46 protein-coding genes (1 of these 46 cut by a window edge) are annotated in these 46,913 nt (G+C 38.4%); 31 read left to right on the top strand and 15 right to left on the bottom strand.

What is annotated here, in order from left to right; genetic code table 11:
• Positions 1-252 precede the first annotated feature (252 nt).
• From V7112_RS00680 to V7112_RS00655, 6 genes are all read left to right on the top strand, one after another.
• Entirely contained in the window at positions 253-1,113 is an 861-nt protein-coding gene (locus V7112_RS00680; RefSeq protein ID WP_335413890.1) for a MurR/RpiR family transcriptional regulator, read from the top strand.
• A gap of 80 nt (positions 1,114-1,193) precedes the next feature.
• Positions 1,194-2,162 (top strand): N-acetylglucosamine kinase, encoded by a 969-nt coding sequence (locus tag V7112_RS00675; RefSeq protein WP_335413887.1) that lies wholly within the window; start codon positions 1,194-1,196, stop codon positions 2,160-2,162.
• A 38-nt stretch (positions 2,163-2,200) separates the two neighbouring features.
• On the top strand, positions 2,201-3,151 hold the full coding sequence (locus V7112_RS00670; RefSeq protein ID WP_335413884.1) for a GNAT family N-acetyltransferase: 951 nt from the start codon (positions 2,201-2,203) through the stop codon (positions 3,149-3,151).
• A 14-nt stretch (positions 3,152-3,165) separates the two neighbouring features.
• Entirely contained in the window at positions 3,166-4,212 is a 1,047-nt protein-coding gene (locus tag V7112_RS00665; protein WP_335413882.1) for a serine hydrolase domain-containing protein, read from the top strand.
• A 669-nt stretch (positions 4,213-4,881) separates the two neighbouring features.
• On the top strand, positions 4,882-6,069 hold the full coding sequence (locus tag V7112_RS00660; RefSeq protein ID WP_335413879.1) for a glycine C-acetyltransferase: 1,188 nt from the start codon (positions 4,882-4,884) through the stop codon (positions 6,067-6,069).
• A gap of 34 nt (positions 6,070-6,103) precedes the next feature.
• Positions 6,104-7,063, top strand: coding sequence for an L-threonine 3-dehydrogenase (locus V7112_RS00655; protein ID WP_335413877.1), 960 nt, complete (start codon positions 6,104-6,106; stop codon positions 7,061-7,063).
• An 82-nt stretch (positions 7,064-7,145) separates the two neighbouring features.
• Here the strand turns inward: V7112_RS00655 and V7112_RS00650 are convergent, their stop codons facing one another.
• The gene (locus V7112_RS00650) at positions 7,146-7,340 is read right to left on the bottom strand and encodes a hypothetical protein (RefSeq protein WP_335413875.1); all 195 of its coding nucleotides are present in this window, start codon (positions 7,338-7,340) and stop codon (positions 7,146-7,148) included.
• Between the two features lie 181 nt (positions 7,341-7,521).
• On the opposite strand from V7112_RS00650, the gene V7112_RS00645 reads away from it, so the two are divergent.
• On the top strand, positions 7,522-7,881 hold the full coding sequence (locus V7112_RS00645) for a cupin domain-containing protein (RefSeq protein ID WP_335413871.1): 360 nt from the start codon (positions 7,522-7,524) through the stop codon (positions 7,879-7,881).
• Between the two features lie 45 nt (positions 7,882-7,926).
• Here the strand turns inward: V7112_RS00645 and V7112_RS00640 are convergent, their stop codons facing one another.
• Positions 7,927-8,073: a hypothetical protein gene (locus V7112_RS00640; protein WP_335414004.1), complete on the bottom strand. Its 147-nt coding sequence runs from the start codon at positions 8,071-8,073 to the stop codon at positions 7,927-7,929.
• A 245-nt stretch (positions 8,074-8,318) separates the two neighbouring features.
• Here V7112_RS00640 and V7112_RS00635 point away from each other — a divergent pair, with 245 nt between their 5' ends.
• The 21 genes from V7112_RS00635 (at position 8,319) to V7112_RS00535 (ending at position 33,825) form a co-directional block, all read left to right on the top strand.
• On the top strand, positions 8,319-9,113 hold the full coding sequence (locus V7112_RS00635; RefSeq protein WP_335413868.1) for a DUF817 domain-containing protein: 795 nt from the start codon (positions 8,319-8,321) through the stop codon (positions 9,111-9,113).
• A gap of 110 nt (positions 9,114-9,223) precedes the next feature.
• Positions 9,224-9,460, top strand: coding sequence for a DUF896 domain-containing protein (locus tag V7112_RS00630; protein ID WP_335413866.1), 237 nt, complete (start codon positions 9,224-9,226; stop codon positions 9,458-9,460).
• Positions 9,461-9,921: 461 nt separating this feature from the next.
• Positions 9,922-11,226 (top strand): ABC transporter substrate-binding protein, encoded by a 1,305-nt coding sequence (locus V7112_RS00625; RefSeq protein ID WP_335413863.1) that lies wholly within the window; start codon positions 9,922-9,924, stop codon positions 11,224-11,226.
• A 117-nt stretch (positions 11,227-11,343) separates the two neighbouring features.
• The gene (locus tag V7112_RS00620) at positions 11,344-12,204 is read left to right on the top strand and encodes a carbohydrate ABC transporter permease (protein WP_335413859.1); all 861 of its coding nucleotides are present in this window, start codon (positions 11,344-11,346) and stop codon (positions 12,202-12,204) included.
• Complete coding sequence (locus V7112_RS00615) at positions 12,204-13,025, top strand: carbohydrate ABC transporter permease (protein ID WP_335413857.1); 822 nt, start codon at positions 12,204-12,206, stop codon at positions 13,023-13,025. The genes V7112_RS00620 and V7112_RS00615 overlap by 1 nt, the downstream gene beginning before the upstream one ends.
• A gap of 60 nt (positions 13,026-13,085) precedes the next feature.
• On the top strand, positions 13,086-14,105 hold the full coding sequence (locus V7112_RS00610; RefSeq protein ID WP_335413854.1) for a LacI family DNA-binding transcriptional regulator: 1,020 nt from the start codon (positions 13,086-13,088) through the stop codon (positions 14,103-14,105).
• Between the two features lie 46 nt (positions 14,106-14,151).
• Positions 14,152-14,337, top strand: coding sequence for a hypothetical protein (locus V7112_RS00605; RefSeq protein WP_335413851.1), 186 nt, complete (start codon positions 14,152-14,154; stop codon positions 14,335-14,337).
• 29 nt (positions 14,338-14,366) lie between these two features.
• Positions 14,367-16,022 (top strand): glycoside hydrolase family 13 protein, encoded by a 1,656-nt coding sequence (locus V7112_RS00600; protein ID WP_335413848.1) that lies wholly within the window; start codon positions 14,367-14,369, stop codon positions 16,020-16,022.
• A gap of 298 nt (positions 16,023-16,320) precedes the next feature.
• On the top strand, positions 16,321-17,604 hold the full coding sequence (locus V7112_RS00595; RefSeq protein WP_335413845.1) for an extracellular solute-binding protein: 1,284 nt from the start codon (positions 16,321-16,323) through the stop codon (positions 17,602-17,604).
• 184 nt (positions 17,605-17,788) lie between these two features.
• A complete protein-coding gene (locus V7112_RS00590) occupies positions 17,789-18,733 on the top strand; it encodes a carbohydrate ABC transporter permease (protein WP_335413842.1) in 945 nt (314 codons plus the stop codon).
• 18 nt (positions 18,734-18,751) lie between these two features.
• Positions 18,752-19,585, top strand: a complete 834-nt coding sequence (locus tag V7112_RS00585; RefSeq protein WP_335413840.1) for a carbohydrate ABC transporter permease — start codon at positions 18,752-18,754, stop codon at positions 19,583-19,585.
• Positions 19,586-19,634: 49 nt separating this feature from the next.
• Entirely contained in the window at positions 19,635-21,422 is a 1,788-nt protein-coding gene (locus tag V7112_RS00580) for a glycoside hydrolase family 66 protein (protein ID WP_335413836.1), read from the top strand.
• A gap of 24 nt (positions 21,423-21,446) precedes the next feature.
• Positions 21,447-23,237 (top strand): cache domain-containing sensor histidine kinase, encoded by a 1,791-nt coding sequence (locus V7112_RS00575; protein WP_335413834.1) that lies wholly within the window; start codon positions 21,447-21,449, stop codon positions 23,235-23,237.
• A complete protein-coding gene (locus V7112_RS00570; RefSeq protein ID WP_335413831.1) occupies positions 23,230-24,765 on the top strand; it encodes a response regulator transcription factor in 1,536 nt (511 codons plus the stop codon). The genes V7112_RS00575 and V7112_RS00570 overlap by 8 nt, the downstream gene beginning before the upstream one ends.
• Before the next feature lie 23 nt (positions 24,766-24,788).
• Positions 24,789-26,066, top strand: a complete 1,278-nt coding sequence (locus V7112_RS00565; RefSeq protein WP_335413829.1) for an extracellular solute-binding protein — start codon at positions 24,789-24,791, stop codon at positions 26,064-26,066.
• Positions 26,066-27,712, top strand: coding sequence for a glycoside hydrolase family 13 protein (locus tag V7112_RS00560; RefSeq protein WP_335413825.1), 1,647 nt, complete (start codon positions 26,066-26,068; stop codon positions 27,710-27,712). Before V7112_RS00565 ends, V7112_RS00560 begins: the two co-directional genes overlap by 1 nt.
• 171 nt (positions 27,713-27,883) lie before the next feature.
• Positions 27,884-28,945: a Gfo/Idh/MocA family protein gene (locus tag V7112_RS00555; protein WP_335413823.1), complete on the top strand. Its 1,062-nt coding sequence runs from the start codon at positions 27,884-27,886 to the stop codon at positions 28,943-28,945.
• 13 nt (positions 28,946-28,958) lie between these two features.
• Complete coding sequence (locus tag V7112_RS00550; RefSeq protein WP_335413820.1) at positions 28,959-30,065, top strand: Gfo/Idh/MocA family protein; 1,107 nt, start codon at positions 28,959-28,961, stop codon at positions 30,063-30,065.
• 5 nt (positions 30,066-30,070) lie between these two features.
• A complete protein-coding gene (locus V7112_RS00545) occupies positions 30,071-30,796 on the top strand; it encodes a ThuA domain-containing protein (protein WP_335413817.1) in 726 nt (241 codons plus the stop codon).
• 71 nt (positions 30,797-30,867) lie between these two features.
• Positions 30,868-31,557, top strand: a complete 690-nt coding sequence (gene pgmB, locus V7112_RS00540) for a beta-phosphoglucomutase (RefSeq protein ID WP_335413814.1) — start codon at positions 30,868-30,870, stop codon at positions 31,555-31,557.
• Between the two features lie 3 nt (positions 31,558-31,560).
• Positions 31,561-33,825 (top strand): glycoside hydrolase family 65 protein, encoded by a 2,265-nt coding sequence (locus tag V7112_RS00535; RefSeq protein WP_335413811.1) that lies wholly within the window; start codon positions 31,561-31,563, stop codon positions 33,823-33,825.
• A gap of 280 nt (positions 33,826-34,105) precedes the next feature.
• Here V7112_RS00535 and V7112_RS00530 read toward each other — a convergent pair whose 3' ends face one another.
• From V7112_RS00530 to V7112_RS00485, 10 genes are all read right to left on the bottom strand, one after another.
• Positions 34,106-35,128, bottom strand: coding sequence for a DUF3231 family protein (locus tag V7112_RS00530; protein ID WP_335413809.1), 1,023 nt, complete (start codon positions 35,126-35,128; stop codon positions 34,106-34,108).
• Between the two features lie 121 nt (positions 35,129-35,249).
• Positions 35,250-36,071: a carbohydrate ABC transporter permease gene (locus tag V7112_RS00525; RefSeq protein WP_335413806.1), complete on the bottom strand. Its 822-nt coding sequence runs from the start codon at positions 36,069-36,071 to the stop codon at positions 35,250-35,252.
• Entirely contained in the window at positions 36,068-37,048 is a 981-nt protein-coding gene (locus V7112_RS00520) for a carbohydrate ABC transporter permease (RefSeq protein WP_335413802.1), read from the bottom strand. Before V7112_RS00520 ends, V7112_RS00525 begins: the two co-directional genes overlap by 4 nt.
• A 71-nt stretch (positions 37,049-37,119) precedes the next feature.
• Complete coding sequence (locus V7112_RS00515; RefSeq protein WP_335414001.1) at positions 37,120-38,343, bottom strand: ABC transporter substrate-binding protein; 1,224 nt, start codon at positions 38,341-38,343, stop codon at positions 37,120-37,122.
• Positions 38,344-38,549: 206 nt separating this feature from the next.
• Positions 38,550-38,711, bottom strand: coding sequence for a hypothetical protein (locus tag V7112_RS00510; protein WP_335413799.1), 162 nt, complete (start codon positions 38,709-38,711; stop codon positions 38,550-38,552).
• An 80-nt stretch (positions 38,712-38,791) separates the two neighbouring features.
• On the bottom strand, positions 38,792-39,625 hold the full coding sequence (locus tag V7112_RS00505; RefSeq protein WP_438823840.1) for a response regulator transcription factor: 834 nt from the start codon (positions 39,623-39,625) through the stop codon (positions 38,792-38,794).
• A gap of 2 nt (positions 39,626-39,627) precedes the next feature.
• Positions 39,628-41,088, bottom strand: a complete 1,461-nt coding sequence (locus V7112_RS00500) for a sensor histidine kinase (protein ID WP_335413797.1) — start codon at positions 41,086-41,088, stop codon at positions 39,628-39,630.
• Positions 41,085-42,089, bottom strand: coding sequence for a sugar-binding protein (locus V7112_RS00495; RefSeq protein ID WP_335413794.1), 1,005 nt, complete (start codon positions 42,087-42,089; stop codon positions 41,085-41,087). The genes V7112_RS00500 and V7112_RS00495 overlap by 4 nt, the downstream gene beginning before the upstream one ends.
• Positions 42,090-42,211: 122 nt before the next feature.
• Entirely contained in the window at positions 42,212-42,349 is a 138-nt protein-coding gene (locus V7112_RS00490) for a hypothetical protein (protein WP_335413790.1), read from the bottom strand.
• A gap of 12 nt (positions 42,350-42,361) precedes the next feature.
• Positions 42,362-42,640: an alpha/beta-type small acid-soluble spore protein gene (locus tag V7112_RS00485; RefSeq protein WP_335413786.1), complete on the bottom strand. Its 279-nt coding sequence runs from the start codon at positions 42,638-42,640 to the stop codon at positions 42,362-42,364.
• Between the two features lie 259 nt (positions 42,641-42,899).
• Between V7112_RS00485 and V7112_RS00480 the strand changes: the two genes are divergently transcribed.
• Both V7112_RS00480 and V7112_RS00475 read left to right on the top strand, forming a co-directional pair.
• Positions 42,900-43,178, top strand: a complete 279-nt coding sequence (locus tag V7112_RS00480; RefSeq protein WP_077619983.1) for an HU family DNA-binding protein — start codon at positions 42,900-42,902, stop codon at positions 43,176-43,178.
• Between the two features lie 386 nt (positions 43,179-43,564).
• On the top strand, positions 43,565-43,843 hold the full coding sequence (locus V7112_RS00475) for a YwdI family protein (protein ID WP_335413778.1): 279 nt from the start codon (positions 43,565-43,567) through the stop codon (positions 43,841-43,843).
• A gap of 207 nt (positions 43,844-44,050) precedes the next feature.
• Here V7112_RS00475 and V7112_RS00470 read toward each other — a convergent pair whose 3' ends face one another.
• From V7112_RS00470 to pxpB, 3 genes are read right to left on the bottom strand one after another with little or no spacing between them, the layout of a single operon-like run.
• Positions 44,051-44,977 (bottom strand): biotin-dependent carboxyltransferase family protein, encoded by a 927-nt coding sequence (locus V7112_RS00470; RefSeq protein WP_335413776.1) that lies wholly within the window; start codon positions 44,975-44,977, stop codon positions 44,051-44,053.
• A 5-nt stretch (positions 44,978-44,982) separates the two neighbouring features.
• A complete protein-coding gene (locus V7112_RS00465) occupies positions 44,983-45,741 on the bottom strand; it encodes a LamB/YcsF family protein (RefSeq protein ID WP_335413773.1) in 759 nt (252 codons plus the stop codon).
• Complete coding sequence (gene pxpB / locus V7112_RS00460; protein ID WP_335413769.1) at positions 45,738-46,448, bottom strand: 5-oxoprolinase subunit PxpB; 711 nt, start codon at positions 46,446-46,448, stop codon at positions 45,738-45,740. The genes V7112_RS00465 and pxpB overlap by 4 nt, the downstream gene beginning before the upstream one ends.
• Before the next feature lie 95 nt (positions 46,449-46,543).
• On the opposite strand from pxpB, the gene V7112_RS00455 reads away from it, so the two are divergent.
• Positions 46,544-46,913, top strand: partial view of a DUF423 domain-containing protein gene (locus V7112_RS00455; RefSeq protein WP_335413765.1) — the 5' portion only. Its footprint extends 2 nt past the window's final position; only the first 370 of its 372 coding nucleotides appear in the window; it begins with the start codon at positions 46,544-46,546; the stop codon is cut by the window's right edge — 1 of its three bases falls inside, at position 46,913.

Raw genomic sequence — 46,913 nt, 5'->3', positions numbered from 1 at the left:
GATGCCACGATTTTTCAAAGGAAATTTTTCGAGCTTAAGATCAAAAACTAAGGACGCCACATCCTGTGGCATTTGCGACCCACCTCGTGTTGACCTAAAAAAATCGGGCACAAAAACGCCAAAGCGCATTTGATTATTGGAAGATTAGCCCTCTTTCAGTTAAAATTAAGGATTAGAATAGTCTATTCTTTTAAATGGAATTTTTTATTTGAAATTCAATATATAGATAAATAGAAACGAGCTGATACATGTATGTCTACAAATGGAGGACTTGTCATCCTTACCGAGATGCTGCCAAGCTTACCCCCTTCTGAGAAGAAGATAGCTTCCTATATCATTGAAAACCCGCAGGAGGCTATTTCATTAACCGCGAATGAACTGGGAAAAAGAAGTTCAACAAGTGGAGCAGCCGTTATTAGGCTTTGTAAATCTCTTAACCTAAAAGGATTTCAGGATTTAAAACTGCGTATCGCAGGTGATCTTCAGAAAACAAATGATTTAGGATTTAGCGATATCGAGCCAAATGAATCGATTGTATCTGTGATTGAAAAAATGACAAATAATAGTATTCAAACGATTCGAGAAACAGCTGAATTATTAAATGTTGATGAGCTTGAAAAGGCGATCGAGGTAATCAGGAGTGCCAGGAAAATCCATTTTATTGGAGTAGGAGCTTCTAGCATTATCGCTCAGGATGCGCAGCAAAAATTTCTTAGAATTAATAAAACAGCCTATGCTTTCGCAGACATGCATATGGCGGCTACCCAAGTTGCAATTGCAGAAGCAGGAGACGTAGTTGTCGGAATTTCCTTTTCAGGGGAAACCAAAGAGGTTGCGAGGGTTTTACAGTTAGCAAGGGAGAAAAAGGCTACAACTATTAGCTTAACAAAGTATGGTAGTTCAGTTGTTACCGATTTCGCTGATGTAAAACTGTACACTTCCGTAACGAAGGAAACAACTTTTAGAAGTGGTGCTACTTCTTCGCGAATCGCCCAGCTGCAAGTAATCGATATTTTATTTATGTGTGTAGCGTCCATACAATACGATGATACGGTGATGCATTTAAATGCCACGCGTGAAGCTGTAGAGTTTTTAATGGGTAAGAAAAATTAAACAATCAAATCAAGGGCTAACTCGAAAATTGGGTTAGTCTTTTTTAGAATAAAAAATGAATGTTATCGGGGGAATTACTTATGTATATCCTAGGAATTGATGGTGGTGGAACAAAAACAAAAGGGGTTATTGCCACTGTAACAGGAAAAATTATCGCTGAAGCAACAGTAGGAGCATCTAACCCAAATAATGTTAAAAAAGAAGTCTTGGAAAAGGAGCTAAGTAATCTAATAGATTCATTGCGGAACGGAAGTAATGGCGCCTTTTTGGAAGTGAAGAGAGTATATGCGGGTATGTCTGGTGTTGACCATCCGTCAGCACGTAAAGAGATGAAGCAGCTGCTAGAATCATTGGTACCCCAGCCGATACCGGTAACAGTTAATAATGATGCGATTACTGCTTTGTATTCAGGAACTTTAGGAAAACCAGGGGTTGTTCAAATTGCGGGTACAGGATCGATTACCTTTGGTTTAAGTAGTGAAGGAGTCCTCGACAGAGTTGGTGGCTGGGGTTATTTACTAGGCGAAGGTGGAAGTGGTTTTGGTGTTGGTAGTGAAGGGTTACAGGAGGCTTTTCGGGCTCACGACGGGTTAGGAAGGGAAACTGAATTAACTGCATTAATTTGTAATCACTTTCAAGTACAATCCCTTCCAGATATCATTCATACCATTTATAATGCAGTAAACCCAAAAGAACTGCTTGCTTCTTTAAGTAGACATGTTTTTACAGCAGCAGATCATGGTGACCAGGTTGCAAGGTCGATTATACGAAAAAATGCGATTCATATTGGAGAAGCAGTTAGCTGTTTGATCAATAAGCAATTTACCGAAAAGGAAAGAGCGGATGATATACCGGTTGTACTAGCTGGAGGACTCTTTAATCGACTTGATTTATTTAAAGGGCCAATGGAAGAGATTTTTGAGAAATATTCTATTAAATCAAAACTAATTAGACCAGGCATTGAGCCTGTTGGTGGAGCGGTAATTGCGGGCTTGCTTGAGGAAAAGATAGAGGTTAATGAGGATTTTGTTGAACAATTTAGTAGATAATCTTTTTAACGAAAACTAGTAATAAAGGAGATGAATGTATGGAATACAGGAGTTGGAATATTGATAGGCTAGATGAATTGGCAGGTCTTTGGAATCGTGAAATAGGTTCTGAATTTCCAATGAGGAAAGAATTGTTCAAGCAGAATAGTTTTGATGATTGTAATGTGTTTTCAGAGGGGTCCCTAATTGCAGTAAATGAAGATAATCAAGCAGTCGGATTTGTAGTAGCAAAAAGATGGCAGGATGAAGTTGATGTTGGAATCAGTAGGGAAGTTGGATGGATCCAGGTGTTGCTTGTGGACCGAAATTACCGCAATCAAGGGATAGGAGAAAAATTACTTCAACATGCTGAGGGTAAGTTAAAAGAGAGTGGAATTAATCACATATGGCTTGGTAAGGATACGTGGCACTATTTTCCGGGCATACCGATTCAATATATGGAAGTAGCAAAATGGTTTGAGAAACGTGGATATGTACAGGGTACAAAGGAACATGACTTGGATTGTCATTTTGAGGATAGCGAGATGGAGGTCCCATCACTAGATGGAGTCGAGCATTTCCTACTAAAACTGGAGGAAAAAGATGAATTTTTAACCTTTATGCATCGTTGTTTCCCTGGACGCTGGGAGTATGAAGCTATTCAATATTTTCAAAAAGGCGGTCAAGGGAGAGAGTTTGTCGTCCTTAAAAAGAACAATCGGATCATTGGTTTTTGCAGGATAAATGATTCAAATTCTCCTATGATCGCTCAAAACGTCTATTGGTCACCATTATATCAACAGGAACTAGGTGGCATCGGTCCTTTGGGGATTGATTCGAATGAACGAAAACATGGGTATGGACTGTTCATTGTAGAAGCTGCCGTTTCACATCTGCGTAATCGTCATATTCGTTCAATGGTCATAGATTGGACGGGATTAGTGAAATTTTATAATAAGCTAGGCTTTGAGGTTTGTAAAAGCTATGATTCTTATTTTAAAAAAATATAAAGGGGACGATCGTGGTGAAAGGAAAAATTCTGGAATTTCTTCAAAAGGAAATTGATTTACAACATATTCCTGGCGCCGTCATAAGTATTTCTCATGATGGACAAATTCTCTTTGAGGAGGCTATTGGAAATCGTGCAGTTTATCCGAAAGAATTGCCAATGAAACGAAATACCGTTTTTGACCTCGCATCTTTAACAAAGGTAGTTGCGACTTTACCTGTTATATTAAAGCTTATTGATAATGGGGAAATTCGACTTGATGATACAGCTGCCTTTTTTCTGCCAGAGTTTGCGCAAAATGGTAAGGAGCATATAACATTAAAACACTTGTTAACGCATACATCCGGGTTACCTGCACATAGGCAATATTATGTGGAGGATTTATTGACAGATCAAATCCTCGAAAGAATATGTGGAGAGTCGCTTGAAGTGCCAACTGGCAGTAAAGTGATATATAGTGACTTAGGATTAATTACACTTTATAGAATTATCGAAGTAGTCACAGGGCAAAAATTTGAAAGGTTTGCAGAAAAAGAGATTTTTACTCCACTTGAAATGGTAGAAACGGGATTTAACCCATCCTTCGATAAAGAAAGATATGCCGCTACGGAATATAGTGAGAAGCTGAAAGGACATAAATACGGAATAGTCCATGACGATAACACAGAATCAATGGGTGGAATAAGCGGTCATGCTGGCTTATTTTCCACCATTCAAAATCTTCAAAAATATGCAGGTATGATTGAAAATAATGGGGTATACAAAGGAAAGCGGATACTTTCAGAAGCATCACTTCGATTATCTCGGCAAAACTACACCTCATTTGATAGTGAATACCGAGGATTAGGCTGGATTTTAAAAAGCCCAGTACTGTCGTCCTGTGGAGATTTATTTTCGCAAGGGTCATACGGGCATACCGGTTTTACAGGAACAAGTATTTGGTTTGAGCCTCAAGTAAACCTTAACGTCATTCTGTTAACAAACCGTGTTCATTTTGGAAGACAGCCACATATTTTACGTTTAAGACCGAGACTGCATAATATAATTCGTTCATATTTTTAGTCAGTTTTTACATGAAGAATATTGACCAAATTTTTACCCCCTAATATGAGACCAGATATGGTCTTTTTTTATTATCAGTTGGATAAATGGATTGTGGGGAGACCCATTCTCCTAGAAACATCCAGTTGGGGGCACTCCAATAGGCTTAGGAGGCCATCAGTCACCTAGAAATATCCAACTGATGTCACTCCAGCAAATTTGGAAGGTACTTAACCTCCTAAAAAAATCCAAATAGATGCCTTCTACAATGTGTTTTACTATTGACACTTACTTTTTATTCCAAAAGTAATGTCATATCGTAGCTATATATAAAGGGTTTTTCCTAAAACCCCCAAATATTAGGTCATATAGCCCCTTTATATTATCGTTTATTCCAGCAAAACCCAAATGTCCATGCATATCAAGTTTATATACCACAACCTTTTCAATAATACTCCTAAAGTGAGCTCAGATAGTACCTATATCCAAAAAACCCCCTATTTGAATCACAAAATGAAAAGTAACAAATAATATAATAATAGCAAGAAAAGTGTCCTCTCTATATATACACTTTATGAATAATGTGATAAAGTATGAAGTATAAATGTTGATATAAAAGGATTTACGAAAATAATGTTGTGTTTCTAGAAAATACACTTGTGTTTTGTAAACATACAAAGGAGGATTCGAATGTCGAAGGTGTTGGACTCATTTTTGCATGAAAATCTGGAGGATTTAAAGAAGAAAGGTCTTTATAATGTAATCGACCCTCTTCAAGGTGCAAACGGACCTATCATCAAAATCAATGGGAAAGAACTGATTAACCTTTCCTCTAACAATTATCTAGGCTTAGCTACGGATGAGCGTCTTAAAGAGGTTGCTAAGGAAGCAATCGACAAGTACGGGGTTGGAGCGGGTGCAGTTCGAACCATTAACGGGACACTTGATCTTCATCTGAAATTAGAAGAAAAGCTTGCGGAGTTTAAGCACACTGAAGCAGCTATTTCATATCAATCTGGCTTTAACTGTAATATGGCGGCGATTTCCGCTGTTATGGATAAAAATGATGCGATTCTTTCTGATGAGCTTAATCATGCTTCAATCATCGATGGATGCCGTCTTTCGAGGGCGAAAATCATTCGTTTCAACCATTCTGATATGGATGATTTACGTAAAAAAGCGAAAGAGGCTACTGAATCCGGATTATATAACAAGGTTATGGTCATCACTGACGGTGTTTTCTCCATGGATGGTGACATTGCAAAACTACCTGAAATCGTACAAATTGCAGAGGAATTCGATCTGATTACATATGTAGACGATGCCCACGGTTCAGGTGTATTAGGAAAAGGCGCGGGAACGGTTAAGCATTTTGGTCTTTCCGACAAGGTAGATTTCCAAATTGGGACTCTTTCAAAAGCAATTGGAGTTGTCGGCGGTTATGTAGCGGGTAAGAAAGCATTAATTGATTGGTTGAAGGTTCGTAGTAGACCATTCTTATTCTCAACTGCAGTGACACCGGCCGATGCTACTGCTGCGACAAAAGCAATCGAAATATTAATGAACAGCACAGAGCTCCACGATAAACTTTGGGATAATGCCAACTACTTCAAGCAGCAGTTAAAGGAACGCGGCTTTGATATTGGCCACAGTGAAACGCCAATTACACCGGTAATTATTGGGGAAGAAGTGAAAACACAGGAGTTCAGTAAGAGATTAATTGAAGAAGGCGTTTATGCAAAATCAATTGTTTTCCCAACTGTTCCTCAAGGGACAGGAAGGGTGCGTAATATGCCGACTGCAGCACATACGAAGGAAATGCTTGATCAAGCAGTAGCGATATATGAAAAAGTAGGCAAGGAAATGAACATTATCTAAAAGCTGGTCAGTTGACCACTTGGGGGAATGAATAATGGAGAAAATTGTTGTAACAGGGGCCCTTGGCCAAATCGGGTCAGAGCTTGTCACAAAGCTTCGTAAGGTTTATGGTGCTGAAAATGTTGTTGCGACAGATATTCGAAAAACGGATTGTGAGGTTGTCCACTCAGGTCCGTTTGAGCTTTTAGATGTAACAGATGGTAAAGCAATGTATGACATTACAAGAAAATATAATGCTGACACGTTAATTCATTTAGCTGCATTGCTATCTGCAACTGCAGAGGCAAAGCCACTTTTAGCCTGGAACTTAAATATGGGTGGACTCGTCAATGCATTAGAGGTTGCACGTGAACTACGTTGTCAATTTTTCACGCCAAGCTCAATCGGGGCATTTGGTCCGACTACGCCAAAGGACGGGACTCCACAGGACACCATTCAGCGCCCTACGACAATGTATGGTGTGAATAAGGTTTCGGGTGAGTTGCTATGTGATTATTACAATCATAAATTTTGTGTGGATACACGAGGACTTCGTTTTCCAGGACTGATTTCGTATATGACCCCTCCAGGTGGCGGTACGACGGATTATGCTGTGGAAATTTATTATGAAGCCCTGAAAAATAAAAGCTATACCTCCTATATCGCGGAAGGCACATATATGGATATGATGTATATGCCGGATGCGCTTCGAGCCATAATTGATTTAATGGAAGCAGATGAGTGCAAGCTGAAGCACCGGAATGCGTTCAATGTAACAGCAATGAGCTTTGCGCCAGAGGAAATTGCGGCAGAAATTAAAAAGCATATTCCTGAGTTTGCGATGAAGTATGAAGTGGACCCTGTCCGCCAAGCTATCGCCGACAGTTGGCCAAATTCAATCGATGCCACAGCAGCAAAAGAAGAATGGGGCTTTAAGGCCGAGTACAATCTTGAAACAATGACAAAGGATATGCTTGAAAAATTAAGCACGAAAATTATAAAGAATGCAGGATGAATAAAAAAGAGTATGGAATCTAAACAAGATTCCATACTCCTTTTTTGGGACAGGTCCATCGTCCCAATGTTCTATAGAATTGCTAAACGCCCATTTTACGACGAGTATTGCTTGTTTTTTTTGTTTGCTGGCTTTTCAATTTTTTTGTTGAAAGGTCGGTATTTGTTTTACCTTTTCCAGCAGAAGACTGGGCCTTTTTCTTTTCCAGCTGCTGCTTCATAGCCTCTTGTAGGCTAATCTTCTTTTTTTGTGCTTCAGGTTGATTATTCTCGGTCATAGGAAATTCCTCCTTATTGAATATGATAGTTAGTCCAGTATAATCTATTCCTTTTATTTGTGAAAGTGCCCTATGTCAGTTTTATGCCTTTGAGGCAGAATTTCATCCTCCTTTTTTGATAGAAAAAAGAAGGGAATTTAAGATGGTGCACTGAATAATAACGGATATAGGAGGTCATATCATGATACTTTATAAATTTGATAAAGATAGTGGTAAACAGATATCACAATTTAATTCGGATTTCATCATGTCTCATATTATTCAAACTAGTAATCCAACACAAATTGGCTGTATGCACCTTGGTGAAAATGGAATTGTCGGGTATCACCAAGCTGTTGTGCCTCAACTTCTTTTAGTTGTAAGCGGGGAAGGATACGTCCGAAATGAAAAAGAAGAGTATGTAAAAGTTTCATCCGGGGATGCCGTTTTTTGGGAAAAGGATGAATGGCACGAAACAAAAACGGATACAGGATTAACTGCGATTGTCATTGAAAGTGAAGAACTAAGCCCGTCTTTGTTCATGCCGGTAAAAAATAAATAAATACACCAAAGATAAAAAAGAAAAAACCACTCAAAGTGGCTTTTTTCAATCACGCAGTGCTCCAGCTTCACGAGAAGTTATGTCACCTTGTCCTTGGCTGACATCTGTTTGAATTTCTTGTTTTACTTTTTGTGGATCAGTTCCGGCAACATTTGTTTGCGTACTATTCTTTTTAGGCTGTTTTTGTGGCATACGAATCCTCCTCGAATATATGTAGCACACTTAGTATTTACATAATATCTTATTAAATTCCGTAGAAAATAGTTGGCAAAATAAAGCATTTCTCAGTATGGGGGAATGCTTTTTCTACTATGTTTTTTAAAATAAACAATAATATTTTATTGTAATTCAATAAATTTTATATTAGAATCAATACGTAGATGGTAGCTTAGTTGGGACGATGTACCTGTCCCCCTGACCCAAAAGGAGGGCGAATGATGAGAGCAGTAAAGCAACTTGTTCGTTTTGGTTGGGAGCAGGCCCTATCGTGTTTGTTTCCTGTTGTCATTTTTGCTTCTTTGGCTCTTACTCAAGTGATCTCACTTCCCTTATTGCCACGGTATGATTGGCTGCTCATCATCTGTCTTCTCATGCAGTGGTGGATGGTACGCTCCGGGCTTGAAACGAGGGATGAGCTAAAGGTTATTTCGTTGTTCCACCTTATCGGTCTTGCGCTAGAGATTTTTAAGGTACATATGGGGTCTTGGTCTTATCCAGAGGAAGGGTTTTTCAAGGTTTTTGGAGTGCCATTGTATAGTGGATTCATGTATGCGAGTGTAGCGAGTTATCTCTGTCAGGCGTGGAGGAGGCTTAAGGTGGAGTTGGTCAAGTGGCCACCGTTTTTAGTAGTTGTGCCACTCGCAGCCGCGATTTATTTAAACTTTTTTACCCACCATTTTTGGATTGATATTCGTTGGTGGCTATCCGCTCTTGTCATTATTGTTTTTTGGAAGACATGGGTGACATACGAAATCGGTGGAACTACTTACCGTATGCCACTCTCACTTTCTTTTGTGCTCATCGGATTTTTTATATGGATAGCTGAAAATATCGCAACGTTCTTTGGAGCGTGGCAGTACCCGAATCAAACTAAGGCATGGAGTCTTGTTCATCTAGGAAAGGTAAGTTCATGGCTGTTATTAGTGATTGTTAGTTTTCTAATCGTAGCGACTTTAAAACTGGTTAAGGGGAAAAACTCCGTAAAGATTGAATCGGGTCCTTTTTTTAATTAGATAAATCAATCTTATTAAGAATACGCCTAGTACTAGTCCAATCGTGGATGTTATGTAAAAATAAGGTGAAACTAATTTTCAAGCACATCAGAGGGAGAGGATAGAATAGAATGATTGAGAGTTTAAAAAGAATCAATGAGTTAGCGAAAAAAGCACGTGAAGAAGGGCTAACACCTGCGGAAAAAGTGGAACAACAAGTGTTACGTGAAGACTATTTGCGTGAAATTCGCGGGCAGGTGACAGATACGTTCTCCACTTTAAAGGTCCTTGATCCGCTTGGAAATGACGTAACTCCTGAAAAGGTTCGAAAATTAAAAGCTAAAGAAGAGAACAATCCAAAAAGCTAGGGACCAAGCTCCCTAGCTTTTTATTATGCCAATTGCTATGCCACATGTAGGCAAAGTCACCAGTCGAAATAACTGACTTAAAGGACTGAACAGGATATGTCATTGGTGACAATAATTTGATTGGTTGTAAGTGCATTATGCTCAGTGCAAGTATCAATTTTCTTTAACTTAATAGGACATATTAAAATGACAAAAATGAAAACGATTTAGTTTTTTATTGTAATTATATTTTGTCCATGCTAATATAAAACTGTAAAAGGAATGCAACCGTTTGCGCAAATTGTACAAGGCAATGGAAGTATGAAAAACATAACAATGTCAACGTTATATAATTTGAATCTCAATATAAGAGATTACTGTAATATTATTAATTTCGAAAAAGTGTATATATTGATGCAAGCGGTTTCCTAATCTGTGCAACGGTTCCTTCCTTTCAAAAATGAACAAATGGGGGTTTCATCATGAAAGCAAACAAACTTTTTCCTACAGTATTGGCACTTTTAATCCTTATAAGTGTTGCTCTCGTAGGGTGTTCTTCAGATGGAGAAAGCAAAAGTGGAAATAAAAGTGATTCAAAAACAACAACAGTGGATATCTTCCAATTCAAAGTAGAATTTAAAGATCAATTTGAAGCAGTTGCTAAGCAATACGAAGAATCTCATGAAGGTGTAAAAATCAACATCACAACTGTTGGTGGTGGGGAAGATTACGGTGCAGCACTTCGTTCAAAATTTGCTTCAGGTGAAGAACCAACTATTTACAATATTGGTGGACCTCAAGACGTTGCTGACTGGGTTGATAGTTTAGCAGACCTTTCTGATACATCTGCTGCAAACGCAGCATTAGAAGGAACTCTTGAAGGAGTTTCTCAAGACGGCAAAGTATTAGGACTTCCTTTTAACCAAGAAGGTTATGGATTAATATACAATACAGCAGTATTCGAAAAAGCTGGAATCAATCCAGATGAGATTACAACTTATGCTGCTTTAGAAGAAGCGGTTAAAACATTAGATAGTAAGAAAGAAGAACTAGGTTTAGATGCGGTGTTTGCCCTGCCTGGTAAAGAAAAATGGGTAACAGGCTTACACTTATCAAACGCATTTTTATCTCCTGAATTTGATGGTAATGTATTGGGAACATTTGATTCTAAATCTGTAGATTTTAAATATGGCGATGCATTTAAGAAAGTACTAGATTTACAAAATGAATATTCTGTTCAACCAACAGTTAGCTTAGACTATGCAATGCAAGTAGAAGAGTTATTTTCTACTGGTCGTGTCGCGATGATTCAACAAGGTAACTGGGTATATGGTTCAATCACAGGTATCGATGAAGAGCTTGCAAACAACGGCGTAAGTATTCTGCCAATTCCTGTTGAGGGCTACAAAGAAGATTCAATCCCAGTTGGTATCCCAATGTACTGGGCAGTAAATAGTAACAAAGATGAAGCAGAAGTAAAAGCTGCAAAAGACTTCTTAGATTGGTTATACACGTCTGAAGAAGGAAAAACAGCTGTATTAGAAGACTTTAAGTTCATCCCTGCATATGAAGGTTTCGACGCTTCAAAAGTTTCTGATCCACTAGGAAAAGCAGTGTATGAGTATGCAACTGAAGGAAAAACAATTCCTTGGGTATTCATGGGCTACCCTACTGGTTGGGGAGAGCAACAGCTTGGTGTTAATATTCAAAAATACATCAGCGGTGAAATGAGCTGGGATGACCTTGTGAAGGAATCTCAAAAGGCTTGGGAAGACACAAGAAAATAATAGATTTAACTTTACAATAGAAAGCAAGGCAGCACATGTTGCTTTGCTTTCTATTTTAACCGAGCTTTAGCTCCAATAAAAAGTTTCGGGATTTCGAGCAAATGGAGGAATTATACTATGCGAAACCGAAATCTATGGTATTGGTTATTTTTAGCTCCAACCTTGCTGGCGCTTGCGGTTGTTGTAATCGTACCATTAATTTTTGGAACTTATTACTCTTTTACAAACTGGAATGGAATCAAGATTACCGAGTTTGTCGGACTTGAACACTATCAAAAGCTAATTCAGGATAAAGAATTCATGAATTCCCTATGGTTTACTGTGAAATTCTCAGTCGTGTCCATTTTTTTAATAAACTTTTTTGGGCTTTCATTAGCCTTACTTGTTACACAAAAACTTAAAACAAATAACATTTTACGTACCATCTTTTTCATGCCGAACTTAATCGGTGGACTAATCCTCGGATTTATTTGGCAATTTATTTTCATGAAGGTATTTGCGAGTATTGGAGATTTAACCGGTATTGCAGCTTTCAAAGGTTGGTTATCTACGGATACAACGGGCTTTTGGGCATTGGTTATTCTTATGAGTTGGCAAATGTCAGGTTATATCATGATCATCTATATTTCTTATCTAGAAAGTGTTCCACAGGAATTATTAGAAGCAGCGGAAATTGACGGGGCAAGCAGCTTCCAGCGTTTTAAAAATATTACTTTCCCTCTTGTTGCACCAGCTTTCACGGTTAGTTTGTTCTTAACTTTATCAAATACGTTTAAGCTTTATGACCAAAACCTAAGTTTAACTGGCGGTGGTCCATATAACTCAACACAAATGGTGGCAATGGATATCTTTAAAACAGCGTTCTCAGTCAACCAATATGCATACGGACAGGCAAAAGCGATTATTTTCTTCCTAATCGTAGCAGCTATTTCATTAACGCAAGTGTACATTAATAAGAAACGGGAGGTAGAGATGTAATGAAAAGTAAAAAAAGAAAATTATACTTGCTTGAAATACTAGGCATTGTCCTTGGACTCATTTGGCTCTCCCCTTTCTATTTAATGGTCGTAAACTCTTTTAAAACAAAACGTGAAATCTTCACAGATACATTAAAACTACCGGATGTTTTCACATTTGATAACTATGTTCAAGCATTTGAAGAGCTAGATTTTATCCGCACCTTTTTTAACTCTGTACTGATTACGGTTTTAGGTGTAGCGGTAATTGTCCTTTTTTCATCAATGGCAGCCTATGCGTTAAATCGCCGGAAAGGAAAAATCAGTGGTCTGATCCTCTTCATATTTATCGCGGCCATGCTGATTCCATTCCAATCAGTCATGATTCCTTTAGTTTCACTGTTTGGTAAAATGGAGTTACTAAATCGTTTTGGAATTATTTTTATGTATCTGGGCTTTGGTAGTAGTTTATCGATTTTCTTATATCACGGATCTTTGCAAGGAATTTCAAAATCATTAGATGAAGCCGCCACGATTGACGGCGCAAACAGATGGCAAATATTCTGGCACATCATTTTCCCGATGTTAAAGCCAATTTCAGTAACCGTAGCCATTTTAAATATTATTTGGATTTGGAATGACTATCTATTACCATCTCTTGTGATTAACCAAGAGGGAATGCACACAATTCCATTAAAGATGTTCTTCTTCTTTGGTCAATATACGAAACAATGGCATTTAGCCCTTGCTGGTTTAACGATTGCGATTATACCAGTGATTCTCGTGTATTTCTTCATGCAAAAACACATTATCAAGGGAATTGCAGAAGGCTCTGTAAAATAAACATGGATAACGAAGGGACTTAGCCCTTTTTATATAGAATATATTTTTTGGAGGGTATGTATGGCTATTACGATTAAAGATGTTGCTAAAGAGGCAAATGTGTCGCCTTCCACTGTCTCAAGGGTCATTGCTGACAACCCTCGAATTAGTGAAGAAACGAAACAACGCGTACGTGAAGCGATGGAAAGGCTTGGGTATCATCCTAATTTTACAGCGAGAAGCTTAGCTGTGAATAGCACGGCAACTATTGGGGTTGTAATGCCATTCTCGGCGTCTCATGTGCTTCAAGACCCCTTTTTCCCGGAAGTCATAAGAGGGATTAGCGTACAGGCTCGTGAACATAAGTACGGAATGTATCTTTCAGCGGGTGGAACCGAGGATGAAATCTTTGAGGAAGTTGTAGGGATGGTGCAAGGGCGCCGTGTCGATGGCTTGATTCTACTTTATTCTCGTACGGATGATCGGTTGATTCAATATTTACAGAAAATCGATTTTCCTTTTACAGTCATTGGTCGTCCTATTAATGGCGCAGAACGCGTAATCCATGTAGACAATGACAATATATACATTACAAGGGTTGTAACAGACTATTTAATTGGATTAGGTCATACGAAAATTGCGTTTATTGGTTTTGATGGTGACTTCGTGTTTATGCTCGATCGACTTGAGGGTTACAAGCAAGCTTTAAGTGAGGCTGGAATTCCTTTTGTGAAGGACTATATCGTTCAAAAGAGCGCGCTAACCGAAGGAAAAGAAGCAATCAAATCCTTTATCAGATCCGTTGAACCACCAACTGCATTAGTCTGTACAGATGATTTTATCGCAATTGAACTAATGAGTCATTTTGAGGAAGTGAATATCCGAGTGCCAGAGGATGTTTCAATCGTAAGCTTCAATAATGTGTTACTTGCACAATATTCAAAGCCTCCCCTCACGTCAGTGGATATTGATATTTTTCAGCTTGGATTGGAAGGTGCAAGCTGTTTACTCGAAAAAATAAAAAATCCGAATGTCCTTCCGAAACGGATTACAATACCAGCTAAGTTAATTGAACGAAAGTCGTGTACAAGGATTGAGTAGAAAGTGGGGTAATGGGACATGCAAAGCAAAGTATGGTGGAAAGAAAGTGTTGTGTATCAAATTTACCCAAGAAGCTTTAAGGATACAAATGTCATTGTTTGAGCTTCTGGATGGTTTCAGTTATAAAATGCAGGAATTATTAAGTAGCAATTATGAGGTAGACCATAATAAGTCAATTGAAAAAATAGAGTTAGAGCCATATGAGGCAAGAGTGTATCGGTTATCAATCTAAGTAGAACTGTATAGAAGAGAGGATAAAAAATGAAGCAGGTATGGTGGAAGGAAGCTGTTGCCTATCAGATCTATCCAAGAAGCTTTATGGATTCAAATGGTGATGGCATTGGTGATTTACAGGGGATCATTTCAAAATTGGATTATGTAAAGGATCTTGGCATTGACGTGATTTGGATTTGTCCTGTTTACAAATCTCCGAATGATGATAATGGATATGACATCAGTGACTATCAGGATATTATGGCTGACTTTGGGACGATGGCCGATTTTGATGCGCTTTTAGAGGAAACCCATAAGCGTGGAATGAAGTTGATTATTGACTTGGTTATCAACCATACAAGTGACGAGCACCCTTGGTTTGTCGAATCTCGTTCTTCAAAGGATAATCCAAAGCGCGATTGGTATATTTGGTGTGATGGAAAAGATGGGAAGGAACCAAATAACTGGGAAAGCATATTCAGTGGTCCGGCTTGGGAATTTGATGAGCAAACAGGCCAATATTACATGCATATTTTCTCTACAAAGCAGCCTGATTTAAATTGGGAAAATAAAGAGGTTCGGGATGAGTTATACAGCATGATCAACTGGTGGCTAGATAAAGGAATTGACGGATTCCGCGTTGATGCAATCAGCCATATTAAAAAGGTACCGGGCTTTCCAGATATGCCAAATCCAAACGACTTAAAATACGTTCCATCATATGATGGTCATATGAATCGCCCCGGAATCCAAGCATTTTTACAGGAATTAAAAGAAGAAACGTTTGCGAAATACGACATTATGACCGTTGGTGAAGCAAATGGTGTAAGTGCGAATGATGCGGATGAATGGGTCAGTGAGGAGCAAGGAAAGTTCAATATGGTATTCCAGTTTGAGCATCTCGGCTTATGGGATGTGGCAAAAAGAGAACTGGATGTGGTTAGTCTTAAGAAAGTTCTAACGAGATGGCAAAAAGGACTTGAAAACAAGGGCTGGAATGCGTTGTTTATCGAGAACCACGATCAGCCCCGTGTCGTCTCAACATGGGGAAATGACCAAGAATTTTGGAAGGAAAGCGCAACGGCTCTTGGTGCAATGTACTTCTTTATGCAAGGAACCCCGTTTATTTATCAAGGGCAAGAAATTGGGATGACAAATGTTCAATTTCAGACGATTGACGAATATAACGATGTTGCGACGAAAAACCTCTATAGAGAAAAGTGCAGTGAAGGCGTTACACACGAAGAAATCATGGAGGGAATTTGGGCGACAAGTCGTGATAACTCTCGTACGCCGATGCAATGGTCTGATGAAGAAAACGCTGGTTTTACAAAAGGGATGCCGTGGATGGGAGTAAATCCAAATTTTGTTGAAATAAATGTTAAAAAGCAGATGACTGATAAGGATTCTGTGCTGCATTTTTATAAAAAAATGATTGCCCTCAAAAAGAGTAACAAGGTGTTCACATATGGTGTGTATGAATTACTGTTAGAGGAAGATCCACAATTGTATGTATACACACGAACACTTGGTGACATGAAAGTAATTGTTGTAGCGAACTTGTCTGCAACGAATGCAGTTTGTCGTGTGGTTGAGGGTGAGTTTAGGCATGCTGGACTGATGTTAGCAAACTATCATGTTGAAGCACACGAATCTACTGATGAAATTGAATTAAGACCTTACGAGGCGAGAGTATATCGTTAGGTGTGAATTGATAGAAAACCTCTCTGCATAAATGTGGAGAGGACCCAGAGTGTAGACTGAGTCATGTATGACTTGGTCTACACTCCTTTTAATTTGTAAATCTTAGTTGTGGCCAAATATCCTGTATCTGTTAAAAAGGTGTCTTATATTCCTGTTTTACTCAACAAAATACACACTGAGTAAACTCTATATGAGTCAAAACAAAATATAGAACACCATTTTGCTAATGTAAACGATTTCAATTACATCGAAATTTGAAGATAATACATATGTAACTAATTAATAGGGGGTTAAAGAGATGAACAAGTTCCTAAAAACATTAGTGGCTGGCCTTTCGATTTCTACGTTATTGTTTGCAACTGCTTGTAGTGGTGGCGGAGACAAAGCGAATGAAGGTAGTAGCAAGGGAGATAAAGTCACTATCGAATATTGGCACACTTACAGTGACCAAGAAGAAAAGGTATTAAATGACGAGATTAAACCATTATTCGAAAAAGAGCATCCTGAAATTGAATTAAAATTAACTCGTATGCCTTATGAAGGCTTAAAACAACAAGTTATTGCTGGTGTATCGGGTAATGCAGCACCTGATTTAATGCGTATGGATATTATCTGGACTTCAGAATTTGCAGAAATGGGTGCATTACAAGAGGTAAGTGCTATGGAAGGCTTCGATGAAGTGAAAAACAGTGTATTCGAAGCTCCAATGGAAACGAACGTATTTGAAGGCAAATACTATGGTGTTCCTGTTAACACAAACACAAAAATTGCGATTTACAATAAATCACTCTTAGAAGCAGCTGGTTATACGGAAGCTCCTAAGACTATCGAAGAAATGTTAGATGCTGCTGAAAAAGCTAAAGAGAATGGTGCAAAAGGAAGTATCGCAATAGGTGGTTCCTTTGCTTGGGCATTCTTACCATACTTCTGGAGCTTAGGCGGAACATTAACAAATGACGATTTCACTAAGTTTGACGGTTATATTAATAGCCCAGAAAGTATAGCGGCAGTTGAAGAATTAAAAAGATGGAATGAAGAAGGTTTAGTTGCTCCAACAATTCTTGGTGGTGAACCAGGTACTTGGGATGGTATGCAAAATAGTGAATACCTTATGATCGATGATGGTCCTTGGTTCTACAGTATTTTAATGGCAGAAGAAGGGCTGAAATTTGATGCTTTAAATGATACAGTCCGTGGTTTAATCCCAGCAGGTGAAGCAGGAAGCAGATCTGTTATTGGTGGAGAAAACTTAGTAGTATTTGCAAACTCTAAGCATCCTGAAGAAGCTTGGACATTTGCAAAATGGATGTTAACGGAAGAACCACAAAAAATTATGGGTAAAGTTGGTATGATTCCTACTAACCAGACGGCAGCTAACGACCCAACATTCTTAGAAACGCCATATGTGAAAGAGTTTGTTGAACAATTAGAAACTGCTTTACCACGTACACCAATTCCTACATGGTCTGAAATTGAAACCGTTATTAACTTAAACTTTGAAAAAGTTATGCGCGGAGAAATGACTGCTGAAGACGCAATGAACGATGCAGCAAAACAAGCAGAAGCCATTTTAGCTGACTAATTCATAGATACGTGTAATGAATGGGGAGTACCCAATTCAATCATAGAGACTGTCAAACTAGGTCTGACTTCTCCGAAAAACACTAGGGAATGTAGGACAAGTATATATTCGTAGTGTTATGGAGAGTCTGACCTATTGCTTTGGCGCAGACTCTTTTTATTCATTATTAAAGGAGGGATACCATTTGAAACCAGATTCCGGTAACATCATCATTCCAAAACCACCGTTATCAAAACGGATTAAGATTGGGTTGAAGCAATGGAGCGAAGTTTTCCCTTTCATCTTTATAGGTTTAGTTGGGGCAGGTTTCTTTGTTGTATATCCACTTATTAAGGGAATCATCATGAGTTTCCAAGATTATAACATCATGCCTGGAGGAGAAAGTCCATTTGTTGGATTCGAAAATTATGCAAAGGCTTTTTCAGATCCGGCATTTCGCTATGCCGTTCGAAATACGATTCTTAATACTATCGTGACCGTTCCAATTAACTGGTTTTTAGGTCTCTTTTTTGCTGTGTTAATTAATCTTCAATTTATTAAATACAAAATTACCTTCCGCACTTTGTATTATCTACCGATTATTACGTCATGGATTGTTGTTGCATTCTTATTCCGTTATCTTTTCGCTGATGGTGATTATGGATTAATTAACTATCTACTTGTGAGTGCCGGTTTTATTGATGAACCAATTAGCTGGCTCCAAAATCAATGGACAGCAATGATCGTTATTTGGCTGTTCCATATTTGGAAAACAGTCGGCTGGGCAATCGTCATTTATTTAGCCGCGTTACAAGGGATTTCGAAAGAATTATATGAAGCAGCAGCAGTTGATGGTGCAACTGGTATTAAATCGTTTATCTATATTACCATCCCAATGCTAGGACCGATTACTGCTTTTGTCATTATTAACTTAGTCATGGGTGCATTTAATATTTTTCCTCAAGTTTACTTCATTACGAACGGTGGACCGATGGGTCAAACCGAAGTATTGCAAAGTATGATTTATAAAGAAGCATTTAATAACTTCAACTTTGGGTATTCGTCTGCACTAGGAGTAATGATGGGTGTTACAATCTTCCTCATTACATTTGCCCAACAGAAAAAGATTGGTAGCCAAAAATTCATGTAGTTAAAGGAGGGAAACCAATTGAAAACGAATTTTTTCGGAAAGCTGATCGTATATTCCATTTTGATTTTTGGTCTTCTTATCTTTGTTACACCTTTCATCTATATGATTATGACAACGTTTATTCAAGGTGCATTTTCATTACCGAGACCAGAAGAAGTTTTTATGGCAAAGCCTAGTCTTGAAAATTACGAAATTGTATGGACAAAAAATAACTTTTTCCGTTATTTCATGAACAGCTTACTTGTCGCAGGAGTTGCAACGTTCGGAAGTGTATTTCTTGGTGCGTTAACAGCGTATTCCTTTACTCGATTTACCTTTCCGGGCAAAGAATTTTTATTCCGAGTATTTATCTTTACGATGATGATCCCATTAGTACTTGCGATTGTACCTCAATTTACAATTATTAATTCTTTAGGACTTGTTAACACATATTGGGGGCTATGGCTGATTTATATTGGTGGAGGGGTTGTTGGTTCTACCTTCTTCCTACGTGGATTCTTTGAGTCGGTACCAAAAGAATATCAAGAGTCGATCGTAATGGATGGCGGTGGTAACTGGACGATTTTCAGACATATTTACTTGCCGCTTGCGAAACCTGCACTTGCAACACAAGCCATCTTTGCATTCTCAGGAACATGGGATGAATACTTTGTTGCGTTAACCATTATTAAAGATGAAGCAATGAGGACATTACCAATCGCCTTAATGATGTTCCAAGGTAAGTATGCAACTAACTGGGCATGGATCTTCGCCGCATCCATTATTGCAATCTTACCAGTCATTATCATCTATATCGTATTCCAAAAGAGATTCGTCCAAGGTGGACAAGCAGAAGGCGGTATTAAAGGATAAATATACTAGATTTGCTACTATTAATTATAATTGAAATTTGGTGAAATGGATGAAAAAGAAGAGAGTTATTTCAATGGTTGTAGCAGCTTCATTAGGATTTTCCCTCCTAACTGGTTGCTCAATCTCATCAGAAAATCTCTATGCATCAGATACTATTGAGCAGGGGAAATGGCTAACTCACCTTACAACAGACAAAGCTGCATACAAACCAGGCGATAAAGTAACATTAAATGTCTCGTTAGATAAAGAAATGGAAGATGGTACTCTAATCGTTCAATATAAGCATTTACATGAGCTTGTAAGCGAAGAAGAACTCGAAATTAAGAACACGAATAAAATCTCTTGGGAATGGACGCCTGAAGAGGATGACTTCAAAGGCTATATGGTCGAAGTATATGTAAAGAACGGAAAAGAAGTAGTGGATCATCTAAATATAGCTGTTGATGTTTCATCAGATTGGAGCAAGTTTCCGAGATACGGATATTTAGCAGATTTTTATGAAATCGAAGATGCTGAACAGGAAAAAATTATTGATAAATTAAATCGTTTCCATGTGAATGGATTACAATTTTATGATTGGCAATATAAGCATGAGCAGCCAGTAAAGTTAGAGGATGGGAAGCTTGCTGAAACATGGCCAGATATTGCCAATCGTGAAGTGAGTAAGCAGACTATTGAAAAGTATATCTCGCTTGCACATGACAAAAATATGAAGGCTATGAATTATAACTTGCTTTTCGGTGCGTATGATAATTATGAAGAAGAAGGGGTAAAAAGAGAATGGGGACTTTTTAAAGACCCACTACTTGAAAACCAGGATATGCATCCACTACCTGATTCATGGGCGAGTGACATATATCTTATGGATCCATCAAATGAAGAATGGCAAGACTTTTTAATTGAAGCTGAAAAAGAGGTATTTGAACATTTTGAGTTTGATGGCTGGCATGTCGACCAGCTTGGTGACCGCGGTGCACTTTGGAATGGAAAAGGAGACCGAGTAGAACTTGGACAAGCCTATATTCCATTATTAGAAAAGGCAAAAGAAAAGCTTGGTGTTGATCTTGTCATGAATGCAGTTGGCCAATTTGCTGCTGCTAATATTGCAACACAAGCACCTGTTAATTTTTTATATGCAGAATTATGGGATGCACATAATAAGTACAGTAGCTTAAAGGACGTGATTGACCAAAATACAACATTTGGTCAAGGGAAATATAATACAGTACTAGCGGCATATATGAACTATGATCTTTCTGATTCTGTGGGTGAATTCAATACACCAGCTGTGTTATTAACGGATGCAGTAATATTTGCTTCTGGTGGATCTCATATCGAGCTTGGGGAGAATATGCTTTCCAAGGAATATTTCCCACATAAGAAATTAGAAATTACAGATGAATTAAATGAACAATTAATTCGATATTATGATTTCATGGTTGCGTATCAGAATTTACTTCGTGATGGATTGGAAACAACTAGTAAGGAAGTAACCAGTAAAGATGTTGAAGTTACTGAGCGTGCTGAGCAAGGAAAAGTTTGGGCATTTTCTAAACAAAAGGAACATGTTGATGTCGTTCAATTGATTAATTTTTCAGATGCAACAACAATGGAATGGCGTGATGATGCGGGAACACAAGTAGAACCCAAAGTAAAAGAAGACCTTGAGGTAACGATTGAAACAAGAGGCGACGTTGAAAAAATATGGGTAGCTTCCCCAGATGTGTACAATGGTTCAGCCATGGAGCTTGATTTTAAGCAAAAAGATGGACAAGCTACAGTAACAATACCATCATTAAAATATTGGGAAATGGTGGTTATTGAATACAAAGAATAGAGTTGCGTAATGAGGGATGAAACGATGAAAAAAATCAAATTCCAAAATAGATTTACAACTAAAGTTGTGATTTCTATCATGATCGTCGTATTTATCTCTTCCATCTTAAATAGTTTTTTTTACTATATTATTTCATCAAAGGTCGTTAAGGAAAATGTAAGAGAATCGTCATTGCAAATTGTTAAACAAGCAGCCGATTCTCTCTCCTTCATTTTTACAACGGGTAGCGATACCTCTGACCTTATTTATAGTAATGAGAGATTACAAAACATCGTTATGTCAGATTTAAATGATATTTCGATTTTCCAACGTGATCAAAATAATAACTATGTAAAACAGCTGTTAAATTCATTTATTTACAATAGCTCTTTTGTTCGGATTATCTACATTATTCAAGAACAGGGAACTAGCTGGGGAAGTGGTACTTTTTCACCATATAAATTGTCGCAGTACCCATTAGAACAGTCAAATTGGGTCGCGGAGTCTCTTAATAAGAATGGGGTAACCGTCTGGGAAGGCTTGCAATATGACCGTTTTAGTGGAGCCGGTGAAAATACCGAATTAATTTTACCAATCAGCCGAGTAATGAAGGACTTTCACACACTAGACAATATTGCATACTTACAAGTTGCTTTAGATGGCCGTGCCATCTTAGAGAAAATTAATGAAATCAAGCTTGGGAAAACAGGCCGTTTCTTTGTAGTAGATGATAACGGTACGATAATGATTGATTCAAATCTTGATAATATTAACAAGAATATCGATAATCCAGAATTATATGAGTCCATACAAAATGAAAATATCATCGAATTTGAATTTCTTCATGACGACCTTGATTATTATGGGGTAAAACAGCCATTAAGTAATGGATGGACAATAGTTGGAATGGTTCCAATTGATGAGATTACGGGGGAATTAGTGAATGTTCAAACACTCACGATTTTCATTACGATTCTTTTTACAATTATTGCTTTAACGATTGGCTTAATTGCAGCAAGACGTGTCACAAATCCAATTCATCTATTAACGAAACAAATGAAGCTTGTAGAAGAAGGTAACTTAAAAGCCCGAACAGAAGTACACACGACTGATGAGATTGGATTGTTGAGCAATCAGTTTAATCGGATGATTAGCCAGGTTGAAATTTTACTAGAACAAGTAAAAGAAGAGCAAAATCACAAAAAAGAAGCTGAGCTTCGAGCGATCAAACATCGAATTAATCCACATTTTCTATTTAACACATTAAGTACAATACGCTGGCTCGTGAAATTTAACCAAACTGAACGTGCAAACACAGCGTTATCTGCTTTAATTCGATTATTAGAAGCCAATATGGGGAAAAGTGGCGAGCTTATTACGATAAACAATGAATTGGATATTGTAAAAAAGTTCATGGATATCCTTCAAATTCGCTATGAGCAAGCCTTTGAACTACAACTCAAGATTGATCCAGAGATTGAAGAGTTTCTAGTTCCTCAAATGCTTATTCAGCCAATCGTGGAAAATGCAGTCTTTCATGGAATCGTTCCAACAGGTAAAGAAGGCTTGATTCAAATTAACGGTTGGAAAAACCATAATGTTGTAATCATCGAAATTATCAACAATGGAATTGTAATTCAAGAAGAAACGATTAAGCAAATCAAACAAATCAAAGAAAATGAACATTCATTCGTAGGAATTGGTTTGTCACATGTGATTGATTCCATTCATTTGTATTATGCTCAAGATTCAACATTTGATATTTCTAGTATGAAGGATGGAACAAAAGTAACTCTAACTTTAATCCCGAAAGATGAAGGTGGAAAACATGTTTAATGTTGTCATAGTTGATGATGAACCTGTTATCCGTTATGGTCTAAAGGCTTCTGTGAACTGGGAAGAAGAAGGCATGCATCTACTAGGAGATTATCCAAATGGGTATGAAGCGTATGAAGCAATTAAAGATAAACACGTAGACATCCTGGTTACCGATATTAAGATGCCAGTTATGGATGGGCTTACTTTAATGAAAAAGACGCTAGAAATCTTCCCGAAGGCAAAGGTTATTCTTGTAAGTAGCTATAATGATTTTGAATATGTGCGGGAAGGCCTTACTCACGGAGCCGTTGATTATGTCTTAAAACCGACATTAGAGCCAGAAGAGTTTTTACAAATAATCAAAAAGTGCATTGGTAAACTAGTTAAGGAAAAAAATATTGAAGAAAAACTGACATTATTAGATGAAACCTATTCTCGTAAGGAACGAAAGGACTTTGAATACCACGTAAAATCAATCCTTTTACAAGATGTTAAGCAGGACAACAAAGTGTTACTTTCATATTTTCATCTACATCCATGGCTCCTTATTCATGGAAGAGTAAATGATAGTAAGAAGGTGGAGGAACAATATGGAGTATTCTACAAATCATTTATTCTTGATGAAATCCATGAGCAGTTTTACACTTTTTTTTCTGAAGGAATATGCTTTCCAATAAGTGATTCAGAAATCATCTTTTTACTACCTAAAACAAAAGATGTAGATAAAATCCTCTTGGATGTTAAACAATTTATCAAGCAAGAAACTGCAACTTCCTTTGCGCTAGGTTATGAAGAAATACGCCATATTGACGAATTAGAGACAGGTTTTAAGCGGAGTATGAATGCATCGAAAAGGAGATTTTTCCATCCAAACGAAGAGGTATTTCAATTTAAGCCACTAAAAATTAATAAAAATAGCATTTTGAAGGTCTCTGAAATAAAACAATTTCTTCTCCCTTATGAAGAACAAAAGGTTACAGATTTTATTCAAAGTCGGTATCAGGTATGGAAACAGGATGAGGTGGAACCAGCTACTATAAAAGATGAGGCGTGTGAGATCTTAACAAATCTCTTTAATGAAAAAGTAGAAATTTCATATCTAATGGAAAAATGCTTACTTATCAGTACAAGTGAAACCGTTGATGAGCTATATGAAGTATTGATTGAACAAATTCACGAAATCAATCTTCATTATCTTCAACAAAAGGATATCGTAAAAGCAGATAATGAGCTTATTGAGGAAGCCCTTCAATATATACACCAGAGCTACACAGAAGAGCTTACACTACAAGATGTTGCAGACCATATTCATATTAGCCGAAACTATTTCAGTATATTATTTAAAAAACAGACCAATCAAAATTTTATTGATTATGTCATTGAACTTCGTGTGAAAAAGGCGAAAGAATTACTGGTTCACACGAAAATGAAGGTATATGAAGTAGCAAAACAGTCTGGATTTAAGGATGTTAAGTATTTTAGTAAGCTTTTTAAAAAAATGACAGGCTATTCTGCGGGCGATTATCGTAACGATCATCAAAAATAGTGAATGTTAAGGGGAAATGTAGAATGGTCTTAATACGGACTGCTGTCATTTTCTGCGTAGTAATCCTCATAGTAGGAGGTTGTGGAAACCAATCGATTATTGATAAACCAACCACAATTAATAATGGTGAGGGAAGTCAACATAAAATCACGATATGGCATACGTATAGTGAGGAAGAAACAGAGGTATTCGAGAATCAAGTTCTTCCACTGTTCGAAGAAGAACATCCTGAAATTGATGTTATCCCTGTTCGCCAGGCACATAGTGAACAATTACGTTCTGCCATTATCTCACGTGCATCCTCTAACCAAACACCTGATATCGTAAGAATGGATATCGCATGGTTACCATTATTTGCGGAGCTAAACCTATTATATCCTGTCAGTGATTTTGAAGATTTTACTAAAATATCAAGAACTTTATATGATGAGCCTCTTCAGTCTAACTTTTATGAAGATAAATATTATGGTTTACCATTAAATACAAATACGAAAGTATCAATCTTTAACAAACGTTTATTGAAAAAAGCGGGCTTGAATCACCCACCTCAAACAATGGAGGAAATTCTTTCGATTGCTGAACAAAATGGCTATCAAATTGGAATAACTGGACTTACATCATGGGAAATCCTCCCCTACTTTTACAGCCTTGGTGGAAAGTTGATGGATGAGGGCTTTACACATGCAAAGGGATTTTTGGATAGCCAAGATAGTATTGATGCCGTTAAAATATTACTTTCGTATCAACAAAAGGGTGTAATTAGTGACAGGTGGATTACAAAAGATGTGAATGCATGGCAAGGTATTCAGGATGAAACCTATTTTATGATAGATGAAGGTCCTTGGTTTTATAGTGTTCAATCTGAAGAACAGCTCCAAGCAATCAAAGACCTAACTGTATTTGCTCCGTATCCTGTCACACATGGGGTTGGATCGATATTAGGTGGAGAAAACCTAGTGATTACAAAAGGCACGAAGGAAATCGAGGCGGCTTGGACTTTTCTAAAATGGATGGTTCAAGAGGAGCCACAAAGCTTGATGCTTCAAACAGGTCTTATACCCACTAATACGAATATTAGATCATCGAAGCTAATTGATCAGTATCCATATTATAAAATATATGCACAAAGTATTGAACAATCATTTTTGCGGCCGCCAGTGCCCGAATGGAACCAAATCGATAAAATTTTTCAGGATTATTTGACAGCTATCTTTCTTGGTAACATGACAGCTGAACATGGATTGAAAGAAGCAGCCGAAGAAATAGAGAATGTATTAAAACAAGAGAGAGGAAGGTCGTAATGGAAGAGAAAAAGTGGTGGAAAGAAAGTGTTGTATATCAAATTTATCCACGTAGCTTCAAGGATAGCAATGGAGATGGAATTGGTGATCTGAAGGGGATCATTTCCAAACTAGATTATTTAAAAACACTCGGGATTGATGTGTTATGGCTATCTCCAGTGTATAAGTCGCCAAATGATGATAATGGATATGATATTAGTGACTATCAAGACATTATGGATGAGTTTGGGACAATGGCAGACTGGGATGAATTATTAGCTGGCTTGCACGATCGTGGAATGAAGCTTGTTATGGACTTAGTTGTAAACCATTCATCTGATGAACATAACTGGTTTGTTGAATCACGCAAATCAAAGGACAACCCATATCGTGATTATTATGTATGGCGTCCAGGGGAAGATGGGCATGAACCAAATAACTGGAATTCTGTTTTCAGTGGCCCAGCCTGGGAGTATGACGAAAACACAGATGAATATTATTTACACCTGTTCAGCAAAAAGCAACCAGATCTAAACTGGGAGAATCCAAAGCTTCGCGAGGAAGTATATGAAATGATGACATGGTGGCTTGATAAAGGAATCGACGGCTTCCGTATGGACGTCATTAACTTCATCTCAAAAGACTGGGAGAGTGGAAATTTCATTAATGGACCTCGTGTTCATGAATATCTGCAAGAAATGAACCAAAAGGTATTGTCAAAGTATGACATTATGACTGTTGGTGAATGCCCAGGTGGGGGTGTAGAAGACGCAAAGGGATATGCAAATAGTGATGGTTCTGAACTAAACATGATTTTTACATTTGAGCATATGGATCTTGATTCGGGCCCAGGAGGCAAATGGGATGTTAAGCCTTGGACATTAGCAGACCTTAAAGATAACTTCTCTAAATGGCAATATGGATTGGAAGGTAAGGGTTGGAATAGTCTTTATTTAAATAACCATGACCAACCAAGAATGGTCTCTCGTTTTGGTGATGACAAAAACTATCGTGTTGAATCTGCAAAAATGCTTGCTACCTTTTTACACATGTTGAAAGGAACTCCATATGTGTATCAAGGTGAAGAATTCGGTATGACAAATGTCCGCTTTGAAACAATCGAAGAATACAATGACATCGAAATTCTTAATATGTATAAAGAAACAGTTATTGATGGCGGAGCAGACCATGATAAGGTAATGGAGTCTATCTACATTAAGGGTAGAGATAATGCAAGAACACCTGTCCAATGGGATGATAGTGAACATGCAGGCTTCACAACTGGAACACCGTGGTTAAAGGTAAACCCAAATTATACAGAAATCAATGCAAAGCAAGCATTAGCTGATCCAAATTCAATCTTCTATTACTACCAACAACTAATTAAGCTCCGTAAAGAGCACGAAATTATTGTATACGGGAGATATGATTTAATTTTAGAAGACCATAATCAAATCTATGCATATACCCGTACATTAAATGATGAGAAATTAGTTGTCATGTGTAATTTCACTAGTGAGAACACTGAATTAACATTACCATTGGACATTGTTCCATCTTCAGCTACACTTCTTATCGGAAATTATGAAAGTAATGAAGAGAAGCTAGAGAAGCTTGATAATATTTCATTAAAACCATATGAAGCTAGAGTGTATTTAGTAAAATAACAAAATGATAGAAGCAGCCAACAATCGGGCTGCTTCTTTTGATGTGCACCAAAAAAGTAGTGTCATATATTAATCATTAAGAGTCGTATATTACACACTTTTCGTAGCGGTCTATTCAATTATCGATAATCGAATTACAGTAGTAGTAAGCTACACAAAAGGAGGCTTCTTATGTCTAGTAATGGTACTGTAAAATTTGGATTAATTGGTTTGGGTGGCATGTCCAACCATCATCTAGGGTTAATTGAGAGACTGGATACCGCAGCAGTTGGAGCAATTTGTGATGTAAATGAGCAAGTGGTTAACAAGGTAGCAGAGAAATATAATGTTCCAAAAAATATGCGTTTTACAGAATATGAGGATGTAATCAAAAACTCAAATGTAGACGCTGTCATTTCCATGGTACCAAATAAATTTCATGCAGAAATTATTCGGCTTTGTATTCAATATGGAAAACCTCTATTAAGTGAAAAACCGTTTACATTAACATTTAAGGAAGCTGATGATATAAAAGAATTATATAATCAAAGTCCAATCCCTTGTATGGTTGGGTTCTCATACCGATATATACCGGCTTTCCGTTATGTAAAAAACCTACTTGTAGGAAATAAATTAGGTACGATACGACATATCTCAGTACAATACCTACAAGAATGGGGTTCACCATTGTTTGATGTCCCTTATAATTGGCGTTTTAGTAAAGAAATCTCAGGTTCAGGTGCACTAGGTGATCTTGGATCCCATATGATTGATACAGCTCGTTATTTAATCGGAGAGTTTAATGTGGTTTCAAGCATGATGACGACATTTGTGAAGGAACGAAATATAGAAAACGGGATACACCCAGTTGATGTCGATGATTTTACGAGTTTTCAAGCAATGCTTGAAAACGGTGTCATTGGAAACTTTGTCACATCCCGGAATGCGATTGGCTACGGAAATCGATTAGAATTTACGATTTTTGGAGATTACGGAACTGTCTCAGCATGCTGTGAAAAAGGAGACGAGGTTACCCTTTGTTTAAAATCAAATGAAAATAAGGATGCCAGCTTTGAGAAAATCCAAGTATCTAATGAATATAATGTTAATCAATTACTTGATTTTATTCATTTAATCCAAGACAAGGATCCGGACCATACGCCAACCTTCCATGATGGATATATAAATCAAAAAATTATCGATTGTATTATTCAATCCTCACAATCAGGCCGAAGTGTCAAAGTCAATCAGTGAAGGGAGTGTTTAAATGAACACTGTGAAAATAGCTGTAATTGGGGCTAGTTGGTTTGCAGATCTATGGTATTTGCCAGTTCTCAAGAAACATCCGAATGTTATCATTCAAGCGATTTGCAGCGCAACAGGAACAAGCGCCAAGAGAATGGCTGAAAAGTATGGAATTAAACATGTATATACCGACTATCAAGAGATGCTCGAAAAGGAGAAGCTGGATGGTGTCTGTATTGTCACACCAAATGATTCCCATAAAGAAATCACACTTGCAGCTGTTGAAAATGGAGTACATGTAATATGTGAAAAGCCAATGGCACTTAATGCTCATGAGGCAAAGGAAATGCTAGAGAAAGCTAGCAAGAATAAGGTTATCCATGCAGTAAATTTTACCTATCGCGAGCATCCTGCCATCCAAATGATGAAAAAACTAGTAAAGGACGGTCTAATTGGTACGATCCACGAAGCATCCTTTGAATATTTAGGCGATTATGGATTACATGGACCACCAGGATGGAGAGGAACCATTTCAAAAGGTGGGATTGGTGGAATTTTGCAAGATTTGGGCTCTCATATTATCGATTTAGCTGAAGAAGTGTTAGATGAAAGAATTAAAGAAGTGACAGGCACCTTGAAGTTTTATGAAAATGGCAAACTTTATAGCCTGAACGAAAAGAATACAACTGAACAAGCTGCCGATTCAACCTCATTTTTTGCGAGGTTTTCATCTGGAATCGAAGCAACGTTTTTTTCAAGCTGGGTCGCACCACAAGGAAATAAAAACCAAACGATTGAGATTCGATTACACGGAAGCAGTGGGAGCATCCACTTTCTTTCAAGTGAGTTGGGAACATCCTTAACATATGGGAAAACGAGCAATAAATTGGTTGAAGTAGAGGTTGAAGGTGCATTCAGGCTTGACTATTCGTCTGAGCCAAATGAAGAAAAATTCAGGCCATGGCGATTAACGAATAAAAACGAGGTATGGAAATGGGTTGATCATATCAATGGATCAACAAATGAGGCGTTAGCAACCTTTGAAGATGGCTACCATGTCCAACAGGTGATTGATGCTGTCATAGACTCTGCCAAAAAACAATCAATGATATCAATTGGAAAGGAGTAGTTGAAATGAATATAACAGTATGGAATGAATTTCGTCATGAACAAAATAATGAAACTGTAAAGAAGATTTATCCAAATGGAATCCATGGAGCGATTCAACAATTTTTACAAGAACATGGCTTCGAAGCAGTTCGTACAGCTACATTAGACGAGCCTTTACATGGCTTAACAGATGGAGTATTAGAGAATACAGATGTGTTAATTTGGTGGGGACATCTTGCTCATGATGAGGTAAGTGATGAGATTGTCCAAAAAATAAAGCGTAGAGTATATGAAGGAATGGGCTTGATTGCTTTGCATTCCGCTCATTATTCAAAGATTTTCCGTGAATTAATGGGAACAGATTGTGGGTTGAAATGGCGAGAAGCAAACGATAAAGAAAGACTCTGGGTCATGGATCCGGGTCATCCAATTGTCGATGGCATTAATGAATTTATTGAATTGGAAGAGGAAGAAATGTACGGGGAACACTTTGATATTCCCCAGCCTGAGGAATTAATTTTTGTTAGCTGGTTCTCAGGTGGAGAAGTTTTCCGTAGTGGTTGTACGTATAAGCGTGGTAAAGGGAAAATCTTTTATTTCCGTCCAGGTCATGAAACATACCCAACCTATTACAATAAGGAAATCCAACGCGTTATTTGTAACGCAGTAAACTGGTGTGCTCCATTAAATCAAAGCCCAAAATTAGTAATGGGAAATGTCGGGCCATTAGAGAAACATCTAAATATTTAGTTAGGCCAGCTTTTTTGTGCCTATCTATCATCTCTAATATTTGAGTAAAAAGGTGGAAGGGTGAAAATACATTGTCGCAGTTACCAAAGGCATTTATATTCGATTTGGATGGAGTCATCACAGATACAGCTGAATATCATTTTTTAGCATGGAAGGCACTAGCTGAAGAACTTGGTATTTCGATAGATCGAGCGTTTAATGAGGACTTAAAGGGCATCAGTCGTTTAGAGTCCTTAGAAAGAATACTAGCGTTGGACCCATCTAAGGTTACAATGTCTACCGAGAAAAAGGAATATTATGCAAATCAAAAAAATGAACATTATAAAAAGCTGATAGAATCAATCGGCCCGAAGGATATTTTACCTGGGATTGAAGCGCTATTAAAGGAAATTAAACTGAATGGAATCAAGATTGCTCTGGGATCTGCAAGTAAAAATGCACATGCCGTATTAGGTCAATTAGGACTTACTCATTATTTTGATTATATTGTAGATGCAGCGAATATATCAAAAGGGAAGCCAAATCCTGAAACATTTTTAGTTGCAGCAGATGGTGTAACTGTGCCTGCCAAGGAATGTATTGGTGTTGAGGATGCAGTTGCAGGTGTACAAGCCATCAATGATGCCGGTATGTTTTCTGTGGCAATCGGTCCACAAGAGCAATTTCCAAATGCAAATATGCGAATAGATAACACGGTAGAACTAAACTTTAATGGAATTATTAGTCGCTTTGCGGAATGGAACAAAAATGGTGAGGTGTAGACAATGACTTGGACGCTTTCAAAGGCTGACCTAGATAACCCAAATCTATTAATCAATGAAAGTCTTCTTTCATTAGGTAATGGATATATTGGAGTAAGAGGAAATTTTGAAGAAGGATATCCTGAAGATTACAAATCTATTAGAGGAACCTATATTAACGCATTTCACGATATTACCGAAATTAAGTATGGAGAAAAATTGTACGGTTTTCCTGAGAAACAACAAAAACTAGTCAATGTGATCGATAGCCAAACAATCCAAATTTTTATTGATGGAGACCGTTTTTCGTTATTTGAAGGTGAAATCCTTGAATTTAGCAGACATTTACACATGGATGCTGGATATTCAAATCGAAGCATTCATTGGAAATCTCCAAAAGGGAAAGAAGTGAAGCTTCATTTTAAGAGAATGACTTCTTTTGTGATAAAAGAGTTGTTTGCGATAGAAGTAACTGTTGAACCAATTAGTCAGATTGAGAGTGTAATTATTAGGTCAACTGTAAATGGAGATGTTTCAAACTTTGTGGACAAAGGTGATCCTCGTGTTGCATCAGGACATGCAAAGCTTCTACGAGTCACAAAGGCTTCAAAGATAGGAAACTACAGCATCGTGAGAAATAAAACCTCTGAGTCAGAGCTTGAGGTTGCATGTGTGACATCCACACTACTAGATGCATCGGACTTCGCGTATAAGTGTAATGTAACAGATGTAAGTATTGAGGAAAACTATGTGTATAAAGGTCAAGCACCCATCCGTTTTACAAAACTAAACGTGTATACTGACACATTAAGACATGGAAACGATGTAATTGGAAAAGGGGTTACCATTCTAGAAAGCCTAAAAGGCCAAACATACGAGGACTTTCTAGCCTCTCAAAAAGAATATTTGGACAAGTATTGGGGCAATTCGGATATTCGCATTATGGGAGATGACAGCCTCCAACTAGGAATTCGTTTTAATATGTACCACCTTTTACAATCAGCAGGGAAAGATTCTGTAAGTAATATTGCTGCAAAAGGATTGTCTGGTGAAGGATATGAAGGACATTATTTTTGGGACACGGAAATCTATATGCTGCCTGTCTTTATTATGACGAATCCTAAAATTGCAAAAAGTTTATTACTTCATCGTTATTCTCTATTAGATAGCGCGAGAGAAAGAGCACAGCAGGTTGGTCACAAGAAAGGCGCATTGTTCCCATGGAGAACAATCACTGGTGGCGAAAGCTCAGCCTTTTTCCCAGCTGGAACAGCTCAATATCATATTAGTGCAGATATCGCATATAGCTATATTCAATACTACTTGGTGACGAGAGATGATGCATTTTTACAGGACTATATGGCTGAGGTTTTATTTGAGACAGCACGCCTATGGATTGATACAGGTCATATGCTTAACGGTGAATTCAGAATTGATGATGTAACAGGTCCTGATGAATATACATGTATCGTAAACAACAATTACTATACAAATGCAATGGCAAAGCACAATCTATTATGGGCTGCGAAAGCTTACGAGCTTTTAAAAGAAAACGGTAGTTTACAAAAAGTGGCCACAAAAATAAGTCTTTCTAAAGAGGAAGTAGCAGAATGGGAAGAAGCCGGGAAAAAGATGCACCTTCCCTATGATGAAATATTGAAAATCAACGCACAGGATGATACGTTTTTGAAGAAGGGTATATGGGATCTTGAAAATACGCCGAAGGAAAACTTCCCACTACTATTACATTATCACCCGTTAACACTGTATCGTTACCAAGTATGTAAACAAGCTGATACTGTCTTGGCTCACTTTTTATTAGAGGATTATGAGAGTCTTGAAACTATTAAGAATTCATACGAGTACTATGAAAAGATTACCACCCATGATTCCTCTTTATCTTATTGTGTATTCAGTATCATGGCAGCAAAATTGGGCTATAAAGAAAAAGCGTATGATTATTTTATCAAAACAGCTCGCCTGGACCTTGACAATACACATGGAAACACAAAGGATGGCCTCCATTTTGCGAACATGGGAGGAACCTGGTTATCAATCGTTTACGGCTTTGCTGGTCTCCGTGTAAAAGAATCTGGCATTTCATTCGCGCCAACATTGCCAGAACAATGGACTTCCTTGCAATTTAAGATCCAATATCAAGGAAATCAAATCAATGTCATGATGGAGCCCGGATCAGTTACGTACATGCTTGAAGAGGGTGCGGGTATAACCTTTAAACATTACGAGGAACAACTTACATTAGAAAAAGGAAAGTCAATAACCGTATAAGATCGAATCCCCAAGTGATTAGGAGGGCCTCGTCGCTCCTATGTGGTCCTCCTGACACGTTTTTTCAGGAGGACCACATGCCTTCCGCTCTATACAACAAAGTAAATAAGCGTTCATGATATGACATGTCTTTTACGTATTTGTTGAAATGGAACCAGAGGAACATGTGCTGGTAGTTGCCCAGAGAAAAGTCTTTCATCGGGGTTTTGTAAGCCTATTGAGGATCCATCATTTCAAAAAAGTCCTTATGCTTATGTGCAGAAGGACTTTTAAATGTGATTTATAATTGATTCTTCTTCCTTATTAATTTATCTCTATCTGAAGCCATTGGAGGTTGTTCCAACCATCCATTTTTTATCAGGATATTAGCTCCATCTTCAGAATACATCTGGACTTCTAAGGATAGCCTGTTATACATTACGGTAATATCACCTCTAGGACTTTGGCTTACGGCTGTACCGTAATAGCCTACGCTCAAAGAAATCAAACCAGATGTCAAGAACATCATCAGTTTATCTGAAAATGTGTGAGTGGTACTATTTGTTATTTCGGAATCCCACCCCATTGGTGCAGGTAGTTTACTTTCCTCTAGCTTACTCCTAAATAGTTTAATATGCTTATTCCCAATTTCTAATCCTTTTAAAAAGAATTGTTTTACATCTTTATTTTGTGCAACCTGACTAAATCCAGTAAGTACAGCAACTCCCAATGCGTTTCGTTGAAGATTCCCAAATAAATTAGCGACTTCAGCCGCTGTTAATGGTCTTTTCTCACCAACCACATCTAACATAAACCATTGCTTTTTCACAAATTCAACCTTTTCCAAATTAGGTAAGCTGGGTGGCCTGACAAGCAATCCTTTTGACAATAATAGGTCTGTTGAATTTTTAAATAATTGCATTGTTTCAGTAAGGCATTCCGAGTAATAGGTTCTAATGTCATTTCTAACAGATGCTGCTAAACTACCAGCATATGAGGTAAGTCCGATTTTAGCCATTTGGTTAATAAAATTAAGTGCAAAACTGTCTGAGTAAAGCCTAGAAGCAGTTAAGTCAACATCCTCTTTTAGACTAAAACCATATGGGACAACATTTTTTTCTTCCTGTAAAATTGCTGTAATTTTTTGAATGTGTGATTGAGACAAATCTAAAGCGAATTTAATGATAGGCTTAATTTCTTCATCCTCAGCTTTTTCTAAAAAATACGAAAGAACACAAATGCTTGCGCTATCATTTAAGTATTGAATCCAAAGTTGTGCAATTTCACCTGCTGTTAGCCTAATTTGGCTTCCCTTTCCCTCCATAAGTGACCTCCAAAAAAGATATACTATAAACTAAATTTCCCATAAATTGCTTATAGTATGTATTTGTTCCATTAGCCGTTTTTGAGAGGCTTAGGGGGGTAGGTCTTTTTTGTTTTTACGACTAGCCCTTCACTGATCCAGCAAGAAGGCCGCGAACAAAGTATTTGCCGAGGAAGATGTAGACGAGCAAGGTTGGAAGAGCTGCAAGTAAGGCCCCTGCCATTTGCACGTTCCATTGGACAATTTGACTACCTGATAAATTTTGTAGGGCGACCATGATTGGTTGTTGGTCTGATGTCGTAATCGTAACTGCAAACAAGAACTCATTCCAAATATTTGTGAATTGCCAGATGGCTACAACAACAAACCCTGAAATGGACAGTGGCACCATAATATATCTGAAAACCCGTAGGAAGCCAGCCCCGTCTATTTTTGCAGATTCAATCATTTCATCCGGAATATTCGCGTAAAAGTTCCTGAACATAAGTGTCGTAATCGGAATGCCATATACTACATGCACAAAAATGAGTCCTGTAATCGAATTATAGAGTCCGACCTCACGTAAAAATTGAATCATCGGAATCAAAATACTTTGGTAGGGGATAAACATCCCGAATAAAATCAAGGTAAATAACGTATTTGCTCCTTTAAAACGCCACTTCGATAAGACATAACCATTCAATGCTCCTAATAAAGCGGAAAGTATGGTCGCAGGTACGACTAAATAAATGGAGTTAAGAAAATTAGGGACCAGCTTTTCAAAAGCGACCTGGTAGCTGCTAAGATCGAGTGTAGCAGGTAATTTCCACATCTCACTTAATGATATTTGATCAAGTGGCTTAAGGCTTGTCACGATAATGACGTAAATGGGCATTAAATAAAAAAGACTGAGTCCAATTAACACAAGGTAAAGCAACGGACGAGTAATCGTTTTAATGGTCATGAGGCTTCACCCTTTCTACTTGAAATCAGATAAGGAACGATAAAAATGGCAACAGAGATGAGCATGATAATCGCAATAGCAGCCCCGTTTGCATAATAATTTCCGCGGAATGTTGTTTCAAACATATAAACACCAGGAACGTCAGTCACAAAGTTTGCCCCTGGGCCAGTCATCGCATAGATTAAATCAAATATTTTAAGGGAGATATGGGCCATGATAATGACGACACTCACCGTAATTGGACGAAGGATTGGCAGAATAATCTTTATGTAGATTTGAAACTCCTTAGCCCCGTCCATGCGTGCGGCTTCTCTCACTTCTTCAGGTATTCCACGAAGTCCCGCAAGATACATGGCAAGCGAGAATCCTGTCATCTGCCAGACAGCAGCAATGATTACAGCGATGATGGCGAATGGAATCCCAAACTCAATTTCCCCCCAATTAAATCCAAATAGGATTTCGGTATTTGTATACCATTTTGAATCCAATCCAATTTTTTCCAAAAATAAGTTGACCCCAGTAGATGGGTTTAACAGCCATTGCCATACGACTCCCGTTACAACAAAAGATAAGGCCATTGGAAAAAAGAAAATGTTTCGGAAGATGGACTCCCCTTTTAATAGACTTTGATCGAGTAATATGGCTAAAAGCTGGCCGATCACGATAACAGCCCCAATAAATAAGACGGTAAAGACCAAAGTATTCCGCAAATCGGCTTGGAAACGGAAGTCTCCAAATAAATAAAGATAGTTTTTTAGCCCAGCAAACGACATATCTGGAACAAGTGAATTCCAGTTACTAAGAGAAACGTATCCCGTCCATCCGATAAACCCGTAAACAAAAATGATAATTAAGAGAATAGAGGGCAAAAGGAAGGCAATGGCCAATAATTGATCTGTATTGAATACACGTTTCTTTTTAGGAAGGATTTCTGCTTGTTTTTGAGTGGATTTCTTCGACTGTTTCGCTAGTTCCATTGATAATCCTCCTCTTCTATGTGTAATAGTAAAAGAAGGGGGTGAGAGAGCTCTCATCCCCTTTTAGATTCTTATTTTAGTTCGGCAGCAGCAGATGTAAGAGATTCAGTAAATTGATCGACATCTAGCTGTGTGACGAAGATGTTAATGGCTTGGTTTACCTTTGTAAGGAAGCCTTCTGCTGCAGCTGAGCCGTGAGCTAAGCTTGGTGCAAGTTTCGCAGATTTGAAATCTTCTATTGTGTCTTTTCCGTATTGGTCGTATTTGGATACATCAGAGTCAACACGTGCAGGGATTGATCCTTTTAGTGGGTTAAATGCATCCTGTCCTTCCGTCGAACCTAAAACAGACAAGAATTTCTTCACATCTTCAGAATTTGAGAGTCCTTTTGGTAATCCGAACGTATCTGTAATAACCATGAACAATCCATCCGTATCAGGGGTTGGGATATATCCAAAGTCCTCATTTACCCCTAACTTTAGGTCATTAACAAAGTAACCCTTCGCCCAGTCACCCATGACGTTCATAGCAGCCTCTCCATTTGCTACTAACTGAGAAGCATCCTGCCAGTTGCGAGAGGCATGGTCATCGTTAATATATCCAAGCATTTTCTTGAAAGTCTCGGTAGCTTCAACAACCTTTGCATCATCAAAAGCTAATTCCCCTGTCCAAAGCTTGTTATAATCCTCGGTACCAAGAACTCCTAAAAGAACCGTTTCATAGAGATGAGTAGCTGTCCAAGGTTCTTTATCTCCTAAGGCTAATGGTGTAATTCCTTTAGCTTTTAAGGCATCAGCAACCTCGAAAAATTCGTCAAAAGTAGTTGGCGCTTCAAGTCCATTCTCCTCAAATACATGCTTGTTGTACCAGAGGACATTTCCACGGTGAATATTAACTGGGACCGAATAAATATTACCGTCCTTTGTGACCATATCAATTAAGTCTTGTGGGAATTTATCATTCCAGCCTTCCGCTTCATAAAGGTCGTTAAGTGGTTCCATTTTTCCAGCCGCAACCCAACCGTCGTTAAGCTCAGCACCACCATGAACCTGGAATGTAGCGGGTGGATCATCCCCTTGCATCCGGCTTGCAAGAACAGCCTTTGCGTTTGTTCCAGCCCCGCCAGCAACAGCGGCATTTTCAATTGGCACATCAGGATATTTTTCTTCAAACAATTCGATTAAAGCCTTTAATCCATCTTCCTCACCAGCACCTGTCCACCAGCTGAAGATATCTAGCTTTGCTTTATCTCCATCTTTTTCCTTTGATCCGGGCTCTGAACTACATGCTGTCATTATAAAAACAAATACAAGCAATAGTGATATGAGTAAGCCTTTTTTCATGTGAATACCCCCTTATTTATTGTTGAAAGCGTTAACAACTCAAATGTAACATGGATAAGAAGGAGGTAGAGAAAATACAATCTGCACTTTATTGCGAATACCTTCACTTTTTTGTGATGGCATAACAAATGCACAAGCACCTTGAAGTTGAACGTCTACTAAAATCTGCCACGTCCTGTGGCAAACGTAGACGTCAGCACATCCTGTGCAAGTCCGACGAGCATAAGACGAGACGGCGAGAAGATTGCTCTTTGACCTTCTTGACGAATTGGCTTATAACCTTGAGGGGCTAGGCGCTGGAGCTGGACGTAGTAAACCATGTTACAAGCTATCCACAAGGTCATATTTTATAATTTCCTAGAATATAAAAAAATCAGCTTACGATAAGCTGATTGAAAGGTCATTTCAATGTAATACTTCGATATTCTGATGGTGACATTCCGGTGTATTTTTTAAACACCCTGCTAAAATAATTCGGGTCCTTGTAGCCAACAGAATAGCAAATTTCCTTTAAGCTTTTACTCGGATCATCCATTTTCTTTTTCGCGTGATTGACTCTTACAGTTGTAACATAGTCTATGAATGTGATGCCCATTTTTTCTTTAAAAAGCTTACTAAAATGATAGGGACTTAGCTCTATATATTCGGCTACTTCCTCGAGTGTTAGAGATTCATAGTAACGTAAATCAATATATTTTTTGGCCTTTGTTAACATCCCATGGATTTGATTGTTTTTCCAAAGTTCGGTTGAATGTGACTGGTCCTCACTAATCGATGTGATACCTTCCTTTTGAGCGAGGACTAGCAATTCCTTCATTCGGCTTTTGAGTTCGGTTTGCGCTTCTACCTGTCGTCGTTCTTCCTCAATTTCCGCTTTCACTCTAGCAATTGCTTCTAAAATATCAGCTTTACGACTAGGCTTTAAAATATATTCCTTTACCCCCTGCTGCATCACTTCCTTTGCATATTCGAAGGTGTTAAAGGCGGATACCATAATGAACTTAATGTCAGGATGTAATTGTTTAATTTGCCGAACAGCTTCAACTCCATCAATCCCGGGCATTTTTATATCCATGAGCATCAAGTCTGGCTGGAGCTGTGTGGCCTTTTCAATCGCAACTCTTCCGTTTTGAGCCTCACCGATGACCTCAATGTCTGTACATTCCGTCTTGATAATTTTTGTAAGTGCTTTTCGTTCAAATAACTCGTCATCGACAATAATAACTTTAATCATGATCAGTCACCCCTTTTATTATCATAAGGAAGCAAAAGTCGAAAAGTCGTTCCACTATTTTTAATCGATTCAATTTCTGCAATGTCCGTTTGCTTATAAAATAGCTGAAGTCTTTGAATAACATTTTTTACCCCAATCCCAGTTGAATGCCCGGTTGATTCTTCAAGTTGGACAATATCCTCTTGGGAGGTTCCATCTGCTATTTGTCTAAGCTTAGTTAGCGTGTTCTCATCCATCCCAGCCCCATTATCTGAAATCTCCACACATATTCGATCAGACTTCTTAAACACTTTAAGCTTGATGACGCCACCATCCTCTTTTGATTCAATCCCATGAATAAAGGCATTCTCGATGATTGGCTGGAGGGAGAGTGATGGAATTTCGACGTTCAGGCAATCGGGGTCAACCTCCATTTTAAAATCAATCCGTTCTCCAAATCGAGTTCGTTGAATATAAAAGTACTCCTTTACAATCTTAACTTCGTTTAAGAGAGTTGAGGATTTATGTAAGTCCCCTAAATTGTAGCGAAGCAATGCTGCAATTGCCTCGATTAACCGAGATGTGTTTTGGGCCTCTTCTAAGTAGGCCATCTTTGAAACCGTATTTAGAGTATTGAACAGGAAGTGAGGATTGATTTGGTTTTGTAGGCTTTTTAATTCCAATTCCTTAAGTAGTTTATCAAGTTCAGATTGTTGTTTAATTTCACTTACCAATTGACGAATATTGAGCCTCATTTGATTGAATGTGTTTGTTAACAGCTTTAATTCATCATTGGTGGTCACCTTGATTTCATCACCTGAAAAGTTTCCTTCAGAGATTTCAGTGGCCGCCGCTGATAATTGGCGAATTGGTTTTGTTATGCCGCCTGATAACCAAAAGGCAAGAAGTAAGCTCAATAAAAAGGTTGAACTAAACAGAGACATCCCCATTAATGTAAAATTACGACTTTGCTTTTCGATTTCCTTATAAAATAATTGATAGTCGGTAAGTTCGTTATTGACTAATGACAAAGTTGTCTCTTGAATAAAACCAGCAAATTTTGTAGCCTCATTCAGGTGTGAGGAGTACCGATTAATCTCTTTTTGCTGGAAAGTGCCAATCGTTAAATCAGTAGCTTCAATGTAACTACTTATCATATTTTTATAATTCGATAAAGTAATGGCGTTTTTTTCATTGGAGAGCTCGCTGATCAATTGCCCTTGATACGTTAAAAGCTGTTTTCTGGCGCGAAAATAGTCCTTGAGGAAGGCTTCTTCTTCTTCAACGATATAGGATTGCACTTTTTCATTGACGAGATTAACCTGTTGTGAAATATCATTCAATAAAAGAAACTTTTCAAAGCTGTCATCATATTCTGAAACGATTTTCTCACTGCTTTTATAAAACAAAAAGGCAACGCCATTCAAAATAATAAAGACAATCATAAAATAGAGGAGTAATTTCGTCCGAATTCGAATAATCATGATGGCTCCATCCTTATGATGCTCTTTGAATCAAGAGGTAGGTCTTGAGCCCGAATAATCCTCGTCTCCGTATGTACCGTATTAGGAACGCCTTGTCCCTCGATTAAGTCAATCATCATTTGGACGGATTGATACCCCATTTCATAAGGCTCTTGCATCACAGTCGCGTCAATTGTGCCTTTTTTCATATAATGAATAGTATCTTCGATTGTATCAAAACCTAGAATATAGACTTGGTCTTGTTTTTGATAATGTTCAACAACCTGCGCTATTCCGATGCCGTCTAAGGCGCTTGTTCCATAAAAAGCCGTCACCTCTGGATGTTCTTTTAAAATTTTGTTAGCTGCTTCCGCAGCGCGAACTCTTGTGATATTTGACTCTTCAATCGCAACAATCTGAATCCCTTCCGCGTGCTGAATCGCATCTTTAAAGCCTTGAACCCGAAGCTGCTGATGAGAAGCGTAGAAACTTCCAGTAATAATTGCCACATTTGCGTTCCCACCTGTGTCCTCAACCAATGCCTGACCGGCAATAAAGCCCGAATAGTAATTATCCGTACCAACATAGGATAATCGCTTACTTGTTGCTGCATCGGTATCAACGGTAATAACCGGGATTCCCTTTTCGACGATCTGGTTAATCAGTGGGGAAAATTGGTCCTCTTGAAGACCTTGTGTTAAAATGCCATCCACCCTGGAGGCTGCGGCCATTTCTAGTGTTTTAATATGCTCTTCAGTATTTGCTTGGATTGGACCAATATATTCAAGAACGACATTCAAATTCTTAGCTGCCTCTTTCGCTCCTTTTTCAACAAGACGCCAGTAATCATTATCGAGCTCTTCTGGAACGAGTACAAAATGATAGAGGGGCTCATTGGTTGTTGCTTTTTCAGCTTTTGTACCAAAATGAAAAATTTGATAGGCATAATAACAGGTAAGAGAAAAGATAATCAGAAATAGCCACACCCCAATGCCATATAGAAGTTTTGAAAGAGTAGACATCGCAAAATCCACCTCCGAATTGAAAGCGTTTGTAAATTCCATTTTAGCGATAATTGATTGGGGTGTATATGAATTTTGGGTAAAAAGAAAACTGCCCAACTATTTGGGCAGTTTATCGGTTATTAATCTTTTTCTCCTATTTCATTTCCTGTGGTATACTCATAGCTTGCTTCATAGCCGGATTCCCTAGCCTTTGGTCCTTTTGCTACCTTGTATTGGCTATGATTGGATTGGCCAACGCGGTTTTTCTTTTTTGTCATGATTAGTACCCCTTATTGGCGCTTATTTAAATTTTCCTGTGCCATGCGGATCATTTCTTTAACCATATTACCACCAATCTTTCCGCCTACTTTTCCAGCCTGTTTGGATGTAAGGTTGCCGTTGTAGTCATCATTTAATGGGATACCTAATTCTCTCGCGACTTCGTATTTTACCTTATCGGGATTGGCTGGGTCTGTTTTATACCCTTGCTTCCTCATGACATTCGCTTTTAGCTGGTCAAGTTCTTCTCTTGCCTCGGGAACGAGTGGTCGGCGCTTTCTTCGAGCCATAGGTGTAGTTCTCCTTTCATACTGTATTTTTATTACTATATCCAAGTATAAAAACTTGAATTTCGGTAAAACTTGGTAGTAACAAAGTTTTTTTAAATATTTATGGAAATTTAGTTTGAAACCCTTGTTTTTTGGCTAATCTAGTGATGTAATAGCTTATACCACAAGTTTAATAGGGTAAATTTAGCTTAAAATCTTGCGAACCTATGAAAAAAGTGGTAAAAAGAATATGTGCTTAATTGGAGAGGAGAATTTAACAATGAACAAAACAGAATTAGTCAGTGCAGTTGCTGAAAGTGCAGAACTATCTAAAAAGGATGCAACAAAAGCTGTAGACGCAGTATTTGAAGCAGTTCAAAATGCATTAAGTAGCGGAGATAAAGTACAATTAATCGGATTCGGTAACTTCGAAGTTCGTGAGCGTGCAGCTCGTAAAGGCCGCAACCCACAAACTGGTGAAGAAATCGAAATCGCAGCTAGCAAAGTACCTGCTTTCAAACCAGGTAAAGCTCTTAAAGACGCAGTTGCTGGTAAATAATTTTACATAATTCCTGCGTAAATGCCCCTCAGAGACGAGTCTCGAGGGGTTTTTTCATACTTTAAAACACACAAATTGCTAGAGTGTAAAAATGTGAGTTTGACGCTTCTCCTTCCTCGTGGGAAAATAGGGGTATCGATTTTACAAAGGTAGTGAAGGGATGCAAAAGAGAGTCAATTGCTTAAAATGCAAACACTTTTACACGACATGGGATCCGAAATTTCCTCGCGGCTGTCGAGCCTTCAATTTTAAGACGCAGGCAATGCCCTCTGTCAGCGTGTTTAGATCCTCTGGCGCTCATTGTCTTAATTTCGCGGAAAAGCAACTGAAGGCGAAGTAGAAGCCTTCCTACAACGTAGATATTCGAGCATAGGAGCTGAAATTTTGTGAATATATCGGTAGGTAAGATTTTAGATAAAATGCAGCAGGAATTGCAGTCGGCAAAGAGTGAAGCGAGTGAACAAAAGGTGAGAGAGCGGTTAATGGCCATTCGAACTTTATGTGACCTTGTTTTAGATGAAGCACCAGTTGATGTTAGGCGCATTGAAGTTGTGCCTGTGCCACAGGTTGTACAGCCAATTCCGACGATGCAGCCAACGACGATTCAAAATACAGCGAAATTAGAAGAAGAAGATGCGAATGGAGACTCTCTATTTGATTTTTAAGTAGAGGGTCTCCTTTTCTTGTGAACTAGTGGCTTTGTCCGATATATCTGGAGTAATGTCCGATATAATTCGAATTTCGTCTGATATTTTCAATATTTTGTCCGATAAAAATGGAATAGTGTCCGATATATATAAATGTTTGTCCGATATCCTCAAAAGTAGAGAGCGGCACTTGGTAAATGGATAAAAAATACCTCCCGGGTAACGCTACCCCTGGAGGTTTTCAAGAAATTTTACTCTTTTTTTATATAGTTCATGAGCGGTTTCGATGCTGCAGCGCTTAAATCTAATCGTTCCACCTGGTGGTAGCTGAGCAATTTTATATATATCCACAGAAATGACCGTCGCGATTCTTGGATAACCTCCAGTTGTTTGGCGATCGGCTAATAGGATGATTGGTTCGCCGCTGCTTGGGACCTGAATGCCACCAAGCGGGATAGCATCAGATGCAATTTCAGTCTTGTCTCGATGCTGTAACGGCATTGTCCCTTTTAATCGGTACCCCATCCGGTCCCCTTGAACGGCTTGAAAACTATTTGTAAAAAACTGCTCAATCGCATCTTCTGTAAAGTAATCTTCATGTGGTCCTGGAATGGCCCGAACCACAATTTCTTTCCTGAAACTTGGAATAAGGTGGCGCGCGAGTCCTGTACTTTTTCGAATAGCCCTAAGAGTTCCGTAAAGAATATCCCCATCCTTAATTTCCGTTCCAAGCTTTGCCTTCGCGTAATACGATTTACTTCCGAGTACTTCCTCAGCATCAAAACCACCAGCAACGGCTAAATATGCGCGAGTTCCAGACAAAGGTTTGCCGAATCGTATGAGGTCCCCTTTTTTCACGACAAAGGATTTCCATAGCGGCGCTTTGTTTTCGTTCACGGTCATGCTTAGGTCAGCTCCGCAAACAGCGATTGTAATCAAGTCTGCTTCTACTCGTAAGCTTGGGCCAATCATTGTCATTTCGAGGACAGCCTCCCCCCTCGGATTGCCGACAAGAATATTGGCAAGCTGCATTGAATAAGAATCCATTGCACCGCTTGTAACGACGCCAAATCGTTGATAGCCATAGCGACCTAAGTCCTGAAATGTAGTATAGAGCCCTTTTTTTAGAACGGTAAAAAGTGGTTGTCCCATTTTAATCACCTAATTGCCTTAATTGTGATGCCTTCTTTGGTTAATGCGTTACGTAATTCCTGTACGAATTGGAGTGCATGACTGTTGTCACCGTGAACGCAGATTGAGTCGGCTTTGATTGGAATAATATCACCAGTGATAGCTTGAACGGTTTGTTCTTTTACCATTTGCAAAACTTGTTTAATGGCATCATTGCTGTCATGAATGATTGCGTTTGGGTGGGTCCTTGGTGTTAAAGTTCCATCAGATTGATAGGTACGGTCAGCAAAAACCTCGGAGACAGTGGTAAGGCCTTGTGCCACCCCAGCCGTCATCAACTTACTGCCAGCAAGTCCATATAGAGCCAGTCCGGGGTCAAATTTTGCGATGGCCTTAGCAATTGCTTCGGCCAGGTTCATGTCGATTGCGGCCATGTTATAAAGAGCCCCATGTGGTTTTATGTGTGTGAACTTCACATCATGTGCCTGACAAAAGGCAGAAAGGGCGCCGATTTGATAGAGAACGAGATCATAGACGTCTGTTGGCGAAACAGCCATGGCTCTCCTGCCGAACCCTACAAGATCCTGAAATCCAGGGTGGGCCCCGATGGCAACGCCATATTTTTTCGCAAGTTGGACGGTTTGATTCATCACATGGGGGTCACCAGCATGAAACCCGCAAGCGACGTTTGCGCTTGAAATAAAGGAGAGGACCTGCTCATCATTTCCAATGTTGTAGGCACCAAAGCTTTCTCCTAAATCACAATTTAAATCAATTGTTTTCAATTTTTCCCACCTACCTTATATTGATCTTCTTTCACTAGCTTTTCAATTTCCTTATATTCTTTGACCGAGATCGGAGTAAAACGGAGGTAATCCCCTGCTTTGAGTAAAAATGGATCCGGTTTTTCTGGGTCAAATATAGGTACCGGGGTTCTCCCAATGAGATTCCACCCTCCAGGTGACTCAAGTGGGTAAATTCCAGTTTGGTCACCGCCGATGCCGACCGCTCCTTTTGGAACTTTGAGTCTTGGGCTTGATAGACGTGGTGTTGCGAGCCGCTTTGGAAGCTCTTTTAAATACGGGAAACCGGGTAAAAATCCAATCATGTAGACGAGATAGTCGACGCTACTATGTATTGAAATAACCTCGTCGGTTGACAGCCCGTGCCCACGAGCGACATTTTCAAGGTCTTCGCCATCGTAACAGGTTGGAATTACGATTACCTCTTTTGATGAGGTTTTTTCTATTATGGAAATCCCATTGCAAATCACAGAAACCTGTGACGTGAGATTTTTATAGGAAGTGAGATTAGGATTATAGTAAACTGTGATTGACTGAAAAGCAGGTACAAGCTCCACTATCCCTTGTATCTTCATTTTTTCAATTTGTTTCGTAGTATGCTGGATTTGGCGCTGCAGGGCGTCTGAAGTAGGCTCCTTATAAAAAATTTGCAAGGCCATGTCACCGACTGGTAAAATCTCGTAGCTCATGATAAAACTCCTTTGTGGTATTGAGTCTTACTACTATCTTATAATGAATATGTTAAAATGAAATAGGAATTTTCAAAAAAGGATGGTGAGCAAGAATGAAACTATTTTTAATATTGGGAGCGATTAACGCATTTTTGGCAGTTGCACTTGGTGCCTTTGGTGCACATGGATTAGAAGGAAAGATTTCAGAAAGATACTTAAAAACATGGAATACAGCTGTTCAATATCAAATGTTTCACGCGCTCGGATTATTTGTTGTTGCATTTTTAGCTGACAAGTTTTCACAAGTGAGCCTCATTACGACGGCTGGGTGGAGCTTGTTCGTCGGGATTATTTTATTCTCAGGAAGCTTGTACGTTTTAAGTGTATCTGGAATCAAAATTCTTGGTGCTATCACACCACTTGGCGGTGTAGCCTTTTTACTTGGCTGGGTTTTATTGATGGTGGTGGCGGTCAAACATTTAT

Origin of the sequence: Bacillus sp. JJ1566 (assembly GCF_036962685.1) — a bacterium.
Lineage (GTDB): Bacteria > Bacillota > Bacilli > Bacillales > Bacillaceae_L > Ferdinandcohnia.
This window is presented reverse-complemented; position numbering and strand designations above follow the sequence as displayed.

Bases quoted from the DNA above. Each gene is read 5' to 3' on its own strand.
- V7112_RS00680 (WP_335413890.1), top strand. From the start codon at position 253: ATGTCTACAAATGGAGGACTTGTCATCCTTACCGAGATGCTGCCAAGC.
- V7112_RS00675 (WP_335413887.1), top strand. From the start codon at position 1,194: ATGTATATCCTAGGAATTGATGGTGGTGGAACAAAAACAAAAGGGGTT.
- V7112_RS00670 (WP_335413884.1), top strand. From the start codon at position 2,201: ATGGAATACAGGAGTTGGAATATTGATAGGCTAGATGAATTGGCAGGT.
- V7112_RS00660 (WP_335413879.1), top strand. From the start codon at position 4,882: ATGTCGAAGGTGTTGGACTCATTTTTGCATGAAAATCTGGAGGATTTA.
- V7112_RS00655 (WP_335413877.1), top strand. From the start codon at position 6,104: ATGGAGAAAATTGTTGTAACAGGGGCCCTTGGCCAAATCGGGTCAGAG.
- V7112_RS00650 (WP_335413875.1), bottom strand. From the start codon at position 7,340: ATGACCGAGAATAATCAACCTGAAGCACAAAAAAAGAAGATTAGCCTA.
- V7112_RS00645 (WP_335413871.1), top strand. From the start codon at position 7,522: ATGATACTTTATAAATTTGATAAAGATAGTGGTAAACAGATATCACAA.
- V7112_RS00640 (WP_335414004.1), bottom strand. From the start codon at position 8,073: ATGCCACAAAAACAGCCTAAAAAGAATAGTACGCAAACAAATGTTGCC.
- V7112_RS00635 (WP_335413868.1), top strand. From the start codon at position 8,319: ATGAGAGCAGTAAAGCAACTTGTTCGTTTTGGTTGGGAGCAGGCCCTA.
- V7112_RS00630 (WP_335413866.1), top strand. From the start codon at position 9,224: ATGATTGAGAGTTTAAAAAGAATCAATGAGTTAGCGAAAAAAGCACGT.
- V7112_RS00625 (WP_335413863.1), top strand. From the start codon at position 9,922: ATGAAAGCAAACAAACTTTTTCCTACAGTATTGGCACTTTTAATCCTT.
- V7112_RS00620 (WP_335413859.1), top strand. From the start codon at position 11,344: ATGCGAAACCGAAATCTATGGTATTGGTTATTTTTAGCTCCAACCTTG.
- V7112_RS00615 (WP_335413857.1), top strand. From the start codon at position 12,204: ATGAAAAGTAAAAAAAGAAAATTATACTTGCTTGAAATACTAGGCATT.
- V7112_RS00610 (WP_335413854.1), top strand. From the start codon at position 13,086: ATGGCTATTACGATTAAAGATGTTGCTAAAGAGGCAAATGTGTCGCCT.
- V7112_RS00600 (WP_335413848.1), top strand. From the start codon at position 14,367: ATGAAGCAGGTATGGTGGAAGGAAGCTGTTGCCTATCAGATCTATCCA.
- V7112_RS00595 (WP_335413845.1), top strand. From the start codon at position 16,321: ATGAACAAGTTCCTAAAAACATTAGTGGCTGGCCTTTCGATTTCTACG.
- V7112_RS00580 (WP_335413836.1), top strand. From the start codon at position 19,635: ATGAAAAAGAAGAGAGTTATTTCAATGGTTGTAGCAGCTTCATTAGGA.
- V7112_RS00575 (WP_335413834.1), top strand. From the start codon at position 21,447: ATGAAAAAAATCAAATTCCAAAATAGATTTACAACTAAAGTTGTGATT.
- V7112_RS00570 (WP_335413831.1), top strand. From the start codon at position 23,230: ATGTTTAATGTTGTCATAGTTGATGATGAACCTGTTATCCGTTATGGT.
- V7112_RS00565 (WP_335413829.1), top strand. From the start codon at position 24,789: ATGGTCTTAATACGGACTGCTGTCATTTTCTGCGTAGTAATCCTCATA.
- V7112_RS00560 (WP_335413825.1), top strand. From the start codon at position 26,066: ATGGAAGAGAAAAAGTGGTGGAAAGAAAGTGTTGTATATCAAATTTAT.
- V7112_RS00555 (WP_335413823.1), top strand. From the start codon at position 27,884: ATGTCTAGTAATGGTACTGTAAAATTTGGATTAATTGGTTTGGGTGGC.
- V7112_RS00550 (WP_335413820.1), top strand. From the start codon at position 28,959: ATGAACACTGTGAAAATAGCTGTAATTGGGGCTAGTTGGTTTGCAGAT.
- V7112_RS00545 (WP_335413817.1), top strand. From the start codon at position 30,071: ATGAATATAACAGTATGGAATGAATTTCGTCATGAACAAAATAATGAA.
- V7112_RS00535 (WP_335413811.1), top strand. From the start codon at position 31,561: ATGACTTGGACGCTTTCAAAGGCTGACCTAGATAACCCAAATCTATTA.
- V7112_RS00530 (WP_335413809.1), bottom strand. From the start codon at position 35,128: ATGGAGGGAAAGGGAAGCCAAATTAGGCTAACAGCAGGTGAAATTGCA.
- V7112_RS00525 (WP_335413806.1), bottom strand. From the start codon at position 36,071: ATGACCATTAAAACGATTACTCGTCCGTTGCTTTACCTTGTGTTAATT.
- V7112_RS00520 (WP_335413802.1), bottom strand. From the start codon at position 37,048: ATGGAACTAGCGAAACAGTCGAAGAAATCCACTCAAAAACAAGCAGAA.
- V7112_RS00515 (WP_335414001.1), bottom strand. From the start codon at position 38,343: ATGACAGCATGTAGTTCAGAGCCCGGATCAAAGGAAAAAGATGGAGAT.
- V7112_RS00510 (WP_335413799.1), bottom strand. From the start codon at position 38,711: ATGGTTTACTACGTCCAGCTCCAGCGCCTAGCCCCTCAAGGTTATAAG.
- V7112_RS00505 (WP_438823840.1), bottom strand. From the start codon at position 39,625: ATGATTAAAGTTATTATTGTCGATGACGAGTTATTTGAACGAAAAGCA.
- V7112_RS00500 (WP_335413797.1), bottom strand. From the start codon at position 41,088: ATGATTATTCGAATTCGGACGAAATTACTCCTCTATTTTATGATTGTC.
- V7112_RS00495 (WP_335413794.1), bottom strand. From the start codon at position 42,089: ATGTCTACTCTTTCAAAACTTCTATATGGCATTGGGGTGTGGCTATTT.
- V7112_RS00490 (WP_335413790.1), bottom strand. From the start codon at position 42,349: ATGACAAAAAAGAAAAACCGCGTTGGCCAATCCAATCATAGCCAATAC.
- V7112_RS00485 (WP_335413786.1), bottom strand. From the start codon at position 42,640: ATGGCTCGAAGAAAGCGCCGACCACTCGTTCCCGAGGCAAGAGAAGAA.
- V7112_RS00480 (WP_077619983.1), top strand. From the start codon at position 42,900: ATGAACAAAACAGAATTAGTCAGTGCAGTTGCTGAAAGTGCAGAACTA.
- V7112_RS00470 (WP_335413776.1), bottom strand. From the start codon at position 44,977: ATGGGACAACCACTTTTTACCGTTCTAAAAAAAGGGCTCTATACTACA.
- pxpB (WP_335413769.1), bottom strand. From the start codon at position 46,448: ATGAGCTACGAGATTTTACCAGTCGGTGACATGGCCTTGCAAATTTTT.